Here is a 57,671-nt window from a genome sequence, read left to right on the forward strand (position 1 = left end):
ACTAAACCTGTTACTTTGATTCATTTTCATACGGGAAAAAAGCTTTTTTATATATACATATACCTAACTTCAAAAAATATTATTTTAAGCTGAGGATGTCCTTTCCTAGTTTCTTTCCTAGTTGCTCTTTCCTAGTTGCTTTCCTAGTTGATCTCTCCGGTTAATCCCAAAGATAGGCTCTCTCGTGTACCAGCATGATTAAAAGTTTTGGATTCAATTGCAGATTAAACCACGGTAGGTGGTGTAATCTCCGACGGCGTTAGGATGGCTGATGATGAAAATTAATTAGACCCACGAGCATAGACTGAAGACAAGCACCACGACGAAATAAGTAAGGTAGGTTAATCGCTTGGCGATAAAATCCACGGATACCAGCATGAGAACCGTCGAAAGTTACTGGCTTTAATCTGTGATTGAATTCATCCAACATTTAGATAGTGGCACTTTGAAAAAATAGGGTGGGGATTTGTACGTTTTAATTGACAAAGGGAGTCATACCAACGCCTAGCTCACCAGAAAAATATGAGCGCAGCGAGTATTTTGTCCGGTGAAGCTACTTGTTAGAATTTTTTTCATTTTCTATTTCAGTTCTTTGGTTTACCAGTTGAACCATTAAGCAAGAGCAGCAATCCAAGAAAAATTTCGGCATACCAACGTCATGTCCACTTTTCTCTCTTAGAGCATCAAGTATCAATAACATACAAGCGCCATAGGTTCCTTTTTCTAATATTGTCATATCTTCAGAACTTTCAAACTCGCAATCCTCAATTAGCTTCATCTTGAGAGGTAATTGAGCTGAATATGCATAATCACTCAGGTGAGGCTCTTTTCCATTCATCAGTCCAAGTCTTGTTAGGAATTCTAGGCAAAAAAGTCTAAATTGAGGAAGATCTTCCCAAGAAGTATCCTCGAAATCATTTGGTTGTGTAATTTTCACAATTCTTTCGTAATGGCGAATTCTTGCTTGCCACATAAGTTGAGATATTGCGTCATCATCTAGAACTTGTGAGCAATTAAGCGCAACATCCCTTGATCGATCTAATGGCAAATCCCAATAAGTTACTTCATCTTCAGGTATACAATACTTATAAATCCCATCTTTCTTATTGAATCTGACCAAGATAGTGAAATCACTTCCCAGCACCCAATTTCTAACGGTGAGTACATCCTCGTAAATAGTCCAGTCAGATTTATAGAGATCATCCTTTTCGGATGTTTTGGCTTGTACGTAAATTTTAAATGGCTCAATTACCCCATCATCTTCACCAAAGATAAAAAAGTCCTCACCATAATCCGGGTCGATGCTGCTGGTGGCAAAGCCGAGATCTTCAATCTTAGATCTTAAGGCGAGTTCGCCACTGCTTCCTATCTTGTGCTGAGTTGTTCTAAAAGCCATTACTTTCTCAATTCTAACGCCAAGTTGAGGCGCGCGTTTTTATCGCGTCGATTTCAACCGACTGGTTACACATTTTCTAATCGCTTGTATTGATATATTTATCTAAGAACTCGTACATTCTCGGTCGAAGCTCCCTGTCATTGCCATTCTTATATTGAGGGTAGTAGGGTGTGGTATTTAAATCGATTTGAGTTTTTCGTGCGCGAGTCATGATGAATATCCGTATCTAATTGAATCCCAAACACTAATCTATCGAAATAGTGATTGTTTGCCTAGTCATTTGTTATTTGTCTTATTATATTTGTCTATCTCATTATATTTTATATATGATAGTTTCCTGATTAAGAATATCAAAATTATGTATTATATTTCTGAAATATTTTTATTAAAATCTCACTAACTTAGTTATTAGTATATAACCATTGTAGTTATTAAATATCAACTTATGGTTTTTAATATTCTATAACAACTTGTTCACAGAAATAATATTTTTTCTTTCTTAAAAATAACACAACCTGAAATTTCTAACTTTGACTCAATCAGTTGAAAATCAATATCTGATAACACTAGTATTATATTGCCATAAGCTCTATCACGGATAACACTATTCTTTTTATCTATTAATTTACCATATAGTTCAAGTTTGATCTAAATAGTTTTTAAGTGGTAACAGATGCTATTAATTACTGAATTATCTGATACTGCCATAGCTTTACTTACCCTCTATATCACACCAGCACTTCCGACATACCACCGCATTACATTCTTTTGACAATACAATAAACTGGGGTAATTCAAAAATTTGCTTTAGCTCTTCTAAATCGATAGTGAAGTTAATTTTTAATGTGAGGGCACAACCTCTGTCAGAAATTAATTTTTGATTTTTATCAAAGTCAGGTAAATCTTTCGTTAAATAATCTAGTATGGGAGTAAGGTGACTACATACTCTATATTCAAGATTAGTGTCGAAAAATTCAGAACCTATAATTTTAATTTTGTTACTATTCACCATGCCTAAACTCTAAACAAAAATCTGGACTACAAATCTGAACACCCCATACTTAAAAACTCATCCTCTCAAACTCTTACTAGACAAACAAGCCTCACTTCGGTAAGTTAGCTCCCAGGATAAAATATAAATAATAAGAGTATTAACCATGAGTCACACTTGTAAAACACAAATTGGCTTAGAACAAATACTCTAATACTACGGTATCACTCGCTGTGTTCAATGCACCTTTTTTTGTGGTGAAGATAAATTCTCCGCTAAAAATCATGTGCAATGATGTGAACTTTCTCCAATAAAATGGAGATATTTCTAAAAGCTTAACAAAAACATTATTCAATTAGAGTCTTTAAGGTTAGTGCATTTTTTTCGAATTGAATACCTTTCCATCCTGATTGCATGAAGTTACGTATATTTTGGTGATCAGTGGCTTCCGGATTGTTTAATACATCTTCACGATAATAATGACCAAAACATGCAAGCGTTTGTTTTTCATTTAAGTTATTGAGAGAAGCAAAGGCAAATATTTTACAGGAACCTTCATTAGTTCCAGCAATATTCTCCAAACCATTATTAATAAATGTGCTTGGTTCGTATAAATAGTACTCATCAATACATTGAATGACTTCGCTAAACTCGATTATTTTTGGTTGAACAATAATTTTTTCAATTAATTTTTGGGGTTTCATGATAACTCTAGTATCTTTATTTTTTAAGCAATTGACTAAGAATAACTAGTTTTTCTATTCAAATCTATTATTTATTAACAATTTGGAAGTGTTTTCAAACTTTAGTTTAATTTAAATCGACTTTATTATTGCCCTGTAATTTTTTGTCGAAGGTAAGTTGCAAAACGAGGTATATTTTTCTTGGTTTTTCCTCGATAGCGGTAGGTAATTACACTATTAATTGGTGGTGGATTATACCTTTCATGCAAGCTAAAACCACTACCAATTTTAAATTTAACCCCCTCTTGATTAATAACTTCTATTGCGCCTAAGAGATTTTTATATTTACCCTTACCAGAAATATGCCTAATGACCGTAGCTTCTGCATCATTAAAGGGTTTCAATTTTTGCAGATCATTACTGCGCGATGCTTGATAAATAGAATCTTTTTTATGAAGCATCAACCCTTCACCACCCTTTGCCACTACAGTACTAAGCCGATCATCTAGTTCACTTTTAGTTTGAATTGAAAATTGCTTAACCAGTGACAAGTAAGGACTATGATGATTTTTTACTAAACTCTTAAGGTTAATGTAACGCTGTTCAAAAGGTAGTAAGCTTTGTGGCAAATCAAATACTTGATATGTGACTTTTTTCCAGCGCAGTTCATCAACTATCTTTTGGCGTACAAGCCCTGATATTGCATCAAACTGCCCTCGCCCCAACCATAACTCACCATCCATTGCTTGCCTCGGAAATCTTTCGGTAAACCAAGGTGGACAATTAATTAAATGGCCACCACGAGTAATAAAATTCGTACCATTCCAAAAAGCACGTACACCATCAAGTTTTTCACTTACAAAAAATTGATCAAGTTGGGTTGTTGCTTGATAGCTTTTGGCAAGTAGTAAAGGAGGAATACTATTTTGTTCTATCGGTAAATTAGCATGAAGGTTAGTCCAGCCTACTGGTAATAAATAGCAAGTAATTCCAAAAGTTAAGGTTAATTTTGACATATTGATACTCTATGTTCTTCCGTGAAAAAAGAGAGTTTACAAGCTTAACGGATCATTCTCTATTAGAAATAGCCGCTTTATCCTGTCAGAAATAGCTGAAAAATCCTAATTCAATGAAACTAACCATTTCTGCTTCGTATATTCTATATTGTTTGATTTTTAAAATTTTATAAGAAGTAGATACCTCCGTTTTTACCATTCGCCCTATTTATTTCTTGGAAGCAAAAAGTAGTAACTTAGGTTTAAAAAGCAATAGTAGTTTAACAAGAAATTAAAGCATAAAAACCTGTTGTGACAACACATCAATGCATTCATTAGAAGCCTTAAGCAAATAACTTTTAAGTAGTGCTGCATGATTAGTTAATAATTCGTCTTTAGTCGGAGGATTTTCATCATCCCCTTGTACTGAACTACACATAGTTTCCAATATCATCTTTTGCGAGGCGGTACTAATCACGCGCATTCTTGCACTATATGTCACCCTATAATACGACCAAATTGAAAATTATGGTAGTAGTTCTTTTGTTTGATATGGAGCATTAAATTATGCTGGTTTTATTTGCTATTCTATTAAAAGTAAACTATAAAAATTCTGTACCAATACTAGTTTCATATTAATTCTAGAATATCTTTTAGCTAAAGCTTCCAGTTTTTCAGGCTCGGTCATTAACACCTCTGCATAAGTGTTAAAATCATTTTCCAAATTAGTTTTTCCATACTCAGATAAAAATCCATTTTCATAATTTTGTGTAGAATAATGATTAACATCACCTTTTGCTACCTGAGCTAATACTTCCTTATCAGACTCCAAGTATTTAAAGTTTTCTGGGTTTGCATTTTTCCAAGTACTTTTATCAAAAGCCAAATAATGGAAAAATAGTGAACTTAATTCATGATGAAATAGTTCCGCAATGTATTTATCGCTATATCCTTGCTCAACAGAACCGACCGTCAAATAAAGCGAATCACCAATAGCAGTTCCACCGTATTCCACTTGATAAAAACTTAATTTGTCAGCTAAATAAATGTTTTTAAGCACTTGCTTGATTGGCTTTGTCGCATATAGATTAATTTCTTTCTCAATCAAGTCAATTGCTCGGCAAAGATTGACAGGATTAATCGGCACAATCTTTCCTTTAGCATTGCTATTCAAATAAATTTTTGGCAACACATTATTGCTAAACTGACTATGAATATTTATCTCATACCTTTTAGAAATTTCATCGATAATCGGCAGAGTATCTTCAACTGAAGAGCATAAGACTGACTCTGAAGGCTTTTTTAAATTGGTCTGCAATAAGGCACTGCCAAGTAGCAGTAGCCCTAACGCAATAATACTTTTAGAGTTGTTCAGGAGTGAGACCATGACTTTCCACGTGAATAGGCGTTCCACCATTAACGGGCTTAAATAACATAACACCACCCGCAAACATTGCCGCTGCTGCCGCAAAACTGGGCACATCATCAGCAACACCAACGCCTAAAGTTACCACATCTTCTGCGATTGTTGCCACAATTAATAAGCCAGCACCAGCAATGAGCAAACTTCCCCAAAGATAATCACAACCATCTCTCTGTGGAACAGGTTTAGCAGAAGGAGCAGGTACCGGAACAGGCTGTGGTTTAGCCGTTGGGGGTCTGGGGGTAATCTCAATTGCAAATGCTAGATTCCCTGTTACATAGTGAAAATCACCAAGTTTACCTTTTATTTCAGGTGCCTCAATATTACCTTTTAATACGGGCAAACCGGTTTTGGACGAAACGCCGGCGGCCACAGTAGTTTTAGGTGAATAAGGTACATTTGAATGGGTTGTAATGCCCATTTCAAGAGTTATTTCGTTAGTTTTCGCGTTATACCCTGACTGTGAATTCGTTACAAGTTTACCAAGAGCTACATCAGCTTCTCTTTTAGCTGTGATCTCAAATCCTGTTTTTGTTAAGGTAGCAAAATCGACTGGCTTTGCTGATTGCAATGTGATTGCACCTTTAAGTTTAATGGTGGCAATATGAGTCGGTGAGGTGATAGTAATTGACGGCAATTTATTTAACTCATATTCAAACGGTACATTGCGCGCTTTATTTTTGGCTACTTTCTTCCCGCCGGATACAGGCCGAGGTTTTGCACTCGGAGTAGGCTTAACAACTCGGTTATTACCACCAATATTGGTGCGTTGTTGAGGGAAGAAAAAAGTATTTTAATTGATACCTTTCATTTTTCATTTGATGAGCAAGAGCTGGGGTGGTATTCACTTGTATAAGATAAGTAAAACTGTTGAAACATATTGATACGGTTCAGTTGCATTTCTTAGTTATTCTGCTTATATACAAGGAGGCAAACAATTTGCGCTTTATTTTAAAAATACTGCTTTAAAGAAAATAAATCACTTCCTGAGTATATTTGTAAAACTTAGCGCTATTTTAATGGTCAAAATATATCAATGTAATAAATTCTGTGTAACTACCCAGTGTCAAAAATAATCGAGTTATTACCTATAATTATGCTTTCGGTTTTTGAACCACAGCTTGATTAGGCTGTTTACTTTTCGGTTTAGGTTTTCTTTTTGCAATGTTGTTTTTTCTCTTTTGTGGAGAAGGCTTTTTATTATTTTTCGATTCTAGTTCTTTAATCTTTGCTTTAGCAATTTTTTTCTTATGCGGTTTTTTTTTCTTTTGAACTGCTTTTAAATGGGTTTCTGGGACCGCATTTGTCGGTTCGAAGCCATCAACAACGATTCGCTTTAACTTTTCTCCAATCAGGTTTTCTATAGATTGTAAACTATCTACTTCATCAGCGCTGACCAAAGATATCGCTTGGCCTACTGCACCTGCTCGTCCAGTTCTTCCAATCCGGTGAACATAATCCTCGGCAACATTGGGTAAATCCAAATTGACTACTTGGGGTAATTGTTCAATATCCAGTCCTCGAGCGGCAATATCTGTAGCAACCAGCGCTTGAATCTTTCCGGCTTTAAATTCGGCTAATACTCGAGTTCTTGCTCCTTGACTTTTATTCCCGTGAATAACATCAGCATTAACGCCACTTTTTTGTAAATCATAACCAACTTTATTGGCTCCTCTTTTAGTGCGGGTAAATATTAGCACTTGTTGCCAACGGTTATGACCAATTAAGTAGCTCAGTAAAGCTGACTTACCTTTTTTATCAACAGGGTGTACCCATTGTTTAACGGATTTTGCGGTAGTGTTGGCCGGTGATACTGCTACTGAGATAGGGTTATTTAAGAGTTTATTGCAAAGCGCTTTAATTTCTTCAGAAAATGTTGCTGAAAATAATAAATTTTGTCGTTCTTTAGGAAGTTTATTAAGAATCCTTTTTATGTCTGGAAGAAATCCCATATCCAGCATGCGGTCAGCTTCATCCAATACCAGAAATTTTAAGTTATCAAAACGTACTGCATTATTCTGCATAAGGTCTAACAAGCGACCAGGTGTGGCAACTAAAATATCAACACCTTTTCTCAGTCGTATCAGTTGAGGGTTTATTTTTACACCACCGAAAACAGCAAAATGAGTTAATGGTAGGTGGCTACTGTAAACCCTAACACTTTCATTCACTTGTGCTGCTAACTCTCGTGTCGGAGTCAAAATTAAAGCGCTTACCTGATTAGATTCAGCTTTTTTGCCATCTGCCAATAGTTGCAAAAGTGGCAAGGTAAACCCTGCCGTTTTACCCGTACCTGTTTGTGCCGCCGCCATAACATCTTTACCTGCTAAAATAAGCGGAATCACCTTGTTTTGAATAGGTGAAGGCGTGCGATAGCCCGATTCTTCTATCGATTTTAATATTGGTGGAATGAGCTTGAGTTCGTTAAATGACATCTATTTGAATAACTGCGTGACTTAAATTGGTGTATATTTTAGCGGCTTTTGTAAGGAATGACTCTTATTTTATCAATATAGAAAGAATAATAGACCAAATATCTTTTAATTGCTTTTCAGACACCAATAATAAAGCGCCCAAAGAGGCGAATACAGGTTAATGTTACTTTGACTGCTACATTGCCAATCAGTAGACATTACGGGGTCTTAACGTATTTAAATAATAGGCGGCTGCACTTGTTTATCACTAGGATATCTGAAAACGGCTGGTTTAAAAACTGTTACATAAATTTCAATTTTAATAGCTAGCGTGTTGCTGATTGCCAGTCGTATCAGTAGAATAACAAGTTAGGTTACTTATTCATCGAGGCCATTCACAAGTGCGCATTCTTTCTTCTCTCGATTATATTATTATGCCTTGGAAAAACGGAGGTGGAGAAACCTGTCAACTTGCCGTGTCGGACCAATGTAATGTTGACGACCAGTTACCTTAATGGCGATTATCTATTGCTACTGTGACTCAAGATGGGCCTTTTTCGTTATTTGAACATTATCAACGTTGCATTATGCTACTTGAGGGTACTGGAATGCGATTACGGTTTAATCAGCAGGAATGGATTACTGTAAATACACCGCTACAGAGACAACTTTTTTCTGGCCAATGGCAGACAGACTGCAAATTGGTTAATGGAACAATTAGAGACTTTAATTTAATGGTCGATCAACGAGTTGCCGACTTTAAGGTTGATGTATTTACTCTTAATAATCAAAACTTATCATGGCCAGAGTTTTTTACTAGCGAAGATCACTTACAATACATCGACTTGGCTTATGTTATATCTGGTGAGTGTGAACTCGAATATAAAACACCAACTGGTGAAAGCAAAATGAAAAAGCTTTCTGCTGAACACACGTTAGTTAATAAAATTTTTCAACTGAAGTCGGTTCAGAGCTTTGATAGTAATACAAAAATATTTATTGCTCGAATTTTAATTAAATAAATGAATTACTCAACCATTTGGTCTTGGCGATGCTCATCGTTGTTATCAAAAAAATTATCTTCGTTACACAAAAAATTACGTTTAATAGTGCAGGCAATGTCGTTAAATAGGTTAAATTGAGAATATTTCTACTCAGTTTCCTATTCAGTTTGCAATAAAATATGAATGACTTAGTTAAACAATCTAACAGTCTTAAATAGGGAGTAGTTATGAAACATACTGGTATCTTAGTTATTTTAGTGTTGTCTATATTTTTGATAAGTAATAATAGTTATTGTAAAGGGGAACTGTCCGCTTCTAAAGGTCCCTACCTTGGTCAAATGTTACCTGGTTCTATCCCCGAAATTTTTGCCCCCAATATTGTGAATACAAAAGCTAATCGTGAGGTTGAGGGTATGTTTGGGGCAGATATGAATACCTTTTATTTTATCCGAAGACCTCTTGGTAAAAAATCTAAAGAAAATGCCCTGACTGTATTTCAATATAAAGATAAGCAATGGCAAGAATCGATTGTTAAGCGAGATGTTAGTGAACCATCTGTTTCTCCTGATGGAAAAACTATCTATTTTAAAAATAAATATATAGAATTTACCGAAACAGGCTGGTCTGACTTAAAAAGCTTGGGTGTACCTTTTAACGATATTGATATTATGCGGCTTTCAGCCTCTACTAATGGTACTTTATATTTTGATACTTTTACCAAGAAACTAGATATCCCATTACGGTACTCTCGATTAATCGATGGTAAATACGAACAACCTAAGTCACTTGGCTCGCAGTTTGCTATTGGACATTATAATGCTCATCCCTTTATTGCACCCGATGAATCTTATATTATTTGGGATAGTCGAAGAGAAGGCGGTTATGGATCATCAGATCTCTATATTAGTTTTCGTCAGGCTGATGGTTCATGGGGACCAGCTTTCAATATGGGTGATAAGATAAATACGGCTAGTGCAGAAAATTATCCGAGTGTATCGCCCGATGGAAAAGTTCTCTTTTTTGATCGACGAGGGAAAACACCTAATGGTGAAGCGACTGTTGATATTTACTGGGTAAATACACAGGTGATAAAGAAACTTAAGTCAAAATAATAGCAGACTTATTTTCACGTAGTTAACTGGGGCATATGGCTAATGTCATCATGCATTTGAAATTTAGCCGAGAAAAGCAACAAAAAAATTGTAATCTACTCTAGCCCCAATCTTTTTATTCACCTATTTTAAACTCAAGTGTATAGACCATGTCGGTTTGCTTAACCGGATGACCATTTTTTACAGCCGGCTTAAAAGTCCATCTGCTTATTGCATAAGTCGCCGCAGCATCGAACATACCTTCTGGTACCGATTCAACAATTCTAAGATTCTCAACAGCACCAGCTGGTGATACATCAAATAAAAATCGAACGTAACCACTAATACTGTTGATAGCTGCTTGCATTGGAAAACGAGGTTCTACAACTTTTAATGGAATGGCCTCTTTTGAAATCAGTCGTTTGCTTTTAGTTAAATCAGTATGTGGCGTTGCACATGATGATAATATTACTACAAATATAATAATTAAAAGCTTCATCTTGTTCCTTACTATTAATAGCGTTAACATAGAAAAAATGCTTTTTCTAAGCTTTTTTTACAAAAGCTGCTGTGAGCATCATTTCACCTGCACCATCTAATTTGCAGTCGAGCTGGTGATCTTTGCCATCAACGATTCGCTTGATTAATGCTTTTGTGCCAATTTTTAAAACAAGTGAACTGCCTTTCACTTTTAAGTCTTTTATCAGGGTTACTCGGTCGCCCTCTGACAGTAAAGTGCCATTTGCATCTTTTACATTAATGGCTTCTTCTTGGGCAATCTCATCGGGATTCCACTCAAAAGCACATTCGGGACAAACCAGGTTAGACTGGTCTTGATACACATATTCAGACTGGCATTTGGGGCAAGGAGGTAATGACATAAGCACTCTATTTTGCAATTTGTAATGTGGCGTATAATAAAGCACTCGAGCTTAATTTGCGAGAATTGTGGTATTTTTTAGTCTTTTACCGATATTTGCGAATGATTTATATTGTGTTCGATACCAGAAGATTTGAAAGTAATTTAGGTATTTGCCGCTTTGGTGGGCAAAATATTATTTCAAGTATATGATGAAGCATTCCCCTAAAATCTTTCGAATAATTAAATTGATTAAATTAGCTAATCTTTGTATTCGACTTTTGTATCACATGCATCTGCAATACTCGCAGCAATCTCCTTAATATACGAACTATCACTACTCTCAGCGATAAAAAATTTTTTCATACCAGAGTAAATAATAGTTAACATGTAACTATCACTATCTTCACTGTTATATATTCGTCGAATCTGTATATTTTCTACTTGATGATAATGGCAGACTTCCTTTCCATTGTGGTAAATTTTTTTTCTTGTAGAGTTGAATGTATATTCGTTGCCAGAAATTATTGTATTAACGTTTAACAATATTCGTTTTGCAAAAAATAGTGGAGCTATGAAAAAAACAATTAGCATCTTTTGCTCACTGACTTTAGTGATGATATCTTGCTTAATTGTATTAAAAGAAGAAAAATCGTCAATTAATGCGGTGTACCAAAAACCAAAAAAAGTAGTATAAAAGCATAGCTCTAAAACTGCCTTTATCTTTGAACGAGTAAGTATCAATTCTAATCGGTTTCTTTTTTTTATACTAATATGGTTAAACATAAATTTACGTATTTTTCTGTTCGAACATAACATTAGGCCCAAAGTGGAGCTATAAACCTAAAGTGGAGCTATAAACCTAAAGTGGAGCTATAAAGAAGTAGAATCTTTGTCCATCCTGCATTATGGCTAAATGTAAAAAAATCATTGCTAGCAAGACAATGTTATTGTCTTATTTGATTTTTGTCACTTTTAATTCTAAAGTCGATTGTGATTAAATGCTAACTACTTTAGTGTATTCAAACATAATATGTTATAAAAAAATGTGTCAGTAAAGAAAACGTCTCAATTTAATTTTCTCTAGGAAAATACAAGTAAGTTACCTCACAAGTCCCATTTTGATTACCATTGTAACCAACTCGAATTGCCTTATCGGCCATCTTAGCTGCCAACAACATACTGACCCATTGATTGCCGTAATCAGTGTTGGTTAAAAAAGTGAAATCCCAGCCATTTGTTGGATTGCATCCTGGTTTATTATCGCTATTACCTTGCTTTAGATTTAGTTGCGCAGTATGTTGGTTGTTAACATAAAATTCTTGAACATTTCCTAAAAACTCGGCTGCATTAACCGTATTGATACTCACATATGCGATTAGAATATAGAAGCACTTCTTAAACATATTTTTTCCTAATTAATATAGTGTTTTTTTAATATGAGAAAGTATTTTAGCTGAATTAATGTATTAATGCTTCTTATTATTCACTACTATTTTTTCATATATCTTTGCTTTGATAATATACTTGTTCGAGCTTTTTGAGTTCATAAGAGATCGGATCTGTCGTTGCTAAGCATTCAAATATTTCAACTGGGTTTACTAAACCTATGAAGTTTTCTTTTCTATAGAACTCTAAAATTTTAATAAAATACTGGATTGATAATACATATTTACCGAGTCTACCTTTAAATAATCTGTTAGAGCTTTTGAGTACTCTTTTTTATCGTGAAAACAATGAGCAGAATATAAGCGAACAATATAATAATTACTGTCTTGTTCTAAGGCATCAAGAAAACAGCCATGGACTTTTTCTAATTCATGATTATTTTTTGATGTCTTGTAGTAAACTAAGCCTAAAATATGTAAATCTTCAATTAGAGATTTTATCTCATATTCTAATAATGATTTTTGTTTGTTTTTCGCGATTTCAAAATGGTTAAATTTTTTGTAAAGTAACTGTTTATAGTGGGGTATTGTATTTTTGATAAAAGATTTTGTTAATTTTATAATCAAAGTAAGTCTGTTAAAACAGACTTACTGAAATAATGGGTAAAGTGATTCAATGATTTTAATTTTATGCTCATCACCTTCTTTAAAGCGTAAAATAGAACCGCCCCAAACAATGTCGGGATGATCAACTACTTGATTGATCAAAATATTGATATACGGAAATGTGATTAGTTTTACCGCATCTTTAACTGCCAGCCAACGAACTTCTTCAATAATTTCTGGCTTTTTAACTAACTTTCCATCGCTATTGACCGAGAAAAAATGTCTCAGTGAAAGACTATTGTCATGTTGATTTTTAACAGTAAAAATTTCGCGTAATACCGGTTGAGAAATCGTTAAGCCGTATTCCGCTGCGAGGTGCTGCATACCTTCATTGATAAGTTGCGTATTATCTTGATACCAGCTGGGTGTTATCCAAAAATCGGTATCTTTAATTTTAACCACCATAAGCTCACTTTTACTATTAAAAATTAGCAGTCGATGAAAGGTACTGATTTTTTCTGCACTTTGTGATGGTAGTGGGAATAAAAAAATGCCAATAATCAATATCAATAGCTTGCCATTCATAAAACCTCTTTTTGAGAATGTTAATGTTTAAATTTATTCGAAATTAAATTGAGTTATTCAATTTAAGTTATCTTTATATTGTGCTCATAAAGCGTTGCCAAATTATTTGAAATGCTATTATGGTTTCAATATGTATTGTTAAATAAGCGTTAATGCGACAAAAATTTGCTGATAAAATGAGTATAAATTAAAAATTAAAAGACTAAAAATTAAAAAAAGTTAGAAAATAAGTTGGGCTGAGTAGTTAGGTGCTCATATTTTTGATTGGTAGTTCACTTACCGATCGAATAGTTGGTGGGAACGAATAGTTAAATTTACAATGGTTAAGAATTAGCTTGATTTAATGCTATTTAAGGTGTTTTTTAAATAACAAAATAATTGAGTGGATGAGTAGTTGGAAAATAGAATTGCTTGAAAGTTAAAGCAACTTTCTTGGCGAGATAAAATGAATTATAGGTTTAGTTTTATATTTACTGCTAATGTTTATTTTTTAAAAAACGTAACTAATAAAACTTAATTTTGTGACAATTTCACAGTTAATTTTGTGCATGAGAAAAATAATCAAAGTATGTGATTTTTTAACGCTGAATAATTTTATTTTTAAAATTATCTAATCTATATAAATTTAAAAAAAGACCACTGACACTAAAATTTTAATTGATTGTTCTATCTAGTTAATAAAAATTTAAGGTAATGATTTGGTTAAATAAATTCGTTATTTCCATTTTGAATTTGACAAAACAAGATAGTTTTAATGAACTCGTTCTTTTGTGATTGTGTTATCAGTTTTATTTTTATCATCGTCTATGATTTCTCTCGCATTGAATTGATATGTTGAAACGTATTTATCAAAAATCGAAAACATATTTACGAAATGTTGCTTAAGCATTAAGAGTACTCGCTAAATAAAAAATATTTTTTCTGAAAAAACAACAGGGCAATATTTAGGACGACAGGTGTTCTAAGTATTTTTAAAAACTCAAAACAAAATATACTAATATTGGGAAATTACAATTATGATAAGCAAACGTAAATTTGCACTCAGTACCCTCACCCTCGCTCTGCTAGGTGCAACTCAAGTAAATGCTGCAGAAAGACAGTATTTACAAGCAAAAACTCAACAGCTAACCACTGTTGCTGCCAGTCAATCATTAACAAGCAATAGTCAGGTAAGTCAACTGGTTGGTTTAACTACGAATGAATCATTAGAAGTTGTTAAGGTTTATCAAGAAGCTAATGGTGATAAAACGATTCGTTATCAACAAACTTATAAAAACATTCCTGTTCTTGGTGATCATGTGATTATTACGCAACGCGCTGATAGTTCATTCAAACATGCACATGGCGCTGTCGTTTCTAACATTGCGGCTGATTTAAGCAATGTAACTGCAACAATTTCACAATCACAAGCCATTAAATTAGCTAAGCAAAAAAGCTTTCCATCACACGCTGTGGTCAATAACGTCAATGTCAGTTACGAGAATGAAAATGCTATTTTGGCAATTCAATTAGTTGAAGGTAAAGCTAAACTGGTTTATCAAGTTAGCTATGTACAACATGCCGATGAGCCTTCTCGTCCGATCTCAATTATCGATGCACAAACTGGTGAACTGTTAAGCAGCTACGATAATTTGCAAACTGCTGAAGTTGGTACAGGCCCTGGCGGAAATCAAAAAACGGGTCGTTATGAATATGGTGTTGACTTTGGCAAATTGGACGTTGCGCAAAGTGGAAATACTTGTACCATGAATAATACCAACGTTAAAACTGTTAATTTAAATCATGGTAGTAGTGGTTCGACTGCTTATAGTTTTACTTGCCCAGAAAATACACACAAAGAAATTAACGGTGCTTATTCACCATTAAATGATGCACACTTTTTTGGTGGTGTTGTTTTCAATATGTTTAACGATTGGTTAAACACGGCTCCGCTAACTTTTCAATTAACCATGCGCGTTCATTACAGAAGCAACTATGAGAATGCTTTCTGGGATGGCTCTGCTATGACATTTGGTGATGGATATAATACTTTTTATCCTTTAGTTAGCCTTGATGTTTCTGCACACGAAGTTAGCCACGGATTTACTGAGCAAAATTCTGGTCTGGTTTATCAAAATAAATCGGGTGGTTTAAACGAAGCGTTTTCTGATATGTCAGGTGAAGCCGCTGAGTTTTATAACAAAGGATCGAATGACTGGTTAGTCGGTGCTGATATCTTTAAAGGTAACGGTGCACTTCGTTATATGAATGATCCAACCAAAGATGGTAGATCAATTGGTCATCAATCGGATTACTCTTCAGGAATGGATGTTCACTATAGCTCTGGTGTTTATAACAAAGCCTTCTACCTGTTAGCGACTACGACTGGGTGGGATACCAAAAAAGCTTTCTTGGTTTATGCCAAAGCAAACCAAAAATATTGGACTGCTAATACTGATTGGGATCAAGCTGGTAATGGTGTTTTAGATGCGGCTTGTGATTTAGGTTATGACTTAGATGCGGTTCAGTCTTCACTGCAAGCGGTTGGTGTTAATTCAAGTGCCAGCTCTGAAGGTTGTGGTACACCACCGCCACCGCCATTTGTATTACAAAATGGTGTACCCGAATCTAATTTATCAGCAAATACTGGTGGTGAAATTCGTTACACAATGGATGTTCCTCAAGGTGCAACCAATATCAAATTTGAAACAAGTGGTGGTACAGGTGATGCTGATCTCTATGTTAAGTTTGGTTCTGAGCCTACCGATACCGATTACGATTGTCGTCCTTATAAAAGTGGAAACAGCGAAACTTGTACCGGTACAAGTACGGGCGGTAAATACTATGTACGCTTAAAAGCTTACTCTTCGTTCTCTAATGTTACTTTAGTGGGGAGCTATTCTGAAGACGGAACAGGCACTGATCCAATTGACAGAACTGAAACCGTTTCTGTTGCACGTAACAACTGGCAACGTTTTACTCAAGTATTACCAGCTGGTTATTCAGATTTGACTGTTTCTATTTCAGGTGGAACAGGCGATGCTGATTTATATGTGACTAAAGGTGCACAATCAACTTTAACACAATATGATTGCCGTCCTTACAAAAATGGAAATGTTGAAAACTGTAGTTTCCAAAATCCAGCAGCTGATACTTGGTATATCGATATTTATGGATACAGTGCAGCATCGAACGTTACTTTGAATATTAAAGCAACTCCTGCAGTTGCTAACTAATCATTCACTGAGTAATTTGGACAGAGCCTTACTGGCTCTGTCTTCTCTATTATTCATCTCATAATTATTGATCCCATAATTTCCGTGTAACATCTCAATTAATAAAATTGGCAGCACTTTTCTCTGGCGGTAGAATTGGGCAATGAAGTTAACAGAGGAAATTAAATTGTTATCACACTCAATGTTAGGCACAAATGATATTGACCGTGCCAAAAATTTTTACGAGCAAATTTTTAGTCTGATTCAAGGATCTCAATTATACCGATCTGAACGAATGGTATTTTGGGAGTTTGAACAGAGTGAAGGAAAATTTGCGATTGCCAAACCTTTTGATGATAAACCCGCAACCGCAGGTAATGGAACGATGGTTGCGCTTAAGTTAAAAAGTCCCGAATTGGTTTCACAGGTTTATGCTAAAGCCATAGAAATTGGTGCAACATGTGAAGGTGGGCCTGGAAAACGGGGCGACGGTGAATTTTTTGCGGCCTATTTTCGCGATCTTGATCAAAATAAAATTGCAATTTTTTGCCAGTAATAAATCATACTATTGCCAGTTAATCGCAATCACACTATTTATTACTTAACTCTCAGCCTGTTGGCAAAGTCTCATCATTGCGGTTGGCAGAAGTTTTACTATGGCAAACCGTTATTTTGGATTTTTACTATTTTTGAGATTGAATTTTAATCAATCTCAAATATCTCCTTAAAATTATTATTGAATTATAGTTGATTAATAAAAATACATAATTCAGTTTTTGCATCTATCTCATTGTATTATAAAGAAAAAACATAATTACCATCATTTATTTTTATTAACAACAACAAAAATATAGAAATTTATTGTATACAAAAAAAGGTTATTGTGTACAATGATTGTCCTACTATGAGATAAAAACAAATATTCACTAAGGGGACAAAATGTCAAAACGCTCAAATTTGGGTTTATTCCCGCGTAAAACACTCTCGGCAATCGCTGTTGGCACAGCGCTTATGTTGTCGGTACCTGCTGCGATTGCTGCAGACAATACCAGCGGTACTTTAAAAGGCTCGATTACTTCCGCTTCGAGTACTGATATATCTAATGCAACCATTACGGTTACTCACCAGACGCGTGGTATTTCTAGAACCGTTAAGTCTGATGATAATGGTAACTATAGTCTTAAAGGATTACCGGTTGGTCGCTATACCGTGATCATTAGTAAAGATGGCTATACCTCAATTCAAGAAAAAGACGTGGTTGTTTCATTAGGGCAATCAGCAGTGCTTGAGTTTACTCTACAGTCTAACGATTCCAGTGATGTTGGTTCAGAAAATGTAGTGCAAATTATTGGTTCAGCTGTTCGTTCAATTGATACTTCCAGTTCAACTTCTGGCGTTACATTCAGTGATGCTGAACTTTCTGCGATGCCTGTTTCAATTGGCTTTGAAAGTGTTGCATTATTAGCACCGGGCGTTGTTGCCGACAGTGGTGGGTTTGATGCAAATAGTTTTGGTGGGGGATCAGGCGCCGAAAATGGTTATTTTATTAATGGAATTAATATTTCTCACCTGCGCACTGGAATAGGTTCAATGCCATTGCCGTGGGAAGGTATTGCTGAAACACAAGTGAAAACCGGGGCAATTTCGGCTGAGTTTGGTCGATTCATTGGTGGTGTTGTCAATGCAGTGGCTAAAACTGGTAGCAATGAATTAAAGTTTGGGGCTGAGATTAATTATGATCCGGAATCATTAAGAAGTCAGCACGATACGATTTATCGTAATGATGGTTCGATTCATACTGATCGTGCTTTGCGTAATGATACGCCTCAAGGCGGCGAGGAATTTTTAGATACCAATTTTTGGGCCAGTGGTGCATTAGTTGAAGATAAGTTGTTTTTCTATGCGTTATATAATCCGCGTCAATTAGATAATACTTATACTCGACCTTCATCATATAACGATTTGGAAACCACTGCCGATCGTTGGATGTTAAATGTTGATTATTTTATTAGTGAAGATCACTCGCTAAATTTATTTGCTTTTAGTAATAAAGAAGATTGGCGTCGCGATTCTTATAGTTACGATTCTGCTGCTGATCAAATTGGTGGAAAAATTGCGGATGAAAAAGGTGAGAGTGGTGGTGATGCAATTGCTTTGAATTATCGGGGTTATTTAACCGATGATTTTTCAGTTGCGGTGACTATGGCACAAATTGAACAAACGCAGGTGAATATTCCAAGTACCTTATTTCCATTAGTTGTCGACAGACGTGATGGTTGGACTGAGTATGGTCCTTCAACAACATCAACCATTTATGATGAATTATATGAGCGTGATCAATTACGTGTTGATTTTACTTACGAGTTGGACGATCACGATATTCAGTTTGGTATTGATGTTGAAAATCTTGAAGTTAACTATACCGAGTTTCCCAATGGTGGTGCCGATACCGAAGCCTTTGGTTGGTGGGAAATTTTTACCGCTAATGAAGGTAACCCATTTAATTTAGCGCCCGGCACTGACTATATTGATCGCCGCACCAGAACTAACTCAGGTATCAGTGAAATTAATCAAAAAGCTATTTACATTCAAGATACCTGGCAAGCGACAGAAAACCTAGTGTTAAATCTTGGTCTACGTTATGCCGAATTTGAAAATACGACAACTGAAGGTAAGGCTTACGCAAATTTAACCGGACAAATTGCGCCACGAATTCAGGCTATTTATGACTTAAATGGGGATGGTACAACCAAATTATTTGCCACTTTTGGCCGTTACTATCAGCCAATTCCAGCCAATATGAATATTAAGCAAGCTTCGGGGCAAGTTGATTTACACACTTATTTTGTGGTTGATCAGTATGATTCTGAAGGTCGTCCATTGTTATTAAGTGATGGTACGCCAAGCCGTGGTAATGTGATTGGCACTGATTTAGTTGAGTCAAGTGTTGAGCATTTGAATGTTGCCGATAATGACTTAGAGCCAATGTATTCAGATGAAATTACTTTCGGTTTTGAAATGGAAGTTTTTGGCGAAATGACATTTGGTTCTCGTTATATTTATCGTGATTTAAAACGTTCGATTGAAGATGGGGCTTTATATGCTGCAAGAACGGCCGCTCGTGAGCGTTGGATCGCAGCTGGTGGAACCTGGACAAATAATCCCGCCGCTTGGGTTTTATTAAATCCAGGAAGCGATGTTCGTCTGCAACACGATGTCGATGGTGATGGGCAATTAGATACTATTGTTTATAAAGCAGAAGATATTGCATTACCTCGTTCTGAAAGAACTTATTTGGCTTTAGAAAATACATTAGCGGGTCAGTTAACCGATGACTTGTATTTAAGCGCTTCCTACACCTGGTCGCATAACTATGGTAATACCGAGGGTTTAATTCGCTCTGATAATGGTCAGGCCGATCCAGGCTGGACTATGTCAAATGATTTCCCTGAAGCAACAGATAATGGCTCGGGCGATTTACCTAACGATCGCCGTCATGCACTTAAAGTGAATGGTATTTACAACATTAATGAAGAATTATCTTTAGGGTTTAATGTGTCTGCTGTATCTGGTGGGCCGCGTAATAAGTTTGGGCGTCATCCATTAGATCAAGGTTATTGCGCCGATAATTATTGTATCAGTCAGTTAGATAGCTGGGCCAGTGGTTACTCTAACCTTAACTTCTATGCCGATGGTGAGCCATCACCGCGTGGTAGTGCTGGTAGAGGTGACTGGTTATATAACGTTGATCTATCGCTGGCTTATCAAACCAAAGTTCAAGGTGGCGATTTAACCTTAAAAGCGACCGTTTATAACTTATTTAACTTCGATACGGCAACGAATATCGATGAGTATTACGAAGCGGAAAGTCAGGGATATGAAAGCGATGGTTCTTATCCAAAAAATCCTGACTACTTGTTACCTGAAGGCCGTCAAGAAGCCCGTTATGTTACTTTGTCTGCCAGATATGAGTTTTAACAGTTTCTTCTCATAACTAGTAGTTAGTTGTTTTTGCCCAGTCCCCTGCTGGGCTTTTTTGTTTTATAAGGCTTAAAATAAATTTTTATTTTTAAAATATTCAGGTCGAAGGTTATTAAAATTATTTAAGCGATCAAAAATCATTTTATTAAGATGTTGTCGATTGAATATTTGAGACTTTAACAATCAGTCATTTATAGTATTTTTTTTGTAAAAGATTCCCGCTAGAATTTCTCATGTATTGACACAATGTTGGTGTCACAAAAATAGAATGTTTGTAGTGTACAGCGATTAATTTTCAACTGAATTTATCGGTATTAATTAACTGTATAAAGCAACCTAACTTTTATAAGTAATCAATCCTCTAGTGAATGATTTTTTGATTTTATGGTGATGTAAATTGCTTTAGTGGTTAATTGATAATGATCGTTGAAATGATTGTCATCTATAAGGTTGGCATGTGGCTAATTATTGCATTAGCTATTTGCTTAGTTATAGCGTAACAGTCTATGAGTGATCAGATCCCCAATCGAATCCAATATTGTTCATACATTTTATTTTCTTAATCGAAAATAAAGCGAAAGATGATAATTGTCTCATTTATCATCTTTCTCCTTTTCTCCACATGGATGTGGAGTATTTTTCAATTATTATTTTTGCCTTGGTTAATCGACGCCTAGCATTTCTTTGGCATGAGAGAGCGTTTTTTCTGAAATAACCAGCCCGCCAAGCATTCGACCTATTTCTTCGATGCGTTGTTTTTGATCCAGTTGTAACATTTCGGTTGTGGTTGATTTGGCTTTTTTAGTTTTACTGGCAACCAGATGATGATCACCACAGGCGGCAACTTGCGGTTGATGGGTAACACAAATGACTTGTCGGTTGGTGGCCAGTTCGTTAAGTAAGTGTCCTACGGTTTCAGCAGTACCACCGCCAATACCAACATCGACTTCATCAAATATAATACAAGGAACTAATTGCTGTTCAGCAGTAATCACGGCAATGGCTAAACTGATACGTGATAATTCGCCACCTGATGCGACTTTGTTTAATGGTTGCAAAGGTTGTCCCGGGTTGGCCGAAACTAAAAAATTGATTTGATCAAACCCAATAGCACTGATTTGCTCGGGTTGACGAATAATTTGAATTTCAAACTTACCGCCTTCCATTGCCAGGCCTTGAATTTTTTGTGCAATTAATTTTTGTAATTTATTGGCAACTTTTTCACGATTTTGCGAAAGTTTTTCGGCAAGTTTTCGATATTCGTTCATGGCTTGGGTAAATTCAATCTCAATTTGTCCAAGCTCTTCTTCATCATCTTGAAGTTGATTTAACTCTGTTCGCAACCGACTATAATGTGCAGGTAATTCTTGAATATTGACATGATGTTTACGTGCTAAATCGTGAAATAAGGCTAGTTGATCGTCTAGTTCACTCAGGCGTTCTGGATCACAGTCTAGTTGGTTCGCATAGCTGTTTAGTTCGCTATAGGCATCTTGTAATAGGCTTTCCGCCTGAATAAGCAATTCACTGATGGGTTGGGCCTGATTATCAAGGTGACTGAGCTGGCTTAATTGATCTTGAGCTTTAGCCAATAAAGTCAAGCAGTTAATTTCTTCATCATCTTTTAAACATTGCATACTGGCTTGGGTTAAATGAAGACGATCCTGACTGGTGGCGGCTTGTAAATGTTCTTGCTCTAGTGATGCTAGTATTTGTTCTTCAGGATTGGCCGCGCTTAACTCTTCAACTTGATAGGAAAGTAAGTCAAATTTTGCCTGACGCGCTTCTTTTTCCTGTTCCAGTAGTTTTTTGCGTTTTTGAATATGGGCAATTTTTTGCGCGCTTTCACTTACTGCTCTGAGTAATTGACTGTTATCGGCATAGCGATCTAATAAGTATAATTGTTCCTTGTTATTGAGCAGAGTCTGGTGGGCATGTTGACCATGAATATCGACTAAAAAATGGCCCAGTGACTTTAATTGACTTTGAGTAACACTGCGGCCGTTGATAAAGCAACGGCTTTTGCCATCTTTAACAATAACTCGGCGTAAAATACATTGGTTGTCTTCGGCTAAATCGTGAGCCGATAACCACTGTGCCGCTGCCGATTTTTCATCGAGATCGAAGATGGCGGTAACTTCAGCCTGTTGACTGCCCGGATAGACCATTGATTGTTCTGCCCGCTCACCTAATGTGATACCGAGCGCATCAATAACAATGGACTTACCCGCACCGGTTTCACCGGTAATAACGGTCATGCCGCCAGACCAATCCAGCGCCAATGATTGAATAATTGCAAAATGACGAATTTCTATGCGACTTAACATCTAGGTATATGAGTAGTTAAATAGCTTGTTTGGCTTATTCTATAGCAGTTTTTTACTTTTGAATAGCGTTTGCTGATTTCTATCAGATGACAAAACCTAAAGGTCGCTTTTGGGGCAATCATGCAACAGCAAAAACGGCCATTGAGCTCAGGCTTAAAGCTTTTGCCCCCAGTTAAGTTTGCTGCGCAGCACTTCAAAATAGTCATAATCAAGCGGATGAACCAGTTGAATTTTGATAGGATACTGCTCGATTCTTATGCGATCACCTGGCATTAAGGAAATGATCACTTGACCATCGCAGCTTAGTTGTGGGTGATGCGGATTGGTTTCTGAAACAACAATATCGATAATTCGTTGTCGGTTAACCGCAATTGGTCGGCTGGTTAGCGTATGTGGAAACATGGGAACCAGTACCATAGAGTCGGTTTCTGGTGCCATAATAGGACCGCCCCCAGATAGGGCATAAGCGGTTGAGCCGGTTGGTGTAGATACAATTAAGCCATCGGAGCGCTGGCTATAGACAAATTGATTATCCATGTAGAGTTCAAAAGCGATCATGCGTGCAATTTCACCTGGATAAAGTACTACGTCATTTAACGCACAGGATTCACCAATTTTTTCATCCTGACGATAAATTTCGGCTTTAAGCAAAAATCGTTTTTCGAGTGTATAGTGGCCTTCAAGAATAGGTGGAATGCGTGATTCAAGCTCGGTAGGGCGAATATCGGTTAGAAAGCCCAAATGTCCACGATTGATGCCTAATAGCGGTACTTGGCTATCAACCAGTTCACGTGCCGTTTTTAATAAACTGCCATCGCCGCCAACAACAATCACCAGATCGCAACACTGACCTAATTCTTCAAATTTAACCAGCTTAATGCCGGGCGTATGAATTTCATCTTGATGACGTTGTGGGACATAAATAGTGCGAGCCGGTGAAGCAAGCTGGTCACATAAAAGCCTCATTGTTTCCAAAGCAGCCTGACTTCCTGGTTTACCGGTCACACCGATATTGTTAAAGATTTTTGAATTTGACATCTTAACGGGTCCAATACCTTGAATTTAGGCCAATTAGCACACATATTAAAGCTAATCGGTCAGTTTGTCTTATAATCGATTGTTTCATTTTAATTATCAAGATCTGCTTAACAGCAAGGTTACCATTGACTAGTGTTTAGCATAGACAAATTTAAAAGAATAAGCGCTTATGAAAGATCGTGAACTGATATTGATGAAATCCCTGATCGAGTCTTATGTGCGAGAAGGGTTGCCTGTTGGCTCAAAAACGCTATTGCGTTCATCCCACTTATCGGTCAGTCCTGCGACTATTCGTAAAATTATGGCTGATTTAGAGCGGCAAGGATTACTCTTGTCTCCACATACTTCTGCTGGCCGTATTCCAACTACCCAAGGATTAAGGGTGTTTGTTGATCAGTTACTACAGGTTAAAAATCTACGCGGTGAAGTGGTTGAACAAGTTAAGCAATCACTTAATCCTGAGAATGAAGTCAATATATTACTCAGTAACGCATCGAGCTTGTTATCAGATATGACTAAAATGGCCAGTCTGGTGCAAGTGCCTGAAAAGCCATTACAGCGTATTTTACAAATCGAATTTGTTCCTTTGTCTGATTATCGAGTGCTGGTCATTTTAGTATTGCAAGATGAAGAAATTCAAAACCGTGTTATTCAGGTGGATAAAAATTATACACGTGATGAGTTAAATGTGATGGCTAATTTTTTAAATCAGCATGTTAGTGGTAAAGATTTAAAAAGTGCACGTGAAGAATTGTTACAACAAATGGTCTGTGAAAAACAGCAGCTCGATGAGTTAACGAAACAAGCTATTTTACTTGCAGAGCAAGGAATTGAGCAAAGTCATGCCGGGCGTGGCCAAATTAATCTACATATTTCCGGGCAAACCAATCTGGTTTCTATGGCTTCGCATGGGCAAATTGAAAATCTGGAACGCATTTTTAGAGCATTTAAGCAGAAACAGCAGATACTAAATATTTTAGAACGCTCAATGGTGGCTGAGGGTGTTAAAATATTTATTGGCGAAGAAAGTGGCGAACAAAGCTTTAGTGACTGCTCAATTATCACTGCGCCCTATCGCCTTGAAGGCGAGCCAGTGGGGGTTTTGGCCGTTATTGGGCCGACCCGAATGCGGTATGATCGGGTGATTCCTATTGTTGATGTCACTGCCAAATTACTCTCTTCGGCGATTACACAGCGTACCGCCGAAAACAGCTGATTAAAGCCAGTTTATTAAGCAATCGACACCTTGCTGATTCGATATCGGTTGCCGCTTGAGAGAGGATTTTGAGGCGGTCCTCCCCATCGCTCAAAAAATTCTCGTTTTTCCGGTTTTATAGTTGAATATCAAAAACTGATCCCCATATTGATGCCACTTGAATTATGCCTTTTGCATATTTGTGTTAATCCAAGGCGATTAGTTCGTCGATTAAGGCTGAGGAGCTGTGGTCATGAGTGATAATGAGGAACTTCAAAAAAACGAAGAAAACCAGGATGTTACATCAAATACACCGGAAGAAAATCCAGAACAACAAAACGTCAGCTTTGAACAGCAGGTGGAATCTTTAACCGCTGAATTAGAGAAAGCGCTGGAAGAAGCCGAAACTCATAAAGATATCGCTGTACGTGCTAAAGCTGAATCAGAAAATATTCGTCGTCGCGCTGAACGAGAAATCAGCAACGCAAGTAAATTTGCACTGGAGCGATTTGCCAAAGAAATACTGGCAGTTGTTGATAGTCTGGAGAAGGCTTTAGAGCATCCGGTTGAAGGTGAGGCGGCAAGCAACATGCGTGAAGGCTTGGAGCTGACCTATAAATTACTGATCGACACGTTGAACAAGTTTTCAATCGAACAGATTTCTCCTTTGGGTGAAACATTCGACCCTGGCCTGCATGAAGCAATGGTTATGCAAGAGAGTGCTGAGCATGAGCCAAATAGTGTGATGCATGTGGTGCAATCAGGCTACGCTTTAAATGGACGTTTAATTCGCCCCGCACGCGTCATTGTTGCAAAAGGCAAATCACCAGAGATTGATGAAAAAGCATAAAAATTACTTGAATTAGTAATTTGCGGCCCCAGATAAAGGGCATCGAAAGTTTAAATTTAGGTTTGTTTTGTTATCACGCAAAATAGTCGATAGATAGTCAGAACAAAAATTGTGGAGAAATTAAGATGGGTAAAATTATTGGTATCGACTTGGGAACAACCAACTCTTGTGTGGCTGTTCTTGATGGTAAAGACACGCGAGTGATCGAAAACTCAGAAGGTGGCAGAACAACTCCTTCGATTGTTGCTTACACAGATGATGGTGAAATTCTGGTTGGTCAATCTGCCAAACGTCAGGCGGTGACTAATCCTAATAATACCTTATTTGCAATTAAACGTTTGATTGGTCGTCAGTATAAAGATGATGTGGTCCAAAAAGATATCAAGATGGTCCCTTACAAAATTACGCCAGCAGACAATGGTGATGCCTGGGTTGAAGTGAAAGGTGACAAAATTGCGCCCCCACAAATCAGTGCCGAAGTTTTGAAAAAAATGAAAAAAACGGCAGAAGATTTCTTGGGTGAAACAGTTACCCAAGCGGTCATTACCGTGCCTGCTTATTTCAATGACTCACAACGTCAGGCCACTAAAGATGCGGGCCGAATTGCTGGACTTGAAGTCAAGCGAATCATCAATGAGCCTACCGCAGCGGCATTGGCTTATGGTATGGATAAAGGTAAAGGTGATAAAACCATTGCCGTTTATGACTTAGGTGGTGGGACATTCGATATCTCTATCATTGAAATTGCCGAAGTTGAAGGTGAGCATACCTTTGAAGTATTAGCCACCAACGGTGATACTTTCTTGGGTGGTGAAGATTTTGATATGCGCGTCATTGAATATTTGGCCGATGCATTCAAAAAAGATACCGGTATTGATTTGCATAATGATCCATTGGCCTTACAACGCCTAAAAGAAGCCGGCGAAAAAGCTAAAGTTGAACTTTCTTCAAGCCAGCAAACTGATGTGAACTTACCTTACATTACAGCAGATGCGTCAGGTCCTAAGCATTTAAATGTTAAATTGACTCGCGCCAAGCTTGAGTCTTTGGTTGACGACTTGATTGAGCGTTCACTTGAACCCGTAAAAATTGCAATCAAAGATGCTGGATTAAATGTTTCTGATGTTGATGATGTTATTTTGGTTGGTGGTCAAACACGCATGCCAAAAGTACAATCTGCGGTTGCCGAATTTTTTGGTAAAGAAGCACGTAAAGATGTTAACCCTGATGAAGCGGTTGCATTAGGTGCGGCTTTGCAAGGTGCGGTTTTATCTGGTGATGTCACTGATGTATTATTGCTTGATGTAACACCTCTGTCGTTGGGTATTGAAACGATGGGTGGCGTCATGACAAACTTGATTGACAAAAACACCACTATTCCAACTAAAGCCAATCAGGTTTTCTCGACCGCTGAAGATAATCAAACTGCGGTTACCGTGCATGTATTGCAGGGTGAACGTAAAATGGCCAGCCAGAATAAATCGTTGGGCAAATTTGACTTAACTGACATTCCACCAGCAGCTAGAGGAATGCCACAAATTGAAGTTATTTTTGATATTGATGCTAACGGTATTTTGAATGTATCAGCTAAAGATAAGGCAACAGGCAAAGAGCAATCGATTGTCATTAAAGCCTCTTCTGGATTGTCAGATGATGAAATCGAAAAAATGGTACGTGATGCCGAAGCGCATGCCGAAGAAGATAAAAAATTCCAAGAGTTAATTGAAGTGCGTAATCAGGCTGATGGTTTGATTCATGCTACCAAGAAAACCATGGAAGATGAAAAAGTGACTTTCGAAGATGGCGAAAAAGAAGCTATCGAGTCAGCAATTTCAGCATTGGAAGAAGCCATTAAAGGCGATAACAAAGACGACATTAAAGCGAAAACTGAAACCTTGACCAAAGCCTCACAAAAAATGGCTGAGCGTATGTACGCACAAGCGCAAGCTGCCGAAGGCGCGGCGGGTGCTGGTGCTGAGCAACCTCAAGGTGAATCGGCTAAAGCAAATACCAATGATGATGTTGTTGATGCTGAGTTTGAAGAAGTTAAAGACGACAAGAAGTAAGAGTCTTTAAAGGGAAAAGTTGCTCCCTTTTACATGGCTTAAAGGTAGCTGCGCGGGGAGGTCCCCGCGTTGCTATTTAAGAAGGTTAACTAGACGGTATTTAGTATGTCCAAAAGAGACTATTATGAAGTTTTAGGTGTAAGCAAAGGCGCCAGTGAGCAAGAGCTGAAAAAAGCTTATCGCCGGCTTGCAATGAAATACCATCCCGATAGGAATCCTGATTCCAAGGATGCAGAAGAAAGTTTTAAGGAAGCAAAAGAAGCTTTTGAAGTATTGAATGATCCGCAAAAGCGTCAGGCTTATGATCAATTTGGTCATGCTGGAGTCGATCCCAGTCAGGGTGGTTTCCATAGTAGTGGCGCTGAAAGTTTTAGTGATATTTTTGGTGATGTTTTTGGCGATATTTTCGGTGGTGGACGAGGCGGTGGTCGCCAACGTCAAAGACGCGGTGCCGACTTACAATATAATTTAGAGCTGTCGCTGGAAGATGCCGTAAAAGGTATCAAGAAAAATATTAAAATCCCGACTTACGTTAATTGTGAGGTTTGTGATGGTAGTGGCGCTAAAAAAGGTTCTTCGCCGATAACCTGTCATACCTGTAAGGGTGCTGGACAGGTGCGTATGCAACAGGGGTTCTTTTCTGTTCAGCAAACCTGCCCAACTTGTCATGGTCAAGGCACGGTGATTCAAGATCCCTGTAATAGTTGCTCTGGACAAGGTCGAGTTAGAAAAGAAAAAACTTTATCGGTGAAGATTCCTGCGGGTGTTGATACTGGTGATCGAATTCGTTTAACGGGTGAAGGGGAAGCTGGTGGTGCCGGTGCAATTCCAGGAGATTTATATGTTCAGGTATTAGTAAAAGAACATAAAATATTCCAGCGTGATGGTGATAATTTATATTGCGAAATGCCCATTAGTTTTGTTACGGCCTGTTTAGGTGGTGAACTTGAAGTGCCAACACTGGAAGGGAAAGTTAAGCTGAAAATTCCAGAAGAAACACAAACCGGGCGAATGTTTCGCTTAAGAGGTAAAGGTATTACGCCAATGCGAGGTGGGATGCGTGGTGATTTATTATGCCGCGTAATTGTTGAAACCCCGGTGAGTTTGAATAAAGAGCAAAAGCGGATGCTACAAGAGTTTGATGATTATCTACAAGGTAGCAAAAAGCAACACTCTCCCAAATCAACGAGCTGGTGGGAAGGTGTGAAAAATTTTTGGGATGAAATGACCAATTAAAAATACTAATTCATCGGTGATAAAAGGTAACCTTGGGTTACCTTTTTTTTTGAAATATTTTGCAATATTTTTATTTTTTCTCATTCATTTTCGTTCAGTTTCAGTTAATCATCGGACCATTATTCTTACACTCGAACTTAATTAATAACCTAAGGAAAAATACGATGAAAAAAACACTGATTGCACTGGCTATTTCGGGTATTTCAATGACGTCTATGGCTACATTTGCTGAGTCGCCTTCGTTTAACTTTGTTGAATTGGGCTATACGCAAATTGACATTGATGATGTACCTTTCGATCCAGATGGTTTTGAACTGGACTTAAACTTTGAACTGAATGAAAATTTTTACTTAAGTGCCGATTACGCCAAAGTTGACGAAATGAGTACCGAGTTAAAAATGTCAAATATTGGATTTGGTTTTAAATCAGACATTAGTGACAGTACCGCATTTTTTGCACAAATTGACTGGTCTAAAATTGATGCTGGCGAAATCGATGAAGATGGATACAAAGTTAGTACGGGTGTTCGCTCTAATGTGACAAATCACTTAGAGTTGACTGCCGCTTATGAATACTTGGACATTGATGATGACAGCAGTAACTTTTTCCTATTTGGTGCGGCTTACAAAATGTCTGACAATGTTTCTATGTATGCTGACTATAAGTTAGAGTCAGATATGGATCAAATGTCAGTGGGTGTTCGCTATAGTTTTTAATGAGTTGAATGTTCAGTAAGACTCAATCATTATCGATAAAAAAAGCGCTCAATTAATTGGGCGCTTTTTGATTTTATAAATGTAGTACGATTTAAAAAACATATGGCAATTTAAATAATATTTTGGGCTCAAATAATATTTGGGTTTCGAATAATACTTGGTTTTCAAATAATACTTGGGAATTATTTATTGATTGTCAAGTGCAGCTAATAATTTATCGGCACCTGCCGCCAGTAATTGTTCGGCCAATTCTTCTCCTAACGCTTCTGCCTGATTTTGGCTCCCAATAATTTGTTTTTGAATAATTTGCCTGCCATCGGGTGAGCCGACTAATCCATCAATCATAATTTGATCATTATTCAGTTTGGCAAATGCTCCAATCGGAACCTGACATCCACCTTGTAGTCGATTATTGACGGCGCGCTCAGCACGAACACGGATTGCGCTATCTCGATGATTTAATGGTGCCAGTAACTGCTTGGTTGCTACATCATCACTGCGGCACTCAATACCTACTGCACCTTGACCTCCTGCCGGTAGTATCAAGTCGGCAGACAATCGCTGACGAATTCGGTCACTCATGCTTAATCTGATTAAACCGGCGCTTGCTAAAATGATTGCATCATAATTGCCGTCGTCGAGTTTTCCTAAGCGTGTACCCAGATTACCACGCAAGTCTTTAATTGTCAGATCTGGGCGTTTGGCGCGTAATTGGCATTGACGGCGTAGACTCGAAGTACCAACCACGGCCCCCTCGGGTAAAGCGTCAAGCGATGCATAATGATTAGACACAAACGCATCGAAAGGATCTTCACGTTCACAAATCACTTCGAGGTTAAGCCCTGGCGGAAATTCCATCGGCACATCTTTCATTGAGTGAACCGCAATATCGGCCCGTCCCTCTAGCATGGCTACTTCTAGTTCTTTAACAAATAATCCTTTACCGCCAATTTTGGCTAGAGGAGAGTCGAGAATTTTATCGCCCTGAGTCGACATTGGCACCAGTTCAACCTTGAGTTCAGGATGAAACTTTTCAAGCTCGGCTTTAACAAACTCTGCCTGCCATAAAGCTAAGGGGCTTTTTCGTGTTGCTATTCTAATCATCGACTTATCTCTGTATTGAACCCATTATTATTGAATGTTTTTGCTATGAATCGCTGGACATTAAATTGATTTTGCATTTTAACATCCCTGATTGGTGAGGAACATTTTTTGGCAAATTAACTTATAGCCGATATTCTTTTAATCAATGATCTTAGAATAATCGTTGTTTGAACGGTCATTCCTGTTCATTTGACTAAATGTCATCACCACTAAAATAACCAATAAATCAGTCCACCAATCAATACACCACTGAATATGAAGATTACGGTACAGTAACCCATAATCTGGCGAATATTTAAGCCAGCAATTGCCAGCAAAGGTAATGCCCAAAAAGGTTGAATCATATTGGTCCAGGCATCGCCCCAGGCTACCGCCATTGCGGCATGATTAATCGGTACAGAGAGCGCCTGTGCGGCAGGTATTACAATCGGCGCTTGAACGGCCCACTGTCCACCGCCAGAAGGAACAAAAAAGTTGACGACACCAGCGCTAATAAATGTGAGTAATGGAAAAGAATCTTGTGATGAATGATTAACAAACCACTGGCTGATTGCATCGGCCAGCCCGGATTGTGCCATCATGCCCATTAAGCCTGCATAAATGGGAAATTGCAGCGCGATACCGCTGGCACCTTGCATGGCTTGTTTAAAAGCATTGAGATAATTATGCGGATTGACATGTAGCAGCAAGCCTGTTGTTAATAAAATTAAGTTAATGATATTTAAATTTAAACCTTTGCCCGACTGAAAGTAGTCATACAAAAACATGCCACAAATCAGCACCATGCCTAAATTCATTACCGGACTATGTTCGAGTTTTTCAGCTGGCGACAAATTTGCCCGATCGATTGTTATTGGAATAGGTTGTGGCTCATTAAGTGCGATGATATTGCTTTTGGGTAGCATCAATCGATTGAGCAGCGGTAGGCAAATACATAGTGCTAACACAATGATAAGATTTTCAGTAGAAAAAATAGTCTGTGCAACACTGATTACTTGCCCATTCAGCAAAGCATTTAACGCATCCTGATTACTTGAAGCCAGTTTTAGCGGAATTGACGCTGATAGGCCGCCATGCCAGACCAAAAATCCACTGTAGGCTGAGGCAATCAATAACGGGAAGTGAACCGGTTTGTTTTGAGTATTCAGGTGAGCGGCAACTTCACGGGCAACTAATGCACCAACCACCAGACCAAAGCCCCAGTTAATCCAGGCCGCAATAATTGAAACCAGTGACACCAAAATAATTGCCTGAGCCGGACTGCTCGCCAGTTTGGCCATTGCTGCTAGCAAAGATTTCACCGGTTGGCTCATTGCCAGCGTATGTCCTAATACTAAAATCAGGATCATTTGCATCGAAAAGCCAAGCAGATTCCATAAACCATTTCCCCAATGGTTGGCCATTTGAATTGGTGATTGATCTTGCCCAACAATACCGCAGATAAATACGACAAATGACAAAATGACAGCAATCAGAAAAGCATCGGGGAGCCAGTGTTGCATGATTTTGCTAAAAAATGATGCACAGGAATGGATCATAATGAGGGTCCCTTAAAACAGTGCAGTGATGACTAAGCAATAATTTTATCCGGTTTTGTTTGAACCGGCACGGTTAAGCTGATTATCTTATGCTAAATCTTTAATGGTTTTATTCTGTAGATAATCTAATAATTCCAATAGCTTATCATGTAGACACTGCGAGGCGTAGGCCAAATTATAAATAAATTCCTTTTCGGATAAATTGTCTTGATCAATCAGATTAGTAATTGATTTGATTGCCATCATGGGAATGTTAAACAACATTGCAACCCAGGCGACACCGGCAGCTTCCATCTCTTTAGCAACAGCATTATGCTGATTGATGACTTTGATATCTTTGTCATTTTTCTCTAGGGATGAGCCCGTTGAGATGACCCCCATTTCCATATTGAGATGACGTGCCAGTCGGCTTACTCTGACCGCGGGATATAAACCGACAGAAGATTGATCGAAGCCTGGAATAGGCACATGACGATCATGATAAATAAAATGTTCTTCACTAATATAAATAGTGCCTATGGAAGCGCCTTTTTGGGCAAAGCCACCAGCCGTACCCGCTGAAATTAATAGATCGGGATTCAACTGGGTGATGGCTTCATAGGCCATCAAAGTAGAAGCTTCACTTCCAATATTGTCTACCTGATGACGTTCATCCAGACCACTTATGACGACACTGAGTTGAATATCACCGACCGAATTTTGAAAACAACGCATTGGCAATTGTGGATGGAGTATGGCTTTATTTTCAGTGAGATTAAGTGAGTCTATGAGGAGTTTGGCTTCATCATACATGGCAATTAAAATCACAACATGTTGAATGAGGACATCACTATTATCGTTAATGTGGTCTGTAGTCTGTTCTGTTGGTTGCATATAAAGTTGGTTGTTTAAAAAAGTGTCATCTATTTGTTTTTATGGTGTTTATATTATTAACATGGCTGATTGAGAATATAAATTGCTTCACAATTACGCCAATAATGATTGTAGTCCATTCCATACCCAAATACATACTCATCGGGAGTAGTCAATTCGCAATAGTCTGCTTTCATATTGTGTACAGCTTTTCGCTCATGAATTTTTTCTACGAGTACCAGTGTTTTTACCGATGCGGCTTGACGCTTTATACAATCCTGAATAATCGCATTTAAGGTATGCCCTTCATCGAGAATGTCATCCACAATGACCACATGGCGATTAGCCAGGTTGGTGTGTGGTTCGACCTTCCATTCCAGTTGACTACCTTGGGTATCTCCCCGATAACGGGTGGCATGGCAGTAATCAATTTGTAGCGGAAAGTTGAGTTTGGGGAGCAAGTTGCCGGCAAAAATAAAGCCGCCATTCATAACAACTAAGAAAACGGGATCTTTATCAGCATAATCTTGCGTGAGGAATTCACTTAACCTTGCCAAAGCTGAGTCAATTTTCACTTTATCGTGCAATAAAATGGCATCCGCTTTGACTTGATTAAGCCGTTGTAATTGGGTGCTCATTGCTTGATTTCACTAATTCGAATGATATCTGATACATTGACCTTTTTAGGGGCCGTTTTGGGTGGCGGCATTTCCGCCTTTTTCTTGGCATCTTCATCTCGTTGCTGCGCAGTTTGTGCAAAACCACAATCGACACATTCAATACTTTCATCGTCAATATTAACTAGCAGAGAGTCCATTTCGTTACAGTTGGGGCATGTCGCTCCGGCAATAAAACGTTGATTTGGTTGCATGTTGGTTCCTGTTGTTTAATTAGTCAAAAGCTTCCAGTTGTTCATGAATTTCTAACCATTCCTCTTCTAATGTTTCCATTTGAGATTTTAGTTCATTAGAGCGAGTAACAGTCTGCGCTAATTTATCTTTATTTTCCTCTTGATACAGTGAATTGTCAGCCAATATTGTATCGATTTGTTCACTTTCCTGTTGAAATTGCGCAATCAGTTGTTCAACTTTCTTTAAGCGATTTGTCAATGGGGCTTTTTGTTGGCGTTTTTCTGCTTCCAGTCGTTTTTGTTCTTTTTTGTTTTGTGCAGAATGTGTTTTAGACTCCTCTGCTGCCTTGGTATTGGCACCCCAGCGGTTTTCATTGAGCCACTTTTGATAATCAGACAGGTCACCCGCAAATGGATTGACCTGACCATCATTAACCAGCCAGAACTCATCGACTACGCTTTCCATTAAATTCTTATCATGCGCAACCAGTATGACGGCACCGTCAAATTCTTGCAGGGCTAACGATAATGCTTCGCGCATTTCTATATCAAAGTGGTTAGTTGGTTCGTCGAGTAACAGTAAGTTAGGTTTCGTCCAGGTAATCATGGCTAGTACTAATCTGGCTTTTTCGCCGCCAGAAAAGCCACTGACTTTATCGAGTGTTTTATCGCCATGAAAGGCAAATCCGCCTAAAAAGTTACGTGCATCCTGTTCACTGATATCTTCACCCAAAGATTGTATGTGCCAAATCGGTGACTGGTCTAAATTGAGTTGTTCAACCTGATGTTGTGCGAAATAACCGGCATTAAAATGCTTGTTACGCTGAATTTCTCCTGTTTGTGCTGGTAACTCTCCGCAAATCAGCTTTATTAACGTCGACTTACCCTCACCATTGCGACCTAACAGACCAATCCGCTGTCCGGCCAGAATGCGCATTTTTATCTGCTTGAGAATGGTGGTTTGTCCATAGCCCACATCAACTTGCTGTAAATCAATTAGTTCGGTCAAATTTTTGTTGATTTCTGCAAATTCAAAGCTGAATTTGGTACGAATTTGTACGGCACTGACCTTATCCATACGTTCCAATGCCTTTACCCGGCTTTGCGCTTGTGTGGCTTTGCTGGCTTTAGCTTTAAAGCGGGTAATAAATTTTTCCAGATGCTCGATTTCTTTTTGTTGCTTTTCAAATTGAGCTTGTTGCAGGATTTCTTTTTCTTGCTTTTGCTTTTCAAAGCCCGAATAGTTACCCGTATATTGATCAATTTTTTGATTATTGAAATATAAAATATGGCTGGCAAAACTATCTAAGAAATCGCGATCATGAGAAATGGTAATTAACATGCCTTGATAGCGTCTTAAAAAATCCTGTAGCCAAAGCACGGCTTCTAGGTCCAAATGGTTGGTTGGCTCATCGAGCAGCAGTAAATCTGCCGGTTGAATTAATGCCTGTGCTAAATTCAAGCGCATACGCCAGCCACCCGAAAGTGCTTTGACGGCGGAGCCCATTTGTGCTTCGGTAAAACTGAGTCCAGTCAGTAGCTTGGCTGCTTCAGCCGGTAACGACCAGCCGTTAATGGCCTCAAGTTTGGCGTGTACCGCAGCAATTTGATGACCATCTTCTTGAGTTTCTGCTATTTTCAGTTGCTCAATAAGTTGTGAGTACTCACTGTGGCCTTGGAGGACATAATCAACCGCGGTTAATTCAACACCCGGTGTTTCTTGCTTGGCAGAACTAATTACCCATTTCGGGGGAAATTCTAATTCACCATTTTCTGGTGAAAGCTCATGTTTAAGCAGTTGAAATAAACTTGATTTACCACAGCCATTTTTGCCGACAATTCCAATTTTCTGATCGGGGTACAGGGTTAAGTCAATTTTATCGAGTAATTGCTTACTGCCTTGAAATAACGAAAGTTTTTTGAAGCGTATCATGTGATTGAAGCAAGCCCTGAAAATAGAAAAGTAATCAATTGGATCTGGCGGCGATGTTACCATAAAGTCCTATCTATTGTCTGTTCAAGGCTTAAGTGACCAATAAGTTAGCGACAAGTACTCAACATCACTGTAACTATAATGAAGTCGCTCGACAGTCTAATCGATGACGAAATATGAAAGATTATGAAAGATGGTGATAGCCGACTTATTTTGGTTTTAGGATATGATAAAATAGTGCATCTCCCACAAATATAAAGTACTTCATTATGCGCAAGTCAACTCTGAGCATGCCGCTGCTTATTCTTTCATTGATTTTGATTTATTGTTCAATCAACAGCGCGAGTGCTGCTCAATTACCAGAAAAGCTACTCAATATGCCAATTCACCTAATTGATGGGAAAACCGTCAGATTAGCAGATTATCAAGGTATAAAGCCGGTTTACCTGAAGTTTTGGGCAACCTGGTGTCAACCATGCCGTAAAGAAATGCCTCACTTCGAACATGTACAACAAACCTTAGGTAAAGACATGGCGGTTATTGGCATTAATTTAGGTGTGAATGATAATTTGCAATCTGTACAAGAGTTGATCAAAGAATTTAATCTCACTATGCCAACGGCGGTTGATAGGAATGGCGATCTGGCTCAGGCATTTAGATTGTTGGGTACGCCCTATCATTTATTATTTGATAAAAATATGAATTTAATTTTTCGTGGTAATGCTGTTGATGAGTCTTTAGATAATAAATTACAGTTAGCTGCCAAAACTCAACCAATTGATTTACTTGATGCACAGTTACTTGAAGAACAAAGTGAAAATGTAAAAATCAATTTACAAGACGATAAACTACATGTGCTATTTTTCAGCGCAACCTGGTGCGATTGGTATTTAAAAGATAGTCGCCCGCAAGTTTCAAAAAATTGCATTCATGCTCAAAAAATTGTGAATCAATTAGCCGATGAGTTTTCTCAAGTACAGTGGCATGGATTAATCTCTCGCCTGTGGACCGGCGAAAAAGATTTACAGGAATATCAAAAGAAATATGCAATTAGTTACCCGATTAATATCGACTATAGTAATCGGCTTTTTCATGAATATGGAATTAATCATCTGCCGACTATGGTTATTATTCAGCAGGGTAAAGTACTAATGAAAACTACTGAATTTAAAGATCTTAAGGCTATAAAATCAAAGCTTGCGTTGCAAGCCAAGTAATTTAGATTCTATGAATAAAGACTAACGGTGCGAAATAGTGTTGATTATCGGATCGTTAGTTTTTTAAAAACTTGTCAAATTTCTACTTGCAATTCATTAAATCCAAAGATAAATTAGGCCCTTACTTTATCGAATAAATTATAATCAGCCGCTTTCATTTTACCCTTTTTTATATTTATTTTTCTGGGGCTAAGTCACTCCTTAACTCCATTAATACAAGGAGCAAAGGACTCATGGGAAAATCACCGAAATATTCTTTTTTATATATGTTAGGTTATTTGTTTGTTATCTGTTTTTTATCGGCCTGTAGTACAGCTGTGACTTCTATTAAAAAAGATAAAGCCTGCTTCTTATTTTGATAATGGACAACTGACTACTGAGTACTTTTCGCAGGATGAAAAATATTTTAATTTGATCGTTGGGAAAGCATTTGTCGGTAAACAAATAGTCACAGTATCACAGCAAGAAAATAGTGATTACAGTATTATTTTTGTATTCGCATCTAATGACTCAGGAAGTTACTATTTGTTAAATAAGAAAACCCTAGTCGCCGAGTTAATCCTAAAAAAATATGAGTCACATAAAAATTTTCAATTTGCTAAGTCGGAGTTGCTGAGCATAAAAGTCGAAGATGATCAAATTATTGAGGGTATATTAACCCGTCCAATAAAACATTCAAATAAAACGCTATTAGTAGTGCCTCATGGTGGGCCAATTGGCATAAGAGATCTCGACAACTTAAATCGAGATGCTCAATACTACACAAGTCGTGGATACTCTGTACTCAGAGTTAACTTTAGAGGATCTTTTGGTTTTGGTAAGTTGTTTAAACAAAGTGGAGCAATGCTTAACTGTATTAGCTTTAAATAAAGTCAAAAATGACAAAGATTTTACTTTCTATGAAGTAGAAAGAAAAAGAAGAAATCATATTTTAAATGAGATTTTATGACACCCTAAATATCAAACTATTGATGTTAAACTATTATATGGTATTTCTAATAAACTATTTAAAAGTAAGCAAATACCTGTTTCAACTAAATTATATTCTAAAGGCTTATACGAGTATGTTGAACGTTATAATGAAAATGAACATATAAAAACTACCAATATTGTTCCGGTCAAAAAGGATCAAAAATTTGGTGTTGTGCTAAATTTCTCTTCAAAAATAAGCGGAGTCAGCAAAGATGATTATACCGTTGTTAAAGTTCGCTGGAAAATCCCTGATATCAAAGATAAAAGTGGCGTTCGATACCAGGATGTTATTTATTTGAGGTTGCCTTATGCATATGGTAAGCATAATATTTTTTACACGCTCGATCAGGACTACGAATTAGTTGAGGGAAAATGGCAACTTGAAGTAAGGACACTGGAAGATCAGTTACTGCATACGGAAACGTTTGTTACCCAAAAGGAAAATAAGTAAAAGTATCAAATAAAATTTCTATTCCTTATTGTATGTTTTTTATTAAAGGCAATCATACAATATATAGTGGTTGCTGATTTACAGCGACATTATTTCTCTGCTACTTATTTGAGATATGTCGCTGTAAAAAATAAATATAAAGTCGATTGCATATTAGAATAAAAAATTAATCTTCAATTAAGTGATCAATCCCTTGGTCAGATACCCAATCATTTAAGACAGAATAAGCCTTTTCAGCATCATATACCTTTGCCGGTACATTATAAATTAATTTTCCAGTATAAAAATAGGTATCAATATGCTTTATTCATATCCGCTGAGACTAACCATATTCTTATTCATTTAAGATATAAAAAGAAATAGCAAGTATTAAAATTATCTTGAGATATCTAAGTTTCTTTAATTTAATAAAAGTGATACAACAATGGAGGATTTTTAATGGTGAAATATTTAATTACAAATCTTGCTTGAATGGCGGGCAGTTTTTTAATCAGTAGTTCTTCAATAAAAACGGTGAGGACCTGGCAGGATGGCCGTGATAAATATGGAGTAGGGATTCAGTTTAAAGTGCTTATTTAACAATATCAATGAAGCTGATTACCTGTTAGTATGGCTTTAAATCTATTTGAATAACTAAAAAATAAAAACGATGAAAACCAATTTATTTAACACTCGTAAAATTACCATTATTGTTTTATCAATGTTTTTGGTGATATACCATATTGCCAAAATATTTGATGTGTATTGGGATCAATCAACAGTTGAACAAACAATGTTGATACATTTACAGTCTATCATTCGAATTTTCATTGTTATTGCACTGATACTGGTTATGCGTAATAAAGCATATGCGGTTTGGGGGATGTGGGCGAGCATTTCAAGCTTAATATTGACACAATATTTTGTCTATTTTAATGATGCCCAAACAACACTTAGCGTATTCAGTTATTTAAAAGGTTTTATTATTCCCAGCATAATTACGATATTATGCGTTTATCAAAAAAAAGCATGCTGAGTGAGGACGCTCATTAAAAACGTCCGCAATCCACTTTTATTGTTTCCGCAGTAATCGAGCGTGATGAGTCGCTTGCTAAAAATAGCGCCGCTTGTGCAATATCTTCGGGTTCTACCCAATCTTTGAGTGCGGAAACATCGGTATAGTTTTCTTTAATAATTGATTCGACCGACCGGTTTTCTGCTTGAGCGCGTTGGTAAACAACTTTTTCCATTAGTTCGCCATTAACCGCACCAGGACAAATGGCATTAACGCGAATACCATAAGGACCAAGCTCTCTTGCGACTGCTTGTGTCATACCAATAATACCAAACTTTGTTGCACAGTAAGCGCTGCGCATTGGATAGCCTTGAAGCCCCATGAGTGATGACATATTGATAATGGCACCTTGTTCTTGTTGCATCATGATTTGAGCTGCTTGTTGTAAACAATACATGCTGCCTAATAAGTTCACTTCAACACATTTTTGCCATGCCTCATGATCAACATGTGCAATATTGGCGATGGGCCCACTTTGACCAGCATTATTAACTAAAACATCCAGTCGCCCAAATTTTTGCTGAATTTTTGTAAAGAGGGAAACCACTTGTTGATAATCACTCACATCACAAGCAATTGCGTGACCACCAATTTCATTGGCAACCGACGTGATTGTTGATAAGGTTCGCCCAGTAATAATGACGGTTGCACCTGCTTTTGCAAACTGCTGAGCAATTGATTTGCCAATACCTGTGCCGCCGCCAGTGATTAAAGCAATCTGATTATCTAAACGAAAATAGTGTGATGTCTTTTTTCTATTCACAATTTATTCCTTTGAAGAAGATTGAAGAAAACGATTTGGATCAAATAAAGGCAAAGCTGTTTCTCGTTGTAAAATAAATTCACCCATTAACTGACTGATATAAGGCCCAATGGTATAGCCGCCACGCACACAGCCTAAAATAAACAGATTTTCAAATCCGTTTATTGCGCCGGCCAGTGGATAAAAATCTGGCACGTTGGCTTCATAACCTGTCCAGCTTCGCACGATACGTAATTGATTTAATGGTGGCAGTGCATATTGAGCTAGTTGTAGATTGGGTATTAGGGTTTGCATATTTACTTGTCCACTGCCATTGACTGGTTGGCCTTTGCCTTGCCAACCGCCACCAATTAAAACGGTTCCATTTTTTTTTTGTTTTAAAGTAAGCAAGCCCGTTGCATGACCAATCACTTGGCTGACTAATCGGGGAGCTCTTTCGGTAACCGAAACTGTATTCACACGTGCGTTGACGGGTAAATCAATATTTAACAATGCCGCTGTATTTTTAAGCCAGGCACCAGTTGCCATAAGCAACCTTGGGGCAGAAAATTCACCTTGATTAGTTGTGAGTTGGTATTGATTGGCTTGATAGGTAATTTTTTCTACCTGACAAGATTCATAGACTGAAATATTGGCTTGTTTAAGTAGCGTACGATAATAATGTCCGGTTAAACTGGCGTTAGCAAAGCCATCTTCTGCACAATAACTGGCAGCAACAACTTTGTCGGTTAACTTAGGTTCAATTTTTTTAATTTGCTTGTTCGTTAAAAAATTGATGGGGGCACCTGCTTGAATTTTCTTTTGCATTCGCTGGTGTAATAGTGTGGCTTCTTGCTCGGTAAAAGCCAGAGTGATGCCTCCGGTTTTTTGAAATCCAACTAAACGACCTGCTTGTTCCCATAAATGATGTCCTGCAATTGCATATGGCATTAATGCCACTCTTTTAATTTGCAATGATAACGTGCCCGCGTTCACACCCGATGCGCCCGAACCAATTGAAAACTGTTCGATAATTGCTGGTGCCATGCCGTTTTTTTTCAAATGGAGCGCAGTAGCACACCCCATAATACCGCCACCAATAATTAATATATCTGGTTGTTTCTTCATTCTGGCGCAGGCTCCGGTATAGGCAAGTCGCGATAGTTAAAATTATCAACAACTGCTTGTATTGGAATGGGACGAATTGGTGGACGGCAGCTTGCTGGTTTGATTGCGGTGCGTGGTTTTTGAGTTTGATTGGCAATTAAATAGCTAATTGTTTCACGACAAAACCGGCTGCCACAGGCGCCCATACCACAACGAGTAGCCGCTTTTAAGCTATTGAGCGTTGTATTACCGGCTGCAATTGCCGCTTGAATCGTTTGTGTATCAATATTTTCACATCGGCAAATGATAGTGTCAGGCTTTAATAGGGATAAAAGTCCTTGCTTAAATGCCGTGAGTCGATTCATTGCCGCAGTAAACTGGCTGATCGAATCGAGTTTCTTTTTTAAGGGAGTATATTGTTGCAGATAATTGTCTAGATTAATTTTTTTTGCGTCCAGTAGTGCGCTAAGTGCGGCAATTTTTCCCGAAAGCGGGGCCGCATCGGCACCTTGGATACCACAACCATCGCCGCATAAATAAAGATTTTTTATATTGGTTCGTTGAGCACTATCCGTTTGGGGGCACCAGCTATTAAAATTCACATTAAAATAGTGTTTTACATTGAGCAATTGTGGAATTTCAATTGCTGGCAATAAACCGTGTCCTAAACATACGGTATCTGCCTTAATTAATTTGGGTTGCTTGAAGTCTGCTTGCCAGTTTCGATTAACGGGTGCAAGGATAACTTGATTAACTGAGTCTTTACCATTAATTTCAATAAGGGTATGACGATGAAAAAATGGAATTCGTTGCCGATAAATTTTAATAATCCAGCGAATACCTTTTAATCCGTTTTTTAAATTACGAAAAACAGACTTAATCGATTTTAACCATTGCCATGGACTGTTTAAATCAACGATAGCGGTAATCTTGCCTCCAGCATTAATAATTTCGTTTGCTACTAATAGTAATAATGGTCCCGTGCCTGCAACAACAATATTTTGACCTGGTAATATTTTTTCTGATTTTAATAGTACTGTTGCTGCTGCTAGTCCCATTACTCCAGGTTTTGTCCAGCCAGGGACAGGAAATATTTTTTCTTGTGCACCGCTGGCAACAATAAGTTGGGGGGCTCTGGCAAAAAATAATTTGTTCGGCGATTGACTTGTACTTTCTGAATTTTTTAGTTGATGGTTTGCCGAGTAACTGCTGACAATAAAATGTGCATTAACCGATTCAACCTGCCAGACGCGATGATTGAACCAAGTGATAACCGAGGAGCTGGCTAATTGTTGACGTAATTGATTGGCGTGAATTAAATCCGATGATGGCTTGTTAATGCGTAGTGCTGGACTCGGTGCCCGGAAGACTTGGCCTCCTGCTTGTGCAGATTCATCGATTAATAAAACTGAAGAATAATGCTGGCAAGCGATTAATGCTGCTGCAATCCCCGATGGACCTGCGCCAATAATAATCATTTCAAAAAATTCTATTGGTAAATTATTTTTCATGACAATTCGATAAGATATAGTGGATGCTCATTGGTTAATTTCACGAGTAAAACCTGGCGGTAACAATCATGTTAATTATGCGTATTGGACGCAAGGGTCGTATATTGGGGCGTAGAAATTTTTCCTGCAAATATTTTAAGCCCTTGGCTAATTGGATACTGACAGGCTTCGACCAGGTGATCGTTGATTAATACTAGACATTGCTGACAAACTCCCATTGCGCAAAATAATCCTTGCGGCTCACCACTAACCGGATTAAAACCGAATAAACGAATATTATTGGCCATTAATGCTGTTGCAATTGTTTCGCCTGAATAAGCGGAATATTTTTGATGATTAAATTCAAATTCAATAAGCTCCCCACGCGAAATATTTCGGGTGATTCGTAATGGACTTGATGATGCCGATTTTTTATTTAACAGTGACATTATTAGATTCGTCTATATTCATGGATTGATGATTTAATGCTTATTGTTTAATGGTTGTTGCTCAATGATGATTGTTCAATCATTATTAAAAATTATCTGCTTTTAGGGTCATTATCATTCTTATCGATAATTGATCTGTAAGGTGTCGAGTTGTTGTTTGAGCTTATCTATTTGTGGCTTTTCAAGAGGGAGAGCCGGATCGCGAGGTAAACCTGCAGGCAATCCCATTAGATTTAAAACTGCTTTAAATGCCGCAGGCCAAGTTCCCAAACCCATGAGCATTTGATAAATCTGAGTCAGTTTAAAATGAGTTTCAGCCATTTGCTCATCGGGTTTTTTTTTTGCCATTGCTGTAAGTTGAGTTGCTTGGCGACCAAGCAACTCTGGACCTGTTGCAATAAAACCGCTGGCACCAAGTGCAATCGCTGGAAATATGTAATGACATGGGCCAACCATAATTGATAACTTATTTTTAAATCGAGATAGTAGCTCTGTGTGATGAAAAAAATCACGATGTGACTCTTTAATTCCGATGATGTTGGCTGAGTTATATATAGCTTCAATATTATCCATGGTAAGTGAAAAACCAACTCTGCGTGGCGAGTTATAAATAATGATTGGTAACGTGATGGCTTTTGAAACTTGACTAAAACGGTCGATTAGTGCTTTTTCACTAACCCTTAAAACATAAGGTGGTGGCATTAATAGCACACCATTGGCGCCAGCATTTTGTGCTGCCAGTGCATTTTTAACGGTCATAAAATTTTGGGTTGCTGTAATGCCGGTATAAATAGGGAAGTTAACACCAACAATATCTTTAGCTGTTTTTGTTAATTGATAGCGCTCTTCTGTCGTTAAGCTCCAGCTTTCACCATTGTCGGCAGCAACACAGATCCCCTGAGCGCCAATTTCTACCAGCCAGCGAATCAGTTCTTGAAAGGCATCAAACATGATTTCTCCATTTTCAGCAAAGGGGGTGACTGCCGCAGGAATAAACCCTTGTAATTGTTGTGATGTAATGGTGAACATTTCATTTTCCTTAAAATTTAAATCTTAAATTTGATTGAGGTCGATCTGATAAATACTGGCTGTTTGCGCTTCAAGAATTGATAATAAATTATTTTGGTGGGGATGAAAGGCAACACTGGTGGTCCATAAACCTTCGGGAACTTGAATTTTTGCTATTAAGTCACCCAGTGGGTCGAATATCCAAACTCGGCCAGCTTGAGCCTGAGCCACGGCCAACAAACCATTGTTATTGACTGCAAGGCCATCAGGACCTAGCCCGCCACTTAATTGAATAAAGCAGCCTGTCATTGGGTGTAACGGATCAGGGGCATTGCGGCGTAATCGCCAGATTGCATTGGCTCGGGTAACTGCCAAGTAAATAAATTGGTTATCTGCACTTATCGCAATACCATTGGGGTAGGGAATATTATTTAATACTGTTTGAATTTTACCGTTACCAGTTAAACAAAATAACCTGCCAGTGGGATCCGAAAGGCTGCTTCTACCTGGATCGGTGAACCAGATTTGATTGTCATGATCAATGGTGACATCAGCTAATCCACGAAAATTTTCACTGTTGATACCTGTACATATTGATTTAAGGCTAGATGAGCGGTTTGGCTGTTTTTCTGCTAAATTAACTGGCAGAAAATGCAATAGGCCCTGTCGATAATCAGAAATCAAAAAGCCCTTATCGGGATGTAATGCCAAACAGTGTGGTTCACCTTCATAAGTCAGTTGTGTTTGCCATTTTCCTTCGTTTGTTATTGAGAATATTCGACCATATGGTACATCGACACACCATAAATTCCCTTCACAATCATAGGCGGCACCTTCAATAAATGAACCAAGTTCTTCACCTGGTCGGGTAACCTTAACCCACTCAGTTGGTTCACCTCGATAAAATAGTGATTGCGGTAATTGAGTCAGTTTTTCGGCTGTTAGTGTTTTGCTTGCGCCATACATTAAATAATTCCTGATACTTCCAGTTCGGCAATTTCAGACTCAGTCAGCCCTAATTCCATGAATATTTCTTTATTGTGTTGACACAGCTTGGGCGGTGATGAATGTATTTGTGGGCCATGATGATCAAACTGAAAAGGTGAAACCGGCACTGTCACCGGTGCTTTTTCAAAGGGCTCTTTGGGTAGTTGATAAAGTAGTTGGCGATCTTTTAAGTGAGGCATGTTGATTGCTTCTGCAAGTGTACGTACCCTTTCTGCTGGAATACCGAGTTGGTGAAATATTTCTTCCCATTGTGCCGCTGTTTTTTCCAATAATAAATGACTGAGTCGATGGTACATGGCGTCACTTTCTAAATACAGATCTTCCCAATTGGCCAGCTCACTCCACTCAGGCACATCAAAGTACTGCCATAATTTTTGATTTTGCTTAAAATTAAATGCGCCCAGCATTAAGTAACCACAGCGCGTCTGATAGCAGGCGAGACCTGCTTCTTTACGTTTTTTAAATGAAGACGAGGTTTCGGTGTTGATTGACTCTTCTGCTTGATGCACTTTTGTTTGGTGTTCTTTGGCATCAGCTGTGTTTGAGTACGGCTGAATTGGTTGTTTTTGCTGATGTTGGTGATAAATTTCGGTACTCATTTCCGGTGCCATCATCATCAGTGCAGTGTCAAACATGGCTAAGTCGATGTATTGGCCTTGCTGAGTATGCTCGCGCTGAAATAGTGCAGATGAAATGGCAAATGCTGCTGCAAATCCGGTGGTGTAATCAACAAAAGAAGCACCTGTTTTTATTGGTCGCCTCGATTGTTCTGATTGTGCTGTACCGTAATAGGCCGATGCAGTTTGGCTCATTAAACCACTCGCTGCCTGAATCACATTATCATAGGCATTCACTGAAGCACGCTGGTTGTTTTGCCCAAATCCGGTAATCGAGCAATAAATAATTTTAGGGTTAATGGTTTTTATCGATAGGTAATCAAGTCCTAGTGCTGCCAGCGCCCCTACTCGGTAATTTTCGACGATAACATCTGCCGTTTTAGCCAGTCGTTTAAAGATGTCTTGCCCGACCGGGTTTTTTAAATTGAGTGTTATCGACTTCTTGTTGCTCGCCTGTACTCGAAAATTAATACCAGATTTTTGTTGGTTTTGATAATGATCCGGACCTCGAGTGCGAACGCAGTCTGGTTCGTGCGGTGGTTCTATTTTTATGACTTCTGCCCCCAATACGGCCAACTGGTATGTGGCGAAAGGCCCCGCCAGCACATGGGTTAAATCAAGAACACGAATTTTATTAAATGGTGCAGTCATAAAAAGCCTAAAAAGATGAATGTCTTACCAACGTCGTTAAAGCTAAAAATAGAGTAAGCTTTACTCAGAAAATGATCTTTCGTTTATAAACTTTAGTTGAGTTCTTCGAAGATAAGTCCAAACATTATTCTATTTGTTTTATATACTATCAAGTGTTTTTTATGTAAATTTTCACTAGATGGTTATTGGTTGCGCTAAAACCTATAAAAAAGGAATAAGGTTAGTATTTTTCTTTACAATTAAGTTTTGTATGTTATTTTATGTTTTGTATATGGTTTATTGACTGAGGCTTTTTAATGAATTCGGTTTTGCACAGAAACCTGCGGCATTCCTTACCTACCGCGAGCAAAGGTGAGGGAGTTTATTTAAAGGACTCTGAAGGTAAATTGTATATAGATGCCTCCGGTGGGGCTGGTGTGTCCTCACTGGGGCATCGTTCCGCTGTTGTGAATAATGCCATTTGGCAGCAACTCAATCAGCTGGAATGTGCTCATACTTCATTTTTTACTAATTCACCTTGTGAAAGTTTAGCTTCACGTTTGGTTGAGCGCGCCCCGACCGATTTTGGTCAAGGGCGTGTTATTTTTATCAATAGTGGTTCTGAAGCGATGGAAGTTGCATTAAAGCTAGCACGACAATTTCATGTTGAACGCGGCGAGTTAACTCGCACTCATTTTATATCCCGCCGACAAAGCTATCATGGCAATACCTTAGGTGCGTTGGCTGTCAGCGGAAATTTACGCCGTCGACAAATCTACCAACCCATGTTGATGCCAACTAGCCAAATTGCACCTTGTTATGCTTATCGTCATCAGCATAGTAATGAGTCCGAAGTAGCTTATGCGCAGCGTTGTGCATTAGATCTGGAAACGGAAATAAATCATCTTGGCGCAGAAAATGTTGCGGCATTTATTGCTGAACCCGTCTCTGGTGCAACGTTAGGTTGTGCGACGGCCCCGCAAACTTATTTTGCCGAAATTCGCCGCATTTGTGATCGCTATGGTGTGCTGATGATTGCTGATGAAGTGATGTGCGGTATGGGAAGAACCGGTCATTGGTTTGCTATGAGCGGTGAAGTGGATATTGAAGATTCAAGTTCTGCAACTAACCCTGTCTGTCCGGATATTATTACCTTGGCAAAAGGTCTCGGCGCGGGATATCAGCCTATTGCGGCAACTATGGCCAGTGAAAAAGTGGTTTCTGTTATTGAAAAAGGATCAGGACAATTAGCGAATGGACACACTTATATGAGTCATGCGGTTGCTTGTGCCGCTGCACTGGCTGTAGTTGATGAAATTACTCAGCGTGACTTGCTGCATGAAGTGAATGTCATGGGACGCTACATACAGGCGCTTCTCGCAGCGACATTTGCCGAACATCCCTATGTTGGTGATATTCGTGGGAGAGGATTGTTTTGGGGAATTGAACTGGTGAAAGATAAAGTCACCAAAGTACCCTTTGCCGCAGAGTTACAGATTGCGCCAATGATAAAACAAGTCGCTATGCAAAATGGGCTGATATGTTATCCGGCACAAGGTTGTGTTGATGGTATTGCTGGCGATCACATTTTGCTGGCGCCGCCCTTTATTATAAATACTGAACAAATTAACGAAGTGGTTGATAAGTTACAAATCAGCCTGAAAGCGTGTTTAGTTAACAAAAATCTGATGTAAATAGTGAGTCAGATTGTTCAAACCAAAACTGACTTAATTCAAATATAATCCCAATTGGGTTTTCTGGAATTTTATGGCGAGAAAAACAATTTTAACCTGTGCGGTGACAGGCAATATTACAACACGAGAGCAACATCCTGGGTTGCCCGTGACGCCTGCCGAAATAGCACAGGCTTCGATTGATGCCGCCCGCGCCGGTGCGGCTGTTGTGCATATTCATGCAAGAGATATTGAAACAGGGAAAGGATCAATGTCTTTATCACTCTACCAGGAAATTGTTGCGCGTATACAGGCGGCCGATGTTAACCCGATTATTAATTTAACCACCGGTGAAGGTGGTCGATTTATTCCAGATGAATTTAATCCACAACTGGCCGCGCCTGGCTCGACGCTGTGCGAACCTGGTAAGCGAATTGAGCATGTGGTGCAACTGAAAACGGAACTTTGTACACTTGATTTAAACACCATGATTTCTGGTCAAGCTGCGGTGATTAATACACCTAAAAATATTGAAGTGATGGCAAATGGGATTTATGGCGCTGGTGTAAAACCCGAGATTGAACTTTTTGGACTTGGGGATTTACATTTAGCGATTGATTTAATTGCTCAAGGGGTTATTCAACAACCAACTATGTTTTCAATCGTACTGGGTGTTAAATATGGCGCGATGCCAACACCGGAAACATTATTTTTTATGGCATCGCAATTACCAGATAATTGCCAATGGTCTGCTTTTGGGCTAGGTCGTCATGAATTTCCATTGCTTGTTCAATCTTGGTTATTAGGGGGGCATATTCGAGTTGGGCTGGAAGACAATGTTTATATCAGTAAAGGCGTGCTTGCCAGAGATAATGCACAATTAGTAGAAAAAGCCGTCAACTTGATTGAAAATCTGGGGGGGAGTATTGCAACAAGTAATGAGGCAAGGCAAATGCTTGGCCTGTCATCATCGATACCCGATTAAGCCTGATTGAACCGATTCAATTGGGTATAATCTTCTGTATTGATTTAAACCTATCGTCCTATATTCAAACCGTTATCTGCTTTTCTCCGTAAAATAACCAATATTCTGATGCTGAAATGAGCAACGCTTGTTAACTCATTGATAGGCAATTACGGGGTGACTTGAATTTTGTGCGCAGCTTCCACAACTAAATCATTTTATTTTGTAATACTTATTCATCAAGGGATGAGTAAACTGATTAAGATCTGTGTTCATTTCAGTCTAAACTGTTGTGATATCCGTAACTAAGTATCTAATTTTATATTGGATTAATCGTTTAATTTAGATTTCGAATTGAACTGCATATAAAATTGACTGACAAAGGCTAAGTTTACAACCGCATGCATCAATATAGTATTCGCTTATTTTCGTTTATTATCGAACGCGCCAAGTTGGTCATTGTATTGGCGTTGCTGTGTGTATGCTTCTTGTCCACTGGACTTACTCAATTATCAATTAGTAATGATTTTAAAGTCTATCTAAGTAAAGATAACCCACAACTCAAAGCGTTTGAAAAGTTTGAAGCCAACTATGTGAAATCAGATAGTGCAACTTTTGTGATAACCGCAAAAGAAGGCGATGTTTTTACTGCTGAAGGACTCAAACTGATTGCCGAATTAACTGCGCAAAGCTGGCAACTGGATTATGCCTATCGTGTTTCTTCATTGAGTAATTATCAGTATACCCGAGCGACTGACGATACAATTGAAACACGCTATTTATATGAAGATGCCGAACAATTGAGCTTGTTAGATATTGCCAATATTCAAAAAATAGCCTTGAGTGAAAAGCGATTGCTCAACAATTTGCTAACACAAGATGGCAAACTGGCATTGATTGCTGTCAATTTGAATTTACCAGAACAACAAGCTAATGCGTCAATACTGGTTACTGAGCAAGCAGAAAGGCTACGCGATCAATTTCGATTACGCTATCCCACATTACAAATTGACAATGGTGGCTCGGTCGCTTTTAACACAACTCTGGCTCGCGCAGTTGCTCATGATTTGCAGACCCTTTTACCACTTAGTTATTTGATTATTTTTGGTGGTTTATTTTGGTTTTTAAGAAGCCTTTCGGCAACACTTAGCATTTTCATTTTAATCAGCACCTGCTTGTTGGCGACTTTTGGCCTTTGGGGGTGGTTTTCACCAGTATTAACACCTATCGCTGGATTTGCACCGTCGATTTTATTATCGATCATGGTGGCTGATAGCGTGCACATAATTGTGAATTATTTGCACCAACGGGCAAATGGCATGGATAAAAAAGAATCTATTTTAAGTAGTCTGCAAATTAATCGAATGCCGGTTTTAATTACAAGTGTCACTACCATCATTGGTTTTTTAAGTCTTAATTTTAGTGCATCGCCACCTTACCAGGATTTAGGCAATATGGTTGCCATTGGGGTTGCCATTGCTTTAATTTTCAGCTTTATTTTATTGCCTGCAATGTTGACCGTGTTTCCTGATAAAGAATACCGCAATGGGCATTTTCGATTTGAATTGACAGCATTTTCAAATAAGGTCATCAGTTTTAAAAAATATTTGCTGGTTATCATGATTGGCATTGCTTGTTTTCTGATTTTATTTATTCCACAAAATAAACTGAGCGACAATTGGTCGCATTACTTTGATGAAAACTATGATTTAATCAAGTTGGTTAAACGAATAGATGGTTATTTAAGTGGAATTAATGCATTGGAATACTCTCTGCACTCAAAACAAAGTGAAGGTATATTTAACCCAGATTATTTACAGCAGCTTGCTGAATTTGAAGAATGGTTATTACAGCAAGACAAAGTTTTTACGGTTCGATCATTCAATCATCTAATGAAAGATCTGAATCAGGTTATGCATAATGATGATCCGGTTTGGTATCGGATCCCACAATCTGCTGAGCTAGCCGCACAGTATTTATTATTTTATGAACTAGGACTGCCGGACGGTTTAGGGCTCGACAATCTGGTTACCATGAATCATCAGGCATCACGTTTAACCGTGTCCGTTTCTGATATGGGATCGGATGAATTACTCAGGCTAGATCGTCTTGCGCAAGATTGGCTTAACGCCAATGCACCAGCGATCGAAACATCTGCGGCAACCGGATTAGGTGTCGTATTTGCACATATAGCCGAGCGAAATATAGAAGGATTGTTACAGGGAACCGTATGGGCTTTAATTGGAATTTCAATCATTTTGATGTTGATTTTAAAATCCATTAAGTTTGGGTTAATCAGCTTGATTCCAAATATTGTACCTGCGGCAATGGCTTATGGTGTATGGGGAATGACATTTGGATACGTTGATATTTCTCTGTCTATTGTCGCTTGTTCAACATTAGGTATTGTGGTTGATGATACGGTTCACTTTTTACATAAATATATTTTAGCCAGAAAAGCCAACATGAACACCGAAGAGGCTATTAAGTTTACTTTTAATCGTGTTGGTGGCGCGTTGTTGACGACTTCGGCTGCTTTATCTGGTGGTTTTTTAGTTTTGGCACTGTCTAATATGAATACTTCGGCCACGATAGGGTTATTGATGGCAATCACTTTGGTGTTTGCCTTAATTGTCGATTTTTTATTGTTACCACCGCTGCTGCTGTTACTTGATAAAGGTCGCTCACAAGTATAAAGAAAAGTGCTTTCTGTCTTTGGTAAGTAGTAAATATTTTAATCACAATGGTCATTGAAAAAAATTAAATGATTGATGGTAAGAGGAAAAAAATGAACGAGCACATAGTAAACTATCAAGCGGTTATAGATTTTTGGTTTAGTGAATTAGAACCCGCAGCTTGGTTTAAAAAAGATATTTCGCTCGACAAGTTAATTGGCGATAGATTTTTGGCAACCTATTATGCGGCTGGCCGCTGTGAATTATTTGGTTGGCGAAAAACCGCGCAGGGACGCTTAGCCGAAATAATTGTTCTCGATCAGTTTTCACGAAATATGTTTCGCGATGATCCACGAGCGTTTCAATATGACTCTCTGGCTGTTGCATTAACCCAAGAAGCGGTTGCTGGAAATTATGATGAACAGTTAACGCCTGAGAAAAAACAGTTTTTATATATGCCACTAATGCATTCTGAATCATTAACGATACATCGACAGGCTGAAGCATTGTTTGCTCAGCCAGGACTAGAAAATAATTATGATTTTGAAATAAAACATAAAGCCATTATTGAACAGTTTGGCCGCTACCCACATCGCAATGATATTTTGGGCCGCCAGTCAACTGAACAAGAAGTTGCTTTTCTTAAACAGCCTGGATCTTCTTTTTAACATAGAATTTTTTAATGGGCTGTTATTTAATGCTGTGATTGGTCTTTTGAAATGATGCGACAAAACACGATGTCTTATGATGAATAGACATCTATTTCTAGTTATTTTTTCGGTATTATTATTCGATGAGATGATGAACGATAACAGCTAAATTTTTGTTTGTTATTCGCTCATCTCTCAGATAAATTACCGATGGTAGTCTAATGGTTTGCTGTTGCTTTTAGTCTATGACTTCGTCAGAAACCCAGTCCGAATCACTTTCATCAAATTCATTTTTTGAGCTACTTGATGAAACCGATATTTTCGAGCGATGAGTACCTGCATATTTAATCCAAATCTTGGCTAATTCGCTGTAATCCCGGTTAGCAGAAATAATCGCATTTTTGAGTTCAATATCGGAATCTGTTGGGTCCGACACCTCACCATTTAATAATGCTCTAATCAAGTTTCCATTACTTTCTAACTGCATACTTTGTGCGATTGTAAAATCGCCTGAGCGAGAAAAGCCGTATGGAAACTTAGCAATATCAGAAAATTTCTTTTGTAACCAAAACTCTCTAGTTTGCATGTAAAACTCCAATTAATATTCAAAAAAACAATGTGTCTGTTCAAAAAATATCAGCTTTTAACGGTCCTAAATAGACCCTTGATGAATTGAATATTAGCTTGAAATAAAAACTAGAAAAGCAAATAAATTTTATTGTAAGTATAAAAATATTTTATTATAACTAGTGTTAATTAGCCGTTCAAAAAACAGGCTATTTTTTACATATTTAAGTAGAATGAGGCGTTTTGAGCAAACCGTGAACTAATCGTCGGTTTTACAGCGCAGGTTTGGCAAAAAACAATTGAAATTCAATCTGGTAATCTGCCACTCTTGAAGAAATGTGATTACTCTGGCTTAAAAAATAAAGTAAAGCGATTCATACCCATGGATATTAACCTGATTAAAACCTTTTTAGAGATTGAGAAAACCCGTCACTTTGGGCGAGCGGCCGATAACTTGTATTTAACTCAGGCGGCAATCAGTGCACGGGTTAAACAGCTGGAAGAAACTTTGGGTAAGCCATTATTTGAGCGCTATCGAAATAACATCCAGCTTACTCAGGCAGGCGAAGAGTTCTTACCGTTTGCGGTACAAATTGTTGAGCTGTGGTATATGACCTACGCAAAAATGCGCCAAGATGAACAAATGGAGTTTATTAATATCGCTGCACCAGCGCTAATATGGCAGACTCGCCTGGCTAATTTGCCGGAGCGACTATTAGTCAACAATCCAAAACTCCAATTGAATGCGCAGTATTTATCCAGTTCTTCAGTTTTTGATCAGTTATTAACTCATAAAGTTGATATCGGGTTTAGTTTTTTTCCACCCAAACAGTCTGAAATTCAAATTAATAAAACCTTGAAAATCCCCATGGCATTTTATGCTCATCAACCCAAGTGGCAAATGGATGATATTAATAGTGCTAACCTGATTAGTGTCAGCATTGATGATTTGAGTGAAATTAATTGGAAAAACTGGTTTAAGCAAGATATCAGACCTCGTTTTTATGCCGCCGACTGGTTTATGGCCATTGAGTATATGGCACAGCAGGGGGGCGCCGCATTACTACCTAAAAGTTTGGTCAAACCTAAGTCAGGGCTATATCTGGTTAAAGATTCCCCGCTGGTTAAACAGCCATTTTATTTGTGTAGTGCTAAATCAATCGAAGAAAACGAACCTAAAAAGGCTACGCTTAAATTTATCAAGACAGTATTTTTTGCTCAAAAATCTGCGCTAGAGTCCTTCGAAAATCACACCGAGATAAACTAGTACACTTGACTGGTTAATGGGTTTTACTTTGTTAATTGGCGCAAATAGATTGGTACGACATAAATGAAATCTAGCTGATTTTCTTGGTGCGAGCTATAGGGTTAACGCACTTTGTTTAGGCTTAGGGTTGCAATAATCGGAAGATGATCTGAATTAACATTAGGACCTGTTTCGATATATTTCACATTAAAGTGTTGGGAAACCAGAATATGGTCTATTGGCAAGCCAAGTCCACCGAGCCACGCAGGCCAAGTGGCTAAAATGCCAAATCCTTGTCGAGCGTTGTACATGTGAGTTTGATCTTCAAGAATTTGATAATTATTTGACCACTGCGTCATATTTAAATCACCGGCAATAATCAGCGGCGTACTGGCAGGCAAAAGTTTTTTCACTAGCGTATTGGCATGATCATTACGCAATTGATAATAGGTTTTATCGCCAGGCGGCAAAAGGTGAGTTGTTATCAGTTTAATGGTTTGATTATTAAAGACAAAATTTGCTGATAGTGTCGGTAATTTCGCTTCTCCCCATCGATGTGTCTCAATTGAATCTAATGGTATTTTGCTCAATATTGCTATACCAAAGTTATCGAGTCTGGATATGATTTTTTGATAAGGATATAAATGAACCAAACTTTCTAATTCTTGCTGCCACTCCTTATTGATTTCCTGGCCAATAAATATGTCAGGTGAATATGAGCGAATTAATTGAGTTACGGCGGGGTAGTCAGTGTTATGACTTTGCAGATTGAGTAACATTAAATTGAGTGCCGATTGGGTATCTGAGGCACCATTTTGTTTATTCCAATAGACGGGTATTACAAAAAAAGCATTTAATAACAGGCAACCTGCCAATAAGCCTGTCACCCATATTTTGCCGCTATATAGAAAGATACAGAAAAAAACTAAACTGGCGATAAAGTACTGAAATTTAAAATGTACCGTTAATTCAAAAAACCAGTTGAATGAAGGAAACAAACTAATCAGACTCATCAATATGGTTAGCGAGGCAAACAACTCGATGACACCCATTAATGGAACGTTTCTGCGCTTTATAATCATTACTAATTTACAACATTAATTTCCTGATAAACTCTGAAATCTTACAGGCTGAATTTTATAAAACACAACAAGTAACACCATATACAGAGCAAAACTATTTTTATCATTCTGCAATGATTCTACCGTAAACCTATACAGATTGGGTATAAATGTTTAAATTTTTGTTGATATTAATTAAAAATTTTCGTGTCTAAAATGTCAATAACTCAGCATTTAAGGGGCATTGAGTATGAAAATTTTTAATGAGCAATTTGTTTTTAATATTTCTGATAATCCTCAATTACTCGATAGAAAAATGATTTTTGACTATTTGTCTAAGCATAGTTATTGGTCGAAAGGTATTTCAAAAGAGGTCGTTGAACGCTCGCTCGATCATTCTTTGACAATAGGTGCTTATGTGGAAAACAGACAAGTTGGTTTTTGTCGCGTGATTTCTGACTATGCAACCTTTGCCAATTTAGTTGATGTTTTTGTTGTTAAACCATTTCGAAGGCAAGGTGTGGCAACAAAAATGATGCAATTTATTTTAGCTCACGAAAAACTTCAAGGATTACGCCGATTCATGCTAGCAACACGAGATGCACATGCTTTTTATCGACAGTTTGGGTTTGAAGATATTAAAGAGTCTACTTCACTCATGCAGCGATATAATTCGGCAATATATCAGAAAAATCCACACTAGAAGTTGTATATGTATAAGAGTCGTTGTCGCATAAACAGAGAAAGAATACGTCAGCAATCGACAAGGAACAAGATAGCTTTTGAAAAGTAGAACTGTCTGATATTTGAGTTTGAATATAGAAAATAACCATCAGACAGTTCAATTGTAAAATTAATTAGCAACGTACTTTAAGACTTTCCAAGTGGTAAACTAAACCTTCTGCTTGTGCTAAAGGCATTGCAGCTGTTGATAAAGTTTTGCGTCCATGATCGTTTAGTTGTTGTGTAGTCATTAATTTTAAATAGGTCAATACATTTAAGCCGCCAGTCTGTCTGGCATAACCCAGTGTTGGTAAAGTATGATTCGGACCACTAATATAATCACCAAGCGCAACAGCACTGTTGGCACCAATAAATAACGAACCATAGTGAGTCAGTGAGTCGGCACTAATATCAGCATGACATAGCATTAAATGCTCGGGAGCATATTGCTCACTAAAATTAACTAATGTTTCAGTATCTGGCGCAAAAATTAATTCTACCTGACCATTGTCGAGTAACGGTTTAGTTTGTTCATTCTGGTTGATAAAATCTAATAATTGATTAAGCCAGTTTTTATCATCGCTAACAATTAATGAGCAAGCCAAAGGATCATGCTCAGCTTGTGCTAAAGCATCGAGCGCCAACCATTCAACCGGTTGCTTGCCATCACAAATTGCGAGTAATTCGCTAGGACCTGCCAGACCATCAATTTTTACCTGACTTTGTAATTGCTTTTTGGCTTCGTTGACCCATGCATTGCCTGGCCCAACAATTAAATCAACTGGTGAAATTGATTGATAACCTTTGGCCATTGCTGCAATTGCTTGAACGCCACCAATCTGCATCATTTGAGTTGCACCCGCTAAAGAGGCGGCTGCTAATAGCGCCGGATGCGTTGAAGGAGTACAGGCTATTCTTATAGGGCAACCAGCAACTTGTGCTGGTATTAAGGTCATCAGGGCCGTTGAAATTAGTGGAAAACGTCCACCGGGAATATACGCTCCGATTCGCTCGATTGGCTCCACAACTTGACCAAACGTACCAAACTCATC

52 protein-coding genes (1 of these 52 running past the window's edge) are annotated in these 57,671 nt (G+C 38.0%); 20 read left to right on the top strand and 32 right to left on the bottom strand.

Annotation, left to right across the window (positions count from 1 at the left end):
* Positions 1 to 553: 553 nt before the first annotated feature.
* The 8 genes from ABVT42_RS14260 to ABVT42_RS14295 form a co-directional block, all read right to left on the bottom strand.
* Complete coding sequence (locus tag ABVT42_RS14260) at positions 554 to 1,396, bottom strand: DUF4365 domain-containing protein (protein ID WP_353896512.1); 843 nt, start codon at positions 1,394 to 1,396, stop codon at positions 554 to 556.
* Between the two features lie 712 nt (positions 1,397 to 2,108).
* Positions 2,109 to 2,408, bottom strand: coding sequence for a hypothetical protein (locus ABVT42_RS14265; RefSeq protein ID WP_367023978.1), 300 nt, complete (start codon positions 2,406 to 2,408; stop codon positions 2,109 to 2,111).
* Positions 2,409 to 2,734: 326 nt separating this feature from the next.
* Positions 2,735 to 3,091 (bottom strand): HopJ type III effector protein, encoded by a 357-nt coding sequence (locus ABVT42_RS14270; RefSeq protein WP_353896511.1) that lies wholly within the window; start codon positions 3,089 to 3,091, stop codon positions 2,735 to 2,737.
* Positions 3,092 to 3,216: 125 nt separating this feature from the next.
* Complete coding sequence (locus ABVT42_RS14275) at positions 3,217 to 4,086, bottom strand: DNA ligase (RefSeq protein WP_353896510.1); 870 nt, start codon at positions 4,084 to 4,086, stop codon at positions 3,217 to 3,219.
* A 271-nt stretch (positions 4,087 to 4,357) separates the two neighbouring features.
* Complete coding sequence (locus ABVT42_RS14280) at positions 4,358 to 4,549, bottom strand: hypothetical protein (protein ID WP_353896509.1); 192 nt, start codon at positions 4,547 to 4,549, stop codon at positions 4,358 to 4,360.
* Positions 4,550 to 4,648: 99 nt separating this feature from the next.
* On the bottom strand, positions 4,649 to 5,383 hold the full coding sequence (locus tag ABVT42_RS14285) for a hypothetical protein (RefSeq protein WP_353896508.1): 735 nt from the start codon (positions 5,381 to 5,383) through the stop codon (positions 4,649 to 4,651).
* Between the two features lie 43 nt (positions 5,384 to 5,426).
* Complete coding sequence (locus ABVT42_RS14290; RefSeq protein ID WP_353896507.1) at positions 5,427 to 6,125, bottom strand: hypothetical protein; 699 nt, start codon at positions 6,123 to 6,125, stop codon at positions 5,427 to 5,429.
* A 457-nt stretch (positions 6,126 to 6,582) separates the two neighbouring features.
* Positions 6,583 to 7,923, bottom strand: coding sequence for a DEAD/DEAH box helicase (locus tag ABVT42_RS14295; RefSeq protein WP_353896506.1), 1,341 nt, complete (start codon positions 7,921 to 7,923; stop codon positions 6,583 to 6,585).
* A gap of 506 nt (positions 7,924 to 8,429) precedes the next feature.
* On the opposite strand from ABVT42_RS14295, the gene ABVT42_RS14300 reads away from it, so the two are divergent.
* Together ABVT42_RS14300 and ABVT42_RS14305 are read left to right on the top strand one after the other, a co-directional pair.
* A complete protein-coding gene (locus ABVT42_RS14300; protein WP_353896514.1) occupies positions 8,430 to 8,924 on the top strand; it encodes a HutD/Ves family protein in 495 nt (164 codons plus the stop codon).
* 209 nt (positions 8,925 to 9,133) lie between these two features.
* On the top strand, positions 9,134 to 10,018 hold the full coding sequence (locus ABVT42_RS14305; RefSeq protein WP_353896505.1) for a TolB family protein: 885 nt from the start codon (positions 9,134 to 9,136) through the stop codon (positions 10,016 to 10,018).
* A 115-nt stretch (positions 10,019 to 10,133) separates the two neighbouring features.
* On the opposite strand, the gene ABVT42_RS14310 is transcribed toward ABVT42_RS14305, so the two are convergent.
* The 6 genes from ABVT42_RS14310 to ABVT42_RS14335 all read right to left on the bottom strand — a co-directional run bounded on the left by ABVT42_RS14310 (position 10,134) and on the right by ABVT42_RS14335 (position 13,435).
* Entirely contained in the window at positions 10,134 to 10,496 is a 363-nt protein-coding gene (locus ABVT42_RS14310) for an energy transducer TonB (protein ID WP_353896504.1), read from the bottom strand.
* 46 nt (positions 10,497 to 10,542) lie between these two features.
* Positions 10,543 to 10,878: a zinc ribbon domain-containing protein YjdM gene (locus ABVT42_RS14315; RefSeq protein WP_353896503.1), complete on the bottom strand. Its 336-nt coding sequence runs from the start codon at positions 10,876 to 10,878 to the stop codon at positions 10,543 to 10,545.
* A gap of 239 nt (positions 10,879 to 11,117) precedes the next feature.
* The gene (locus ABVT42_RS14320) at positions 11,118 to 11,642 is read right to left on the bottom strand and encodes a hypothetical protein (protein ID WP_353896502.1); all 525 of its coding nucleotides are present in this window, start codon (positions 11,640 to 11,642) and stop codon (positions 11,118 to 11,120) included.
* 287 nt (positions 11,643 to 11,929) lie between these two features.
* Positions 11,930 to 12,262 carry a hypothetical protein gene (locus ABVT42_RS14325; RefSeq protein ID WP_353896501.1) on the bottom strand — a complete coding sequence of 111 codons (333 nt, stop codon included), beginning with the start codon at positions 12,260 to 12,262 and terminating at the stop codon, positions 11,930 to 11,932.
* A gap of 228 nt (positions 12,263 to 12,490) precedes the next feature.
* Entirely contained in the window at positions 12,491 to 12,871 is a 381-nt protein-coding gene (locus tag ABVT42_RS14330) for a hypothetical protein (protein WP_353896500.1), read from the bottom strand.
* A 21-nt stretch (positions 12,872 to 12,892) separates the two neighbouring features.
* Positions 12,893 to 13,435: an NUDIX hydrolase gene (locus ABVT42_RS14335; RefSeq protein ID WP_353896499.1), complete on the bottom strand. Its 543-nt coding sequence runs from the start codon at positions 13,433 to 13,435 to the stop codon at positions 12,893 to 12,895.
* Positions 13,436 to 14,451: 1,016 nt separating this feature from the next.
* On the opposite strand from ABVT42_RS14335, the gene ABVT42_RS14340 reads away from it, so the two are divergent.
* From ABVT42_RS14340 to ABVT42_RS14350, 3 genes are all read left to right on the top strand, one after another.
* Positions 14,452 to 16,650, top strand: coding sequence for a M4 family metallopeptidase (locus tag ABVT42_RS14340; protein WP_353896498.1), 2,199 nt, complete (start codon positions 14,452 to 14,454; stop codon positions 16,648 to 16,650).
* 142 nt (positions 16,651 to 16,792) lie between these two features.
* A complete protein-coding gene (locus tag ABVT42_RS14345; protein WP_353896497.1) occupies positions 16,793 to 17,185 on the top strand; it encodes a VOC family protein in 393 nt (130 codons plus the stop codon).
* Between the two features lie 383 nt (positions 17,186 to 17,568).
* Positions 17,569 to 20,607, top strand: a complete 3,039-nt coding sequence (locus ABVT42_RS14350) for a TonB-dependent receptor (protein ID WP_353896496.1) — start codon at positions 17,569 to 17,571, stop codon at positions 20,605 to 20,607.
* A gap of 665 nt (positions 20,608 to 21,272) precedes the next feature.
* Here ABVT42_RS14350 and recN read toward each other — a convergent pair.
* The gene (gene recN / locus ABVT42_RS14355; RefSeq protein WP_353896495.1) at positions 21,273 to 22,937 is read right to left on the bottom strand and encodes a DNA repair protein RecN; all 1,665 of its coding nucleotides are present in this window, start codon (positions 22,935 to 22,937) and stop codon (positions 21,273 to 21,275) included.
* A 153-nt stretch (positions 22,938 to 23,090) separates the two neighbouring features.
* Positions 23,091 to 23,975: an NAD(+) kinase gene (locus ABVT42_RS14360; protein ID WP_353896494.1), complete on the bottom strand. Its 885-nt coding sequence runs from the start codon at positions 23,973 to 23,975 to the stop codon at positions 23,091 to 23,093.
* Positions 23,976 to 24,144: 169 nt separating this feature from the next.
* Here ABVT42_RS14360 and hrcA point away from each other — a divergent pair, with 169 nt between their 5' ends.
* The 5 genes from hrcA to ABVT42_RS14385 all read left to right on the top strand — a co-directional run bounded on the left by hrcA (position 24,145) and on the right by ABVT42_RS14385 (position 30,038).
* Positions 24,145 to 25,191: a heat-inducible transcriptional repressor HrcA gene (gene hrcA / locus ABVT42_RS14365; RefSeq protein ID WP_353896493.1), complete on the top strand. Its 1,047-nt coding sequence runs from the start codon at positions 24,145 to 24,147 to the stop codon at positions 25,189 to 25,191.
* Positions 25,192 to 25,423: 232 nt separating this feature from the next.
* Positions 25,424 to 26,020, top strand: a complete 597-nt coding sequence (gene grpE, locus ABVT42_RS14370; protein WP_353896492.1) for a nucleotide exchange factor GrpE — start codon at positions 25,424 to 25,426, stop codon at positions 26,018 to 26,020.
* A 125-nt stretch (positions 26,021 to 26,145) separates the two neighbouring features.
* The gene (dnaK, locus tag ABVT42_RS14375) at positions 26,146 to 28,086 is read left to right on the top strand and encodes a molecular chaperone DnaK (protein WP_353896491.1); all 1,941 of its coding nucleotides are present in this window, start codon (positions 26,146 to 26,148) and stop codon (positions 28,084 to 28,086) included.
* 105 nt (positions 28,087 to 28,191) lie between these two features.
* Entirely contained in the window at positions 28,192 to 29,322 is a 1,131-nt protein-coding gene (gene dnaJ, locus ABVT42_RS14380; RefSeq protein WP_353896490.1) for a molecular chaperone DnaJ, read from the top strand.
* Positions 29,323 to 29,486: 164 nt separating this feature from the next.
* Positions 29,487 to 30,038 carry a porin gene (locus ABVT42_RS14385; RefSeq protein WP_353896489.1) on the top strand — a complete coding sequence of 184 codons (552 nt, stop codon included), beginning with the start codon at positions 29,487 to 29,489 and terminating at the stop codon, positions 30,036 to 30,038.
* A gap of 186 nt (positions 30,039 to 30,224) precedes the next feature.
* On the opposite strand, the gene hemC is transcribed toward ABVT42_RS14385, so the two are convergent.
* The 6 genes from hemC to abc-f form a co-directional block, all read right to left on the bottom strand.
* A complete protein-coding gene (gene hemC / locus ABVT42_RS14390) occupies positions 30,225 to 31,142 on the bottom strand; it encodes a hydroxymethylbilane synthase (protein WP_353896488.1) in 918 nt (305 codons plus the stop codon).
* Between the two features lie 209 nt (positions 31,143 to 31,351).
* Positions 31,352 to 32,680 (bottom strand): short-chain fatty acid transporter, encoded by a 1,329-nt coding sequence (locus tag ABVT42_RS14395; RefSeq protein ID WP_353896487.1) that lies wholly within the window; start codon positions 32,678 to 32,680, stop codon positions 31,352 to 31,354.
* 87 nt (positions 32,681 to 32,767) lie between these two features.
* Positions 32,768 to 33,553, bottom strand: coding sequence for a phosphorylase family protein (locus tag ABVT42_RS14400; RefSeq protein ID WP_353896486.1), 786 nt, complete (start codon positions 33,551 to 33,553; stop codon positions 32,768 to 32,770).
* Between the two features lie 56 nt (positions 33,554 to 33,609).
* Positions 33,610 to 34,170 carry a hypoxanthine-guanine phosphoribosyltransferase gene (locus tag ABVT42_RS14405; RefSeq protein WP_353896485.1) on the bottom strand — a complete coding sequence of 187 codons (561 nt, stop codon included), beginning with the start codon at positions 34,168 to 34,170 and terminating at the stop codon, positions 33,610 to 33,612.
* Positions 34,167 to 34,403, bottom strand: coding sequence for a YheV family putative zinc ribbon protein (locus ABVT42_RS14410; RefSeq protein WP_353896484.1), 237 nt, complete (start codon positions 34,401 to 34,403; stop codon positions 34,167 to 34,169). The genes ABVT42_RS14405 and ABVT42_RS14410 overlap by 4 nt, the downstream gene beginning before the upstream one ends.
* Before the next feature lie 19 nt (positions 34,404 to 34,422).
* Positions 34,423 to 36,315, bottom strand: a complete 1,893-nt coding sequence (gene abc-f, locus ABVT42_RS14415; protein ID WP_353896483.1) for a ribosomal protection-like ABC-F family protein — start codon at positions 36,313 to 36,315, stop codon at positions 34,423 to 34,425.
* A 269-nt stretch (positions 36,316 to 36,584) separates the two neighbouring features.
* Here abc-f and ABVT42_RS14420 point away from each other — a divergent pair, with 269 nt between their 5' ends.
* From ABVT42_RS14420 to ABVT42_RS14435, 4 genes are all read left to right on the top strand, one after another.
* Positions 36,585 to 37,532, top strand: coding sequence for a TlpA family protein disulfide reductase (locus ABVT42_RS14420; RefSeq protein WP_353896482.1), 948 nt, complete (start codon positions 36,585 to 36,587; stop codon positions 37,530 to 37,532).
* Positions 37,533 to 37,943: 411 nt separating this feature from the next.
* Entirely contained in the window at positions 37,944 to 38,402 is a 459-nt protein-coding gene (locus ABVT42_RS14425) for an alpha/beta hydrolase family protein (protein ID WP_353896481.1), read from the top strand.
* 223 nt (positions 38,403 to 38,625) lie between these two features.
* Positions 38,626 to 38,955 carry a DUF3859 domain-containing protein gene (locus tag ABVT42_RS14430; protein WP_465251083.1) on the top strand — a complete coding sequence of 110 codons (330 nt, stop codon included), beginning with the start codon at positions 38,626 to 38,628 and terminating at the stop codon, positions 38,953 to 38,955.
* 649 nt (positions 38,956 to 39,604) lie between these two features.
* Positions 39,605 to 39,970, top strand: a complete 366-nt coding sequence (locus tag ABVT42_RS14435) for a hypothetical protein (RefSeq protein WP_353896480.1) — start codon at positions 39,605 to 39,607, stop codon at positions 39,968 to 39,970.
* Between the two features lie 13 nt (positions 39,971 to 39,983).
* Here the strand turns inward: ABVT42_RS14435 and ABVT42_RS14440 are convergent, their stop codons facing one another.
* The 7 genes from ABVT42_RS14440 to ABVT42_RS14470 form a co-directional block, all read right to left on the bottom strand.
* Positions 39,984 to 40,772 carry an SDR family NAD(P)-dependent oxidoreductase gene (locus ABVT42_RS14440; protein ID WP_353896479.1) on the bottom strand — a complete coding sequence of 263 codons (789 nt, stop codon included), beginning with the start codon at positions 40,770 to 40,772 and terminating at the stop codon, positions 39,984 to 39,986.
* Positions 40,773 to 40,775: 3 nt separating this feature from the next.
* Positions 40,776 to 41,879: an NAD(P)/FAD-dependent oxidoreductase gene (locus tag ABVT42_RS14445; RefSeq protein WP_353896478.1), complete on the bottom strand. Its 1,104-nt coding sequence runs from the start codon at positions 41,877 to 41,879 to the stop codon at positions 40,776 to 40,778.
* Positions 41,876 to 43,369 (bottom strand): FAD-dependent oxidoreductase, encoded by a 1,494-nt coding sequence (locus ABVT42_RS14450; protein WP_353896477.1) that lies wholly within the window; start codon positions 43,367 to 43,369, stop codon positions 41,876 to 41,878. The genes ABVT42_RS14445 and ABVT42_RS14450 overlap by 4 nt, the downstream gene beginning before the upstream one ends.
* Positions 43,370 to 43,440: 71 nt before the next feature.
* Positions 43,441 to 43,797: a (2Fe-2S)-binding protein gene (locus ABVT42_RS14455; protein WP_353896476.1), complete on the bottom strand. Its 357-nt coding sequence runs from the start codon at positions 43,795 to 43,797 to the stop codon at positions 43,441 to 43,443.
* 120 nt (positions 43,798 to 43,917) lie between these two features.
* On the bottom strand, positions 43,918 to 44,826 hold the full coding sequence (locus ABVT42_RS14460) for a dihydrodipicolinate synthase family protein (protein WP_353896475.1): 909 nt from the start codon (positions 44,824 to 44,826) through the stop codon (positions 43,918 to 43,920).
* Positions 44,827 to 44,850: 24 nt separating this feature from the next.
* Positions 44,851 to 45,771: an SMP-30/gluconolactonase/LRE family protein gene (locus tag ABVT42_RS14465; RefSeq protein ID WP_353896474.1), complete on the bottom strand. Its 921-nt coding sequence runs from the start codon at positions 45,769 to 45,771 to the stop codon at positions 44,851 to 44,853.
* Positions 45,771 to 47,081, bottom strand: a complete 1,311-nt coding sequence (locus tag ABVT42_RS14470) for a CaiB/BaiF CoA transferase family protein (protein WP_353896473.1) — start codon at positions 47,079 to 47,081, stop codon at positions 45,771 to 45,773. Before ABVT42_RS14470 ends, ABVT42_RS14465 begins: the two co-directional genes overlap by 1 nt.
* Positions 47,082 to 47,377: 296 nt before the next feature.
* On the opposite strand from ABVT42_RS14470, the gene ABVT42_RS14475 reads away from it, so the two are divergent.
* From ABVT42_RS14475 to ABVT42_RS14490, 4 genes are all read left to right on the top strand, one after another.
* Entirely contained in the window at positions 47,378 to 48,754 is a 1,377-nt protein-coding gene (locus ABVT42_RS14475; RefSeq protein ID WP_353896472.1) for an aspartate aminotransferase family protein, read from the top strand.
* Positions 48,755 to 48,827: 73 nt separating this feature from the next.
* Positions 48,828 to 49,718 (top strand): beta-keto acid cleavage family enzyme, encoded by an 891-nt coding sequence (locus ABVT42_RS14480; protein ID WP_353896471.1) that lies wholly within the window; start codon positions 48,828 to 48,830, stop codon positions 49,716 to 49,718.
* Between the two features lie 380 nt (positions 49,719 to 50,098).
* Positions 50,099 to 52,393: an efflux RND transporter permease subunit gene (locus tag ABVT42_RS14485; RefSeq protein WP_353896470.1), complete on the top strand. Its 2,295-nt coding sequence runs from the start codon at positions 50,099 to 50,101 to the stop codon at positions 52,391 to 52,393.
* A gap of 92 nt (positions 52,394 to 52,485) precedes the next feature.
* Positions 52,486 to 53,040, top strand: a complete 555-nt coding sequence (locus tag ABVT42_RS14490) for a DUF924 family protein (RefSeq protein ID WP_353896469.1) — start codon at positions 52,486 to 52,488, stop codon at positions 53,038 to 53,040.
* A 220-nt stretch (positions 53,041 to 53,260) separates the two neighbouring features.
* Here ABVT42_RS14490 and maoP read toward each other — a convergent pair whose 3' ends face one another.
* The gene (maoP, locus tag ABVT42_RS14495; RefSeq protein WP_353896468.1) at positions 53,261 to 53,608 is read right to left on the bottom strand and encodes a DUF413 domain-containing protein; all 348 of its coding nucleotides are present in this window, start codon (positions 53,606 to 53,608) and stop codon (positions 53,261 to 53,263) included.
* Positions 53,609 to 53,971: 363 nt separating this feature from the next.
* Between maoP and ABVT42_RS14500 the strand changes: the two genes are divergently transcribed.
* The gene (locus ABVT42_RS14500; protein ID WP_353896467.1) at positions 53,972 to 54,856 is read left to right on the top strand and encodes a LysR family transcriptional regulator; all 885 of its coding nucleotides are present in this window, start codon (positions 53,972 to 53,974) and stop codon (positions 54,854 to 54,856) included.
* A 101-nt stretch (positions 54,857 to 54,957) separates the two neighbouring features.
* Here ABVT42_RS14500 and ABVT42_RS14505 read toward each other — a convergent pair whose 3' ends face one another.
* Positions 54,958 to 55,917: an endonuclease/exonuclease/phosphatase family protein gene (locus tag ABVT42_RS14505; protein ID WP_353896466.1), complete on the bottom strand. Its 960-nt coding sequence runs from the start codon at positions 55,915 to 55,917 to the stop codon at positions 54,958 to 54,960.
* Between the two features lie 229 nt (positions 55,918 to 56,146).
* Between ABVT42_RS14505 and ABVT42_RS14510 the strand changes: the two genes are divergently transcribed.
* Complete coding sequence (locus ABVT42_RS14510) at positions 56,147 to 56,599, top strand: GNAT family N-acetyltransferase (RefSeq protein WP_353896465.1); 453 nt, start codon at positions 56,147 to 56,149, stop codon at positions 56,597 to 56,599.
* A gap of 154 nt (positions 56,600 to 56,753) precedes the next feature.
* On the opposite strand, the gene hisD is transcribed toward ABVT42_RS14510, so the two are convergent.
* Positions 56,754 to 57,671 carry the 3' portion of a histidinol dehydrogenase gene (hisD, locus tag ABVT42_RS14515; protein WP_353896464.1) on the bottom strand. 285 nt of this gene lie beyond the right edge of the window, so 918 of the gene's 1,203 nt are visible here — the last part of the coding sequence; its start codon lies off the right edge, out of view — the gene reads right to left on this strand; it ends in the stop codon at positions 56,754 to 56,756.

Source organism: Aliikangiella maris (assembly GCF_040719265.1).
Classification (GTDB): domain Bacteria; phylum Pseudomonadota; class Gammaproteobacteria; order Enterobacterales; family Kangiellaceae; genus Aliikangiella; species Aliikangiella maris.

Coding starts and splice junctions, on each gene's coding strand:
- ABVT42_RS14400 (WP_353896486.1), bottom strand. CDS start 33,553: ATGCAACCAACAGAACAGACTACAGACCACATTAACGATAATAGTGAT.
- ABVT42_RS14470 (WP_353896473.1), bottom strand. CDS start 47,081: ATGACTGCACCATTTAATAAAATTCGTGTTCTTGATTTAACCCATGTG.
- hrcA (WP_353896493.1), top strand. CDS start 24,145: ATGAAAGATCGTGAACTGATATTGATGAAATCCCTGATCGAGTCTTAT.
- ABVT42_RS14500 (WP_353896467.1), top strand. CDS start 53,972: ATGGATATTAACCTGATTAAAACCTTTTTAGAGATTGAGAAAACCCGT.
- ABVT42_RS14335 (WP_353896499.1), bottom strand. CDS start 13,435: ATGAATGGCAAGCTATTGATATTGATTATTGGCATTTTTTTATTCCCA.
- ABVT42_RS14395 (WP_353896487.1), bottom strand. CDS start 32,680: ATGATCCATTCCTGTGCATCATTTTTTAGCAAAATCATGCAACACTGG.
- abc-f (WP_353896483.1), bottom strand. CDS start 36,315: ATGATACGCTTCAAAAAACTTTCGTTATTTCAAGGCAGTAAGCAATTA.
- ABVT42_RS14450 (WP_353896477.1), bottom strand. CDS start 43,369: ATGAAAAATAATTTACCAATAGAATTTTTTGAAATGATTATTATTGGC.
- ABVT42_RS14275 (WP_353896510.1), bottom strand. CDS start 4,086: ATGTCAAAATTAACCTTAACTTTTGGAATTACTTGCTATTTATTACCA.
- dnaK (WP_353896491.1), top strand. CDS start 26,146: ATGGGTAAAATTATTGGTATCGACTTGGGAACAACCAACTCTTGTGTG.
- ABVT42_RS14295 (WP_353896506.1), bottom strand. CDS start 7,923: ATGTCATTTAACGAACTCAAGCTCATTCCACCAATATTAAAATCGATA.
- ABVT42_RS14325 (WP_353896501.1), bottom strand. CDS start 12,262: ATGTTTAAGAAGTGCTTCTATATTCTAATCGCATATGTGAGTATCAAT.
- ABVT42_RS14505 (WP_353896466.1), bottom strand. CDS start 55,917: ATGATTATAAAGCGCAGAAACGTTCCATTAATGGGTGTCATCGAGTTG.
- ABVT42_RS14260 (WP_353896512.1), bottom strand. CDS start 1,396: ATGGCTTTTAGAACAACTCAGCACAAGATAGGAAGCAGTGGCGAACTC.
- ABVT42_RS14270 (WP_353896511.1), bottom strand. CDS start 3,091: ATGAAACCCCAAAAATTAATTGAAAAAATTATTGTTCAACCAAAAATA.
- ABVT42_RS14455 (WP_353896476.1), bottom strand. CDS start 43,797: ATGTCACTGTTAAATAAAAAATCGGCATCATCAAGTCCATTACGAATC.
- hemC (WP_353896488.1), bottom strand. CDS start 31,142: ATGATTAGAATAGCAACACGAAAAAGCCCCTTAGCTTTATGGCAGGCA.
- ABVT42_RS14320 (WP_353896502.1), bottom strand. CDS start 11,642: ATGTTTAACCATATTAGTATAAAAAAAAGAAACCGATTAGAATTGATA.
- ABVT42_RS14410 (WP_353896484.1), bottom strand. CDS start 34,403: ATGCAACCAAATCAACGTTTTATTGCCGGAGCGACATGCCCCAACTGT.
- ABVT42_RS14445 (WP_353896478.1), bottom strand. CDS start 41,879: ATGAAGAAACAACCAGATATATTAATTATTGGTGGCGGTATTATGGGG.
- ABVT42_RS14280 (WP_353896509.1), bottom strand. CDS start 4,549: ATGCGCGTGATTAGTACCGCCTCGCAAAAGATGATATTGGAAACTATG.
- ABVT42_RS14460 (WP_353896475.1), bottom strand. CDS start 44,826: ATGTTCACCATTACATCACAACAATTACAAGGGTTTATTCCTGCGGCA.
- ABVT42_RS14265 (WP_367023978.1), bottom strand. CDS start 2,408: ATGGTGAATAGTAACAAAATTAAAATTATAGGTTCTGAATTTTTCGAC.
- ABVT42_RS14305 (WP_353896505.1), top strand. CDS start 9,134: ATGAAACATACTGGTATCTTAGTTATTTTAGTGTTGTCTATATTTTTG.
- ABVT42_RS14420 (WP_353896482.1), top strand. CDS start 36,585: ATGCGCAAGTCAACTCTGAGCATGCCGCTGCTTATTCTTTCATTGATT.
- ABVT42_RS14475 (WP_353896472.1), top strand. CDS start 47,378: ATGAATTCGGTTTTGCACAGAAACCTGCGGCATTCCTTACCTACCGCG.
- ABVT42_RS14405 (WP_353896485.1), bottom strand. CDS start 34,170: ATGAGCACCCAATTACAACGGCTTAATCAAGTCAAAGCGGATGCCATT.
- ABVT42_RS14510 (WP_353896465.1), top strand. CDS start 56,147: ATGAAAATTTTTAATGAGCAATTTGTTTTTAATATTTCTGATAATCCT.
- recN (WP_353896495.1), bottom strand. CDS start 22,937: ATGTTAAGTCGCATAGAAATTCGTCATTTTGCAATTATTCAATCATTG.
- ABVT42_RS14345 (WP_353896497.1), top strand. CDS start 16,793: ATGAAGTTAACAGAGGAAATTAAATTGTTATCACACTCAATGTTAGGC.
- ABVT42_RS14385 (WP_353896489.1), top strand. CDS start 29,487: ATGAAAAAAACACTGATTGCACTGGCTATTTCGGGTATTTCAATGACG.
- maoP (WP_353896468.1), bottom strand. CDS start 53,608: ATGCAAACTAGAGAGTTTTGGTTACAAAAGAAATTTTCTGATATTGCT.
- ABVT42_RS14315 (WP_353896503.1), bottom strand. CDS start 10,878: ATGTCATTACCTCCTTGCCCCAAATGCCAGTCTGAATATGTGTATCAA.
- ABVT42_RS14340 (WP_353896498.1), top strand. CDS start 14,452: ATGATAAGCAAACGTAAATTTGCACTCAGTACCCTCACCCTCGCTCTG.
- ABVT42_RS14485 (WP_353896470.1), top strand. CDS start 50,099: ATGCATCAATATAGTATTCGCTTATTTTCGTTTATTATCGAACGCGCC.
- grpE (WP_353896492.1), top strand. CDS start 25,424: ATGAGTGATAATGAGGAACTTCAAAAAAACGAAGAAAACCAGGATGTT.
- ABVT42_RS14350 (WP_353896496.1), top strand. CDS start 17,569: ATGTCAAAACGCTCAAATTTGGGTTTATTCCCGCGTAAAACACTCTCG.
- dnaJ (WP_353896490.1), top strand. CDS start 28,192: ATGTCCAAAAGAGACTATTATGAAGTTTTAGGTGTAAGCAAAGGCGCC.
- ABVT42_RS14435 (WP_353896480.1), top strand. CDS start 39,605: ATGAAAACCAATTTATTTAACACTCGTAAAATTACCATTATTGTTTTA.
- ABVT42_RS14490 (WP_353896469.1), top strand. CDS start 52,486: ATGAACGAGCACATAGTAAACTATCAAGCGGTTATAGATTTTTGGTTT.
- ABVT42_RS14310 (WP_353896504.1), bottom strand. CDS start 10,496: ATGAAGCTTTTAATTATTATATTTGTAGTAATATTATCATCATGTGCA.
- ABVT42_RS14480 (WP_353896471.1), top strand. CDS start 48,828: ATGGCGAGAAAAACAATTTTAACCTGTGCGGTGACAGGCAATATTACA.
- ABVT42_RS14360 (WP_353896494.1), bottom strand. CDS start 23,975: ATGTCAAATTCAAAAATCTTTAACAATATCGGTGTGACCGGTAAACCA.
- ABVT42_RS14465 (WP_353896474.1), bottom strand. CDS start 45,771: ATGTATGGCGCAAGCAAAACACTAACAGCCGAAAAACTGACTCAATTA.